The 47,793-nt window shown below is 70.1% G+C and carries 30 protein-coding genes and 4 pseudogenes; 14 read left to right on the forward strand and 20 right to left on the reverse strand.

What is annotated here, in order from left to right:
- Both H5398_RS16415 and H5398_RS16420 read left to right on the forward strand, forming a co-directional pair.
- Positions 1-701 (forward strand): type I restriction enzyme endonuclease domain-containing protein (locus H5398_RS16415; protein ID WP_182800826.1); only part of this gene is annotated, 701 nt, incomplete at its 5' end.
- 101 nt (positions 702-802) lie between these two features.
- The gene (locus H5398_RS16420) at positions 803-1,168 is read left to right on the forward strand and encodes an ArsC/Spx/MgsR family protein (protein ID WP_182800827.1); all 366 of its coding nucleotides are present in this window, start codon (positions 803-805) and stop codon (positions 1,166-1,168) included.
- Between the two features lie 279 nt (positions 1,169-1,447).
- Here H5398_RS16420 and ald read toward each other — a convergent pair whose 3' ends face one another.
- A complete protein-coding gene (ald, locus tag H5398_RS16425) occupies positions 1,448-2,575 on the reverse strand; it encodes an alanine dehydrogenase (protein ID WP_182800846.1) in 1,128 nt (375 codons plus the stop codon).
- 750 nt (positions 2,576-3,325) lie between these two features.
- On the opposite strand from ald, the pseudogene H5398_RS17980 reads away from it, so the two are divergent.
- Positions 3,326-3,649: pseudogene (locus H5398_RS17980) on the forward strand (sugar ABC transporter permease); the annotation flags it as partial.
- A gap of 150 nt (positions 3,650-3,799) precedes the next feature.
- Here H5398_RS17980 and H5398_RS17985 read toward each other — a convergent pair.
- Positions 3,800-4,768, reverse strand: a pseudogene (locus H5398_RS17985) (glycoside hydrolase family 3 N-terminal domain-containing protein); the annotation flags it as partial.
- Positions 4,769-5,018: 250 nt separating this feature from the next.
- The gene (locus H5398_RS16435) at positions 5,019-5,987 is read right to left on the reverse strand and encodes a LacI family DNA-binding transcriptional regulator (protein WP_182800828.1); all 969 of its coding nucleotides are present in this window, start codon (positions 5,985-5,987) and stop codon (positions 5,019-5,021) included.
- 245 nt (positions 5,988-6,232) lie between these two features.
- Here H5398_RS16435 and yicI point away from each other — a divergent pair, with 245 nt between their 5' ends.
- The gene (gene yicI / locus H5398_RS16440; protein WP_182800829.1) at positions 6,233-8,449 is read left to right on the forward strand and encodes an alpha-xylosidase; all 2,217 of its coding nucleotides are present in this window, start codon (positions 6,233-6,235) and stop codon (positions 8,447-8,449) included.
- Between the two features lie 722 nt (positions 8,450-9,171).
- Here the strand turns inward: yicI and H5398_RS16445 are convergent.
- On the reverse strand, positions 9,172-10,032 hold the full coding sequence (locus tag H5398_RS16445) for an A/G-specific adenine glycosylase (RefSeq protein WP_370586158.1): 861 nt from the start codon (positions 10,030-10,032) through the stop codon (positions 9,172-9,174).
- 274 nt (positions 10,033-10,306) lie between these two features.
- Here H5398_RS16445 and H5398_RS16450 point away from each other — a divergent pair, with 274 nt between their 5' ends.
- A complete protein-coding gene (locus tag H5398_RS16450) occupies positions 10,307-11,722 on the forward strand; it encodes a sodium:proton antiporter (RefSeq protein WP_182800830.1) in 1,416 nt (471 codons plus the stop codon).
- Between the two features lie 403 nt (positions 11,723-12,125).
- On the opposite strand, the gene H5398_RS16455 is transcribed toward H5398_RS16450, so the two are convergent.
- On the reverse strand, positions 12,126-14,825 hold the full coding sequence (locus H5398_RS16455; protein ID WP_182800831.1) for a phosphoenolpyruvate carboxylase: 2,700 nt from the start codon (positions 14,823-14,825) through the stop codon (positions 12,126-12,128).
- A gap of 97 nt (positions 14,826-14,922) precedes the next feature.
- On the reverse strand, positions 14,923-16,275 hold the full coding sequence (dnaB, locus tag H5398_RS16460; RefSeq protein ID WP_182800832.1) for a replicative DNA helicase: 1,353 nt from the start codon (positions 16,273-16,275) through the stop codon (positions 14,923-14,925).
- Between the two features lie 580 nt (positions 16,276-16,855).
- Here dnaB and H5398_RS16465 point away from each other — a divergent pair.
- The 4 genes from H5398_RS16465 (at position 16,856) to fumC (ending at position 21,281) form a co-directional block, all read left to right on the forward strand.
- On the forward strand, positions 16,856-17,167 hold the full coding sequence (locus H5398_RS16465; RefSeq protein WP_182783399.1) for a metal-sensitive transcriptional regulator: 312 nt from the start codon (positions 16,856-16,858) through the stop codon (positions 17,165-17,167).
- 23 nt (positions 17,168-17,190) lie between these two features.
- Entirely contained in the window at positions 17,191-17,400 is a 210-nt protein-coding gene (locus H5398_RS16470; RefSeq protein ID WP_182800833.1) for a heavy-metal-associated domain-containing protein, read from the forward strand.
- Between the two features lie 101 nt (positions 17,401-17,501).
- On the forward strand, positions 17,502-19,682 hold the full coding sequence (locus tag H5398_RS16475; RefSeq protein WP_182800834.1) for a cation-translocating P-type ATPase: 2,181 nt from the start codon (positions 17,502-17,504) through the stop codon (positions 19,680-19,682).
- A 210-nt stretch (positions 19,683-19,892) separates the two neighbouring features.
- Complete coding sequence (gene fumC, locus H5398_RS16480) at positions 19,893-21,281, forward strand: class II fumarate hydratase (protein WP_182783396.1); 1,389 nt, start codon at positions 19,893-19,895, stop codon at positions 21,279-21,281.
- A 300-nt stretch (positions 21,282-21,581) separates the two neighbouring features.
- Here the strand turns inward: fumC and H5398_RS16485 are convergent, their stop codons facing one another.
- Positions 21,582-22,850 (reverse strand): glycosyltransferase, encoded by a 1,269-nt coding sequence (locus H5398_RS16485; protein ID WP_182783395.1) that lies wholly within the window; start codon positions 22,848-22,850, stop codon positions 21,582-21,584.
- Between the two features lie 87 nt (positions 22,851-22,937).
- On the opposite strand from H5398_RS16485, the gene H5398_RS16490 reads away from it, so the two are divergent.
- Entirely contained in the window at positions 22,938-24,011 is a 1,074-nt protein-coding gene (locus H5398_RS16490) for a glycerate kinase (RefSeq protein WP_182800835.1), read from the forward strand.
- A gap of 955 nt (positions 24,012-24,966) precedes the next feature.
- Here the strand turns inward: H5398_RS16490 and H5398_RS16495 are convergent.
- The 3 genes and pseudogenes from H5398_RS16495 to cydD form a co-directional block, all read right to left on the reverse strand.
- Positions 24,967-26,469 (reverse strand): molybdopterin-dependent oxidoreductase, encoded by a 1,503-nt coding sequence (locus H5398_RS16495; protein WP_182800836.1) that lies wholly within the window; start codon positions 26,467-26,469, stop codon positions 24,967-24,969.
- Positions 26,470-26,656: 187 nt separating this feature from the next.
- Positions 26,657-28,297, reverse strand: a pseudogene (gene cydC, locus H5398_RS16965) (thiol reductant ABC exporter subunit CydC); the annotation flags it as partial.
- Positions 28,298-28,576: 279 nt separating this feature from the next.
- Positions 28,577-30,115, reverse strand: a pseudogene (gene cydD, locus H5398_RS16970) (thiol reductant ABC exporter subunit CydD); the annotation flags it as partial.
- Positions 30,116-30,351: 236 nt separating this feature from the next.
- Here cydD and H5398_RS16505 point away from each other — a divergent pair.
- Positions 30,352-30,918 carry a DUF4395 domain-containing protein gene (locus H5398_RS16505; protein ID WP_220489633.1) on the forward strand — a complete coding sequence of 189 codons (567 nt, stop codon included), beginning with the start codon at positions 30,352-30,354 and terminating at the stop codon, positions 30,916-30,918.
- Between the two features lie 62 nt (positions 30,919-30,980).
- On the opposite strand, the gene cydB is transcribed toward H5398_RS16505, so the two are convergent.
- Complete coding sequence (gene cydB / locus H5398_RS16510) at positions 30,981-32,057, reverse strand: cytochrome d ubiquinol oxidase subunit II (protein ID WP_182800838.1); 1,077 nt, start codon at positions 32,055-32,057, stop codon at positions 30,981-30,983.
- A gap of 16 nt (positions 32,058-32,073) precedes the next feature.
- Positions 32,074-33,558: a cytochrome ubiquinol oxidase subunit I gene (locus tag H5398_RS16515; protein ID WP_182800839.1), complete on the reverse strand. Its 1,485-nt coding sequence runs from the start codon at positions 33,556-33,558 to the stop codon at positions 32,074-32,076.
- Positions 33,559-33,638: 80 nt separating this feature from the next.
- Between H5398_RS16515 and H5398_RS16520 the strand changes: the two genes are divergently transcribed.
- Entirely contained in the window at positions 33,639-33,995 is a 357-nt protein-coding gene (locus tag H5398_RS16520; RefSeq protein ID WP_182783389.1) for a BlaI/MecI/CopY family transcriptional regulator, read from the forward strand.
- 16 nt (positions 33,996-34,011) lie between these two features.
- Here the strand turns inward: H5398_RS16520 and H5398_RS16525 are convergent, their stop codons facing one another.
- The 4 genes from H5398_RS16525 to H5398_RS16540 form a co-directional block, all read right to left on the reverse strand.
- Complete coding sequence (locus tag H5398_RS16525; RefSeq protein ID WP_182800840.1) at positions 34,012-35,178, reverse strand: PPK2 family polyphosphate kinase; 1,167 nt, start codon at positions 35,176-35,178, stop codon at positions 34,012-34,014.
- 62 nt (positions 35,179-35,240) lie between these two features.
- Positions 35,241-36,758, reverse strand: coding sequence for a potassium/proton antiporter (locus tag H5398_RS16530; protein ID WP_182800841.1), 1,518 nt, complete (start codon positions 36,756-36,758; stop codon positions 35,241-35,243).
- Positions 36,759-36,975: 217 nt separating this feature from the next.
- Positions 36,976-37,827 carry a VOC family protein gene (locus H5398_RS16535; RefSeq protein ID WP_220489635.1) on the reverse strand — a complete coding sequence of 284 codons (852 nt, stop codon included), beginning with the start codon at positions 37,825-37,827 and terminating at the stop codon, positions 36,976-36,978.
- 31 nt (positions 37,828-37,858) lie between these two features.
- Positions 37,859-39,085, reverse strand: a complete 1,227-nt coding sequence (locus tag H5398_RS16540; RefSeq protein ID WP_182783386.1) for an ROK family transcriptional regulator — start codon at positions 39,083-39,085, stop codon at positions 37,859-37,861.
- Between the two features lie 73 nt (positions 39,086-39,158).
- Between H5398_RS16540 and xylA the strand changes: the two genes are divergently transcribed.
- Both xylA and xylB read left to right on the forward strand, forming a co-directional pair.
- The gene (gene xylA, locus H5398_RS16545) at positions 39,159-40,328 is read left to right on the forward strand and encodes a xylose isomerase (protein WP_182800842.1); all 1,170 of its coding nucleotides are present in this window, start codon (positions 39,159-39,161) and stop codon (positions 40,326-40,328) included.
- 11 nt (positions 40,329-40,339) lie between these two features.
- Complete coding sequence (gene xylB, locus H5398_RS16550) at positions 40,340-41,731, forward strand: xylulokinase (protein ID WP_182800843.1); 1,392 nt, start codon at positions 40,340-40,342, stop codon at positions 41,729-41,731.
- A 1,017-nt stretch (positions 41,732-42,748) separates the two neighbouring features.
- Here xylB and H5398_RS16555 read toward each other — a convergent pair.
- The 4 genes from H5398_RS16555 to H5398_RS16570 all read right to left on the reverse strand — a co-directional run bounded on the left by H5398_RS16555 (position 42,749) and on the right by H5398_RS16570 (position 47,737).
- The gene (locus tag H5398_RS16555) at positions 42,749-44,731 is read right to left on the reverse strand and encodes an ABC transporter ATP-binding protein (protein ID WP_220489637.1); all 1,983 of its coding nucleotides are present in this window, start codon (positions 44,729-44,731) and stop codon (positions 42,749-42,751) included.
- The gene (locus H5398_RS16560; protein ID WP_182800844.1) at positions 44,728-46,473 is read right to left on the reverse strand and encodes an ABC transporter ATP-binding protein; all 1,746 of its coding nucleotides are present in this window, start codon (positions 46,471-46,473) and stop codon (positions 44,728-44,730) included. The genes H5398_RS16555 and H5398_RS16560 overlap by 4 nt, the downstream gene beginning before the upstream one ends.
- Positions 46,470-47,060 carry a TetR/AcrR family transcriptional regulator gene (locus H5398_RS16565; RefSeq protein WP_182800845.1) on the reverse strand — a complete coding sequence of 197 codons (591 nt, stop codon included), beginning with the start codon at positions 47,058-47,060 and terminating at the stop codon, positions 46,470-46,472. Before H5398_RS16565 ends, H5398_RS16560 begins: the two co-directional genes overlap by 4 nt.
- Positions 47,061-47,281: 221 nt before the next feature.
- The gene (locus tag H5398_RS16570; RefSeq protein ID WP_182783130.1) at positions 47,282-47,737 is read right to left on the reverse strand and encodes a cupin domain-containing protein; all 456 of its coding nucleotides are present in this window, start codon (positions 47,735-47,737) and stop codon (positions 47,282-47,284) included.
- Between the last annotated feature and the right edge of the window lie 56 nt (positions 47,738-47,793).

Below are 47,793 nucleotides of genomic sequence, written 5' to 3' on the forward strand. Positions count from 1 at the left end.
CAGAGAGGGAGGCGGACGGGCGGCCGGTGCCGGAGGAGGTGGCGCGGGCGCTGCTCGCCGTCGTCGAGGACTCCACCGACTCGCGCGACGTCATCGACATCTACGAGATGGCTCAGATCACCCCGCCGGACTTCGACCATCTGGCGCCGTCGGTGCTGGAAGAGGCGCAGGCGTCGCAGAACCCGCAGCTGGCCATCGAGGCGTTGCGTGCCGCGCTGCTGCTGGAAGCCGCGCGCGTGTCGGGCCGGAACCTGGTGCGGCAGCAGACGTTCGGGGACAGGGTGGCCGACGTGATCAACCGTTACACCAACGGGCAGTTGACCTCCGCTGAGGTGCTTCTGGAGCTGTGGCGGACAGCGGAGGAGATCGCGTCGGAAGCGCGGCGCGGGGAGCAGTTCGACCCGCCGCTCGGCACGGACGAGCTGGCCGTCTACGACGCTGTCGCAGCCAACGACTCGGCGATCGAAGTGCTCGGGCAGCCCGTGCTGGGGCAGATCGCTCGCGAGCTCGTGGAGATGCTCAGGCGCGACGCGAAGACGGACTGGACGGTGCGCGACGACGTGCGCGCGTCGATCCGGGCCAAGATCAAGCGGCTGCTGCGCAAGTACAAGTACCCACCGGACCGCTCCGAGGAGGCGGTGAAGCTGGTGGTGCAGCAGATGGAGGTGCTGTCGCGGGGGCAGGGCGGCCGGTCACACTGACCGGCGATCAATCCGTTCGGCCGCATCAGCTGGCTGATGCAGATAGGTAGCGTGGTGGGGGCGGGGTTTCGCCGCCGCTTGCACCGTCGAAGGGGGATCCCATGAAGGACCTGACCATCCTGCACAATCCGCGCTGCTCCACCTCACGCGCGGGACTGGAGGCCGCGGAGGCCTCGGGGCTGAGCCTCGAGGTGCGCAACTATCTCAAGGAGCCACTCGACGAGGCCGGCTGGCTGGCCGTGCTGGAGATCCTCGACGCGGACCCCACCGAGTTGGTGCGCCGCGACAAGGCGTTCGACGAGCTGGGCCTCAGTGACGACGACGTGGCCAGCGTGGACCAGGTGGCTCGCGTCCTGGCCGCCCATCCCGCCTTGGCACAGCGCCCTGTGCTGATCAGGCGCGACGGGGTGCGCGAGCGGGCGATCATCGGCCGGCCGAAGGCCGCCGTCGCCCCCTTCCTGGCTTAGCCCCCGCCGGCTGAGGTGCGAGGAGCGAAGCGACGAGCCTCGAAGCCTAAGAGAGATTCCTTGTCAGCCGACGTTTCATAGGCTTCGAGGCCGCTGCGCGGCACCTCAGCCAGCGGGAGTGGGCCGCTGCGCGGCACCTCGGCCAGCGGGGGAGCCGAAGACCGCCGTTGCCCCCTTCCTGGTTTAGTTGGGAGGGGACAATCTGCAACTTGCTATCCAGAGCGCGGCTTCTGCGCATATCCACAGAAGCCGCGCTCTGGATAGCAAGTTGCAGACAGTTCAGCCAGCGCGGGGGTCGAGCACCGCCGCGACATCGGTCCACTCGCGCCCGAACGCCTCGGCCACCGGCCGCGACACCAGCGTCCCCGCGTGGGTGGACAGGCCGCGCGCCAGCGACTCGTCGGCACGCATCGCGTCGCGCCACCGACGGTCCGCGATCGCCTCGACGTAGGCCAGCGTGGCGTTGGTGAGCGCCCAGGTGGAGGTGTTTGGCACCACGCCAGGGATGTTGGACACGCAGTAGAACGTCGATCCCTGCACCTGGAAGGTGGGGTTCTCGTGCGTGGTGGGGCGGGAGCTCTCGAAGCAGCCGCCCTGGTCGATCGACACGTCCACCAGCACGGAGCCCGGCTTCATCGCGGCCACCATGTCGTCGGTGACCAGCTTCGGCGCCCGCGCGCCCGGCACCAGGACGGTCCCGATGACGAGGTCAGCCCCCAGCACCTGCTCCCGCACGGCCAGCGTCGACGACGCGATCTGGTGCACCCGGTTGTCCCACCGCCAGAAGCTCATCCGCAGCTTCTGCAGGTCCGTGTCCAGGAGGGTGACGTCGGCGCCCATGCCGAGCGCGATGTTGGCGGCGTTCTGCCCCGCGACACCCGCGCCCAGCACCACCACCTTCGCGTTGGCCACCCCTCCGATTCCGCCGAGCAGAACCCCCCGTCCGCCCTGGTTCTTCAGCAGCGCGTGTGCGCCGACCTGCGGCGCGAGGCAGCCCGCAACCTCGCTCATCGGGTACAGCAGTGGGAGCAGACCCGACGAGAGCTGCACGGTCTCGTAGGCGATCGACGTGGTCCCGGCCGCCAGCAGCGCGTCGACAAGCGGTTCGTCGGCGGCGAGGTGGAGGTAGGTGAACAGCACCAGGTCCGAGCGGAGGCGGTGGTACTCCTCGGCCACGGGCTCCTTGACCTTGAGCACCAGCTCGGCGTCGCCCCAGGCGGTGTCGGCGTCCGCGACGATGGTGGCGCCAACCGCGCGGTAGTCGTCGTCGCTGAACGACGAGCCCAGCCCGGCACCATGTTCGACGAGCACCTGATGGCCGCGCTGGGTCAGCTCGTGCACGCCGACGGGGGTGATCGCCACCCGGAACTCGCTGTTCTTCACCTCTCGGGGGACGCCGATGCGCATCTGATGCTCCTTGCTGGGCTCGCGGGCCGCTTCGTCGCGGCGACGGTTCAGGCTATCGCGCACCTGTGCCCACCGGTTGTGGTCGGAGGTCTGCGGCTGATGTTCCTCCAGGCTGGGTCTCGGGCGCCCTGGGGGCTCCAGGGCCGTTCTGGAGGAACAGCTACCGCACCTCCGCCAGGAGCCGGTGGGCTGAGCTCGGTTGCCGTGCACCCGTGGCATAGGCGGGCGTTGCGGCGTTTCGAGGATTTGAGAGCGCTCTACAAGGGCTATTGCGCTGGTCCAGCTCGCGGGTTAGGATCAATCATCGAAACGCTTCGCCAATGGAGGCAGAGTCATGATGAACAAGGAACCAGCACCCACACCGGGTGACCAGCTCGGCGCCGGCGCCCACGCACCGGCGAATCCGCAGGGACGCGGCTGATGTCGGTCGCGGCGCCGGTACAGCCCCCGAAGCCTGAGGTTGTCGCCACCGCCAAGCGTCGGCTCCGTCGAAGCGACGCCCCCGTCGAGGTGAAGTCGTCGCGGCGGCGCCCCTCGAAGGCGATGTTCCTCAGCATCCTGCCGTTCCTCATCCTCGTCTTCCTCTTCTCCTACTTCCCCCTCTACGGGTGGGTCTACTCGCTCTACGACTACAAGCCCGCCCTCGGGCTTTCCGGCAGCGAGTTCGTCGGCCTGCAGTGGTTCCGGCTCCTGATCGGATCGCCGACGCAGCTGGCCCAGATCGGGCAGGTGATGGCGAACACGCTGGGCATGAGCTTCATCGGCATCGCGTCGTCGGTGCTTCCGCTCGCGTTCGCTGTGTTCCTCAACGAAATCCGCGCCCCATGGTTCAGGAACGCCATCCAGACCCTGACTACCCTGCCCAACTTCATCTCGTGGGTGCTGGTCTACATGATCGCGTTCTCCATGTTCTCCACAACGGGCCTTGTCAACACGCTGATGCTGGACTCCGGACTGATCACGGTGCCCACCAAGTTCCTGGACTCGGACCAGAACGTCTGGCTGACCATGGCGGCCTGGGGCATCTGGAAGACCGTGGGGTGGGGGGCCATCATGTACCTCGCCGCGATCGCGGGCATCGACCAGGCGCTCTACGAGTCGGCCAAGGTCGACGGTGCGGGCCGCTTCCAGAGGGGTGTCGATCTCGTCGGCTGTGATGTGCGCGTACGGGTCCGCCTCGGGCGTCAGTTCCCCGGTGAGTGCCCGGGTGAGGAGGACTCGGCGCGCGGCCCGCCGCACGTCCTCCATCCCCAGCAGCCCCGCCCCGAGCGCCGCCCGGATGGCCCCGAGGGTGTGCGAGGAGTCCGCGTCGCGGTCCGTGAAGGAATCCAGGCCGGCGAGGATCGCGGCGGCGTGCGCCTCGGCGTCGGTGGCGTAGGCCCGCTCGGCGCCGGTGAGGTTGGTGGGCGCGTAGGCGTCCGAGACCGCCAGCAGGTCCGGGTTGGCGGCCCGCACGGACTCGAACAGCTCCTGCGACGTGTGGGCCGGGCGTCCGTTGACGAGGTTGTGGGCGGCCATCACGCCACCCACCACGCCGGCCTCGATGGGCTGGACGAACGGCGGCAGGTCGTACTCGTGCAGCACCCGGGGCGGCAGGTTCGACGACGACGTGCAGCGGTCCAGCTCGTTGTTGTAGGCCAGGAGGTGCTTGAAGGTGGGGACGGTCCTCCAGAACACGTCGTGGTCGCCGCGGAGCCCGGAGGAGTAGGCGATGGCGCACTCGGCGGTGACGTGCGGGTCCTCGGAGTAGCCCTCCTCGTTGCGGCCCCACAAGGGGTGGCGCAGCGGGTTGACCACGGGCGCCCACACGTTCAGCGACATCCCGACGGGATCAGCGGCGTGCTTGGCGCGCACCTCCGTGGAGGTGGCCTCGCCGAGCTCGCGGAGCAGCTCCGCGTCCCAGGTGGCGGCCATGCCCACCGGCTGCGGGAAGACGGTCGCGGTGCCGGTCCACGCCACGCCGTGCAGCGCCTCCGCGCCGGTGTGGAACTCTGCCAGGCCGTGGTGGGGCATCGCGGGGTTGACCTGGTGGAGCAGGGCGACGCACTCGTCGTCGGAGAGCCCGGCCAGCGTCGCGTCCACCAGTGCCTCGAGGGCGGGACGGGTGACGGAGGACTCAGCCGAAGGGGCGGACGCCGGGCGCGCCGGGACGGCCGGGGCAGAACTGGCTGGGTCGGGAGGTGTAGAAGCCATGAGATCGAAGCCTTTCGATGCATGAGTGGCGGCGGTGCCCGCGGTGATCGTTGCCTCAATGATGCACTATCCACGCTGCGCACGCGCGATCGTTCGACGAGACTGTCGCGGGGTGTTGCGGCCTGAGCCGCCGTCGTGGTCTACTTGTGTCGAAATGATTCGACGACGAATCGAAAGATCGTCCAACCCGGTGGAGGAGTGCAATGCGGTTCGGCGCGCTGAGCTCAGCACTCCTGGCGGGCGCGCCCGGTCACTCGACCCGCGGCGCCACCAGCCTGCGCTCCGGAAGGGAGCGGTCGTTGACGAGACTCATCAGCATGTCCACCGCGGTGGAGCCGATGGTGGTGCCGGGAATGTCGATGACCGTCATCGGCAGCAGCGGCGCGAGCAGCAGTGACTTCGGCCCGATGGCCACCACCGCGACCGAGTTGGCCACCTCGGGGCCCCGTCGGGCCAGCGCCGTGATCACGCCCGGAAGGGCTGCCTCGTTGTGCACGATCAGCCCGGTGATGCCGGATTCCACCAGCTCGTCGATGAGCGGGGACGCCTCGAGCGGATCGTCGCCGCAGGCCAGGCGCTGCAGCGCGATGTGGTGCGCCTCCGCCTCCCGCTCGGCGCCGCGAGCCAGCCGGACCGCGTACGAGGTGCCGCGGCTGTGCACCGCGGGGGAGGACCCGATGAGCGCGATCCGCGTGTGCCCGGCGGCGGCCAGCTTGCGCACGGCCATGGAGCCGGCGTTCTCGAAGTCGAAGTCGATGCAGCTGAGCGAGCCGGGATCCTCCGGCATCCCGATCAGCACGCTCGGCTGCCGCAGCGCCGCCAGCGTGGGGAGGCGGCTGTCGCGGGACTCGACGTCCATCACGATGAAGCCGTCCACCATCGAGCGCAGCGAGACACCCTCGATGCCGGAGGCGTCCGGCTCGGTGACCAGGAGGACGTCATGCTCGTAGTGACGGGCCCGCGTCGCGATGCCGGCGACGAACTGCATGATCACGTCCACGTTGACGCCCGGGCGGAGCGGGGTGACCAGGCCGAGCACGTGGGTCTTGGACGACGCCAGGGCGCGCGCCCCGGCGTGGGGCCGGTAGTTGAGCTCGTCGATGGCCTTGAGCACCCGCTCGCGGGTGGTCTCGGAGATGGGGCGGCGGCCGCTGAGCACGTACGAGACGGTGGATTGCGAGACGCCCGCCTTGCGCGCGACCTCCTGGATTCCAGCCATCGACACCCCTTGTCCCAGGGCGGGAGCGGCGGGGTGTGGCCCCATCAGCCCGACGGGCTGGCGCCGTCGACAAACGGCCCTGTGCCCCACCAGCGTAGGCCCGCGCAAGCGTTTCGACCAAGCGGGGGCGCGGACGCGCAACCCGTGTCGGACCGGCCCGGAAGAGCGGTTTTCCGCGGCCTCGTCGCCCAGCAGTTTCCCGCGCGGCACCATGTCGTGTCGCGTCACTCAGAGAGGACCCGAGCATGAAGTTCACTGACGGCTACTGGCAGATGCGCCCCGGCGTCACTGCGCTCAGCCCGCGCAGCATCGCCGACATCGTGGTGGAGGACGGCCGGATGGTCGCCCACACGCCCACGCGCGTCATCGAGAGTCGCGGCGACACCCTCAACTGCCCGGCCCTCACCATCACCGTCGACTCGCCGGCCGACGGCGTCATCGGGGTGACCATCGAGCACTGGGACCAGCCCACCACCGGGCCCAGCTTCGCGTTGTCCGGCGGCGGGCACGAGGTCTCGGTCGTCGAGACCGACGACGCGGTGTCGCTGACCAGCGGCACCCTCACCGCGACGCTGGGCAGGGAGGTGCCGTGGGACCTCCAGTTCGTGGGCGCGGGTGGGCCGCTCACGTCGTCGACGGGGCGCTCGCCGTCGGCCCTCACCAACCCGGACGGGGGGCGGTTCGTGCGGGAACAGCTGGCCATCGCGCCCGAGCACCTGTACGGGCTCGGCGAGCGGTTCGGGCCGCTGATCAAGAACGGCCAGAGCGTGGAGATCTGGAACGCCGACGGCGGCACCTCCAGCGAGCAGGCCTACAAGAACGTGCCGTTCTACCTGAGCGACCGCGGCTACGGCGTCTTCGTCGACACCCCGGACCACGTGTCCTACGAGCTGGCCTCGGAGTTCGCGTCGAGGGCGCAGTTCTCCGTCCCCGGGCACCGCCTGCGCTATCTCATCATCGACGGCCCCACCCCGGCCGACGTGCTGCGCCGCTACACCGCGCTCACCGGCCGCCCCGCGCGGGTTCCGGCGTGGAGCTACGGCCTGTGGCTGTCCACCAGCTTCACCACCGACTACGACGAGGCCACCGTCACGTCCTTCATCGACGGCATGGCCGAGCGGGACCTCCCGATGTCGGTGTTCCACTTCGACTGCTTCTGGATGCGCGCCTTCCACTGGACGGACCTGGTGTGGGACCCGGCCACGTTCCCGGACCCGGAAGGGATGCTGTCGCGGCTGCACGAGCGCGGGTTGAAGGTGTCGGCCTGGATCAACCCCTACATCGCGCGGCGCTCGGTGCTCTTCGAGGAGGGCCGGGAGCTCGGGTTCCTGGTGAAGCGCCCCGACGGGTCCGTGTGGCAGTGGGACCTGTGGCAGGCCGGCATGGCGTTGGTGGACTTCACCAACCCGGACGCCTCCGCCTGGTTCGTCGACAAGCTGCGCGGCCTGCTGCGGCAGGGCGTCGACTGCCTGAAGACCGACTTCGGTGAGCGGATCCCCACCGACGTCGTCTGGCACGACGGCTCGGACCCTCAGCGGATGCACAACTACTACGCGCACCTCTACAACAAGGCGGTCTTCGACCTGCTGGTGGAGGAGCGTGGCGAGGGTGACGCCGTCGTGTTCGCCCGCTCCGCCACGGCCGGCGGGCAGCAGTTCCCGGTCCACTGGGGCGGCGACTGCGAGTCCACGTTCTCGGCCATGAGCGAGTCGCTGCGCGGCGGGCTCAGCCTGGCGGCGTCGGGCTTCGGTTTCTGGAGCCACGACATCGGCGGCTTCGAGGGCACCCCGGACCCGGCGGTCTTCAAGCGGTGGCTGGCGTTCGGGCTGCTCAGCTCGCACAGCCGCCTGCACGGCTCCAACTCCTACCGGGTGCCGTGGGCGTTCGACGACGAGGCCGTCGACGTGGCGCGCAGCTTCATCCGGCTGAAGATGCGGCTGATGCCGTACCTGGGCCAGTTGGGCGAGATCGCGCACCTCGAGGGGCTGCCGGTGATGCGGCCCATGTTCCTCGAATTCCCCGAAGACCCCGGCGCGGCGATGGTGGACCTGCAGTACATGCTGGGCGACCAGTTGCTGGTGGCGCCGATCTTCACCGACGACGGGACCGTGTCGTACTACGTGCCCAGCGGGCGGTGGACGCGGGTGCTCGACGGCGGCGTCGTCGAGGGACCGGGCTGGCGCACGGAGACGCACGGGTTCGACTCGCTGCCGCTCCTGGCGCGCCCGGGCTCGGTGATCCCGTGGGGCGCCGTCGACGACCGGCCCGACTACGACTGGGCCGACGGCGTGGAGCTGACCGCGTACGGGTTCGAGCCTGGAATGTCGCGGACGGTCGAGGTGTCGCGGCCGGACGGGTCGGTGTCGCGGTTCGAGGTGGTTGCGGACGCCGATGGCGAGGTGTCGGCCAAACTGCTCGACGGCTCGGCCCCGGTGGGGTCCTGGACCCTGACCGTCCGCTGACCCCTATTGCTCCCGGAGTGCGGTGCTGTGGTCGGGTTGGACGGCGTGTGGTGGGGGCCGGGCCGCCCATGATGCCGGCGGCGGCGCTTCGCGCAGCCGCGCCGTCATCAACGCCCACCCAACCTGCCCCGGCCCCCACCGCCCACCGCCCTGTGGTCCCGTCTCGGCGCCTGGCTTGCGTCTCGGCGCCTGCTCTATATCGCAGGCGGCCCGGAGCCGCCTGTCCTCGGTTCGGCCGCCGGCGCTGTAGCGCCGGCGGCCAGACTTAACGCAGGCGCCACCGGATCCGCCGCCCTGAGACGAGCCGACGCGAGATATGCACGAGGGTGGGGGACGGCAGGGCGGCTGCGCGTCGGGATGCCCAACCCGAGGATCACCAGGCCGGCCTCCCGCCTCAACTCACTTTCACCAGGGCCGCCCGGCCGGCACGCGCCCGGATCAGACGACGCCACAGGCAGACCAGTGCGGGGAGACACGAGACGAGGCCCGGGCGGCCTCGATTGCCCGACCCAGGACCAGGTCGCGACAGATTGCGAACGGCGGACAGCGGCCGCCCGGGCCTCGACTCATGGGTCACCGCACCGGACGGGGGTCAGACGGTGCAGACCTCACGGTTGCGAACGGCGGACAGCGGCCGCCCGGGCCTCGACTCATGGGTCATCGCACCGGGAGGGATCAGGTCGGCGAATACGTCGCAGCGGCGTTCCTGTTCCCAGGGGGACTCACGGGAGGGTGAGGCCGACGTCGGTCCGGACGGCCAGGCCGTCGGCCACCAACGATGCCGCGCAGGCCTCGAGCTGCCCTCCGTCGGGCCAGGCGACGTCCGCGAGCCGGACCGCCCCGTGGCCTCGCAACGCCGCCATGATCCGCCCGCGACACTGCCGGTCCGTGCCCTCCCACGCCTGGACCCTGCGCTCGGGCCCGTCCCACGCGGGCCGCCCCGCCGCCAGCCACGCGCACGCATCAGCCACCGGGCACTCTTCGCACCGCGGCGACTTCGCCGTGCACACCAACGCCCCGAGTTCCATCGCCGAGACCGACCACAGCGCCGCTTCACCGTCGTCCTCGGGCACGAATTCCCACGCTCGCCGCCGCTCGGCCGCCGTCTCGTGGGCGACGGGGAACTCCACCCCACCGTCGATCCTCGCGAGGACGCGCCGAATGTTGGTGTCGAGGACCAGCGAGCGGAGCCCGAACCCGAACGCCCGCACCGCGGCCGCGGTGTAGCGTCCGACCCCCGGCAGCGCCATCAGGTCGGCCTCGCCGCAGGGCACCTCCCCGCCGTGCACCTCGACGACGGCGCGCGCGGCCTCCTGCAGCCGCAGCGCCCTCCGCGGATAGCCCAGCCGATCCCAGGCGCGAAGCACGTCCGCCGTCGGCGCCGTCGCGACATCCGACGGCGCGGGCCAGCGTTCCATCCACTCCACCCACTGCGGGGCCACCCTGGCTGCCGGGGTCTGCTGGCACATCACCTCGCTGACCAGCACCCCCCAGGCGGTCACCCCCTCCGCGCGCCACGGCAGGTCGCGGGCGTGCGCGACGTACCACGCCGCGAGGCGGGGGTGGAGTGGGCCGATGGTCACGGGTCGATCATGCCAAAAGCTGGCATGGTGCCGGCTGGGCCGCGGAAACGATCCCTCAGCGTCGGTGTCCCCATGGAGCGCTGAGCGTGGTGCCGGTCACTGGGGGACCATTTCCGCGCCATGGTTGCCCACACCGCCCTCTTGGCCCGGCTGGGAGCCGACGGGCGGCAACTCCCTGCAACATCGGCACCGGACTCATGCTCCACGGGGATGGCGGTTTAGGCTGAGCGGTCTAGCCAGGAGCCCCGGCGGGCTCCGATGGAGGAGCCCGACGATGACGTACCCGTGGTGGAGCATGCTGCCGTTCGTCGCGATGCTGGGCGGCATCGCGGTGTTCCCCCTGCTGTCGCGCACGAGGCACCTGTGGGAGAAGCCGGCCACCCAGCTGGGCTACGCGCTCGTTCTCGGCCTGCCCGTCGCCCTCGCGGTATGGGCGCTGGACGACCCGTGGCGCGTGGGTCACGCGGTCTACGAGTACGCCCAGTTCATCGCCCTCCTGCTGGCGCTGTTCGTCGTCTCCGGTGGGCTCTTCCTCAAGGGCGACATTGAGGCCACGCCGCGCAACAACACCACCTTCCTGGCCATCGGTGGCCTGGTGGCCTCCTTCGTCGGCACCACAGGCGCCGCGATGCTGCTGATCCGCCCGCTGCTCAACACCAACGTGGAGCGCAAGCACCGGGTCCACACCGTGCTGTTCGCGATCTTCATCGTCGCCAACTGCGGCGGACTGCTCACCCCGCTGGGTGACCCGCCACTGTTCCTCGGCCTGCTCCGCGGCGTCCCGTTCACCTGGACCTTCGGGCTGTGGCCCTACTGGCTGTTCGTCAACGTCATCCTGCTGTTCAGCTACTACGCGCTCGATCGCCGGATCTACGCCACCGAGGCGCCGGAGGACGTGGCGTTCGACCGCACCCACATCGAGCCGCTGGGGGTGCGCGGCAAGATCAACTTCCTCTGGTTCGCTGTGATCATCGCGGCTGTGGCGTTCGCGCCGTCGATGGACCTCCACGCCATCGAGGCCGGCCATGCGACGGCATTGTCCTGGGTGCCGGTGCGCGAGCTGATCATGCTCGCGGTGACCGCTGCCTCGCTGCTGACCACTCCCCACAGCGTCCGCCACGTCGACAACGAGTTCAGCTGGGCCCCCATCGGAGAGGTCGCGGCGCTGTTCATCGGCATCTTCCTCACCATGATCCCGGCGCTGGAGTTCCTCGGCCAGCAGGCGCCCAAGCTGCCGCTCAACGAAATCACGTTCTTCCTGTTCACCGGCGGCCTGTCGTCGGTGCTGGACAATGCCCCCACCTACGCCACCTTCTACGAGATGGCCTCGCAGGTGCCTGCGCCGCCGGGCGTGGCCATGATCGGCACCACACCGCCGGTGCCGGAGAGCTTCCTGGTGGCTATCTCGCTGGGTGCCGTGTTCTGCGGCGCGCTGACCTACATCGGCAACGGGCCGAACTTCATGGTGAAGTCCGTGGCCGACTCCCGGGGCGTCCACATGCCGTCGTTCGGCGTCTACGTCGTGCGGTCGATGCAGTATCTGGCCCCGACCCTGCTGGCCATGATGCTGCTGATGATCGCGGACCACTGGGCCGCGTGGGTGGCGGGCGCTGCCATCGTGGTGTGGATTCTTGCGCGGGCGGTCCTGGACATCCGCCGCTCGACGGCGGTGCCCGTCCCCCCGGCCTGACCGGGAGGCGCGAAGCCACGTCTCAGGCGATGGCCGAGCCCCCGTCGTGGGCGCCCCGCGGCGGTCGGGCGGCTAATTGGCAGGTCTGGTACCGACTACGGCACGAGACCTGCCAATTAGGCCTTCGCCGACGCGGCCCATGCCATCCCGCAGCGCTGAGGTGCCGCGAAGCGGCCCATATCGTTGGCTGAGGTGCCGCGAAGCGGCCTCGAAGCCTTGGGAACGTGACCTTGTCAGCGGCGGTTTCTTAGGCTTCGAGGCTCGTCGCTTCGCTCCTCGCGCCTCAGCCAGCGGAGAAGGGCTCCTCGCGCCTCAGCCAGCAGGGTGGGCTCGTGCCTCGGCCTGCGGGGTGGAGTCGTCGCTTCGCTCCTTCGCCCCCGCCAGCGGGTGCGTCCCGGGGCCCTTAACCGGTGTTCTGCAGGCCGGCCGCGGCACCGTTGACGGTGAGCAGCAGCACCCGTGCCCACTCGGCGCGCTCCGCATCGTCGATCGGCGAGGCGGCGTCGCGGATGAGCCGCAGCGCCCGGAGTTGCAGGTGGCTGAGCGCGTCGATCGACGGCGCCCTCAGGCTCACCCGGCCCTGCAGCAGCGGCTTGGCCTCGAGCAGCTCGGACTGGCCCATCGTCTCCAGGACCAGGCGCCTGGTCAGATCCAGTTCGGTCAGCACCCGCTCGGTGACCTCAGGCCGCCCGCCCAGGGTAAGGAACGACCGGGCAAGCCGCGGGTTGGCCTTCGCCAGGCTCATCTCCGCGACGTCGATCAGGCTGGCGAACAGCGGCCACTCCTGATAGGCCGCGCGCAGGCGCTCCGGATCCCCGACCGCGGCCAGGCCGGTGCCCAGCCCGAACCAGCCGGGGATGTTGGCCCGGATCTGCGACCACGCGAACACCCACGGGATGGCCCGCAGGTCCGCAAGGTCGCGGCCCTCCGTAGCGCCGCTGCGCCGGGCCGGCCTTGACCCGAGCCGCAGTTCACCGAGCTCCTCGAGCGGGCTCGACTCGGCCACCACGTCGGCGAACCCCGGGATCCGCACCAGCTCCCACCAGGCCTCGCGGGAGACGCTCTCGACGGTGGCCGCCACATCGGCGAACCGAGCCGCCGCGTCGCGGTTGCGGCACGTCGCGTCCTCGGTGTCTGCCAGCAGCACCGCCGAGGTGAGCCGCTCCAGGTGAGCCTGGGCCAGGGTCTCATCCGCGTACCGGGCGAAGATCACCTCGCCCTGCTCCGTGACCTTGAACCGGCCGGCCACGGAGCCCGGCGGCTGCGCCAGGATGGCGCGGTGCAGCGGGCCCCCGCCGCGACCGAGCGAGCCGCCGCGGCCGTGGAAGATCGTGAGGTGCACGCCGTGCCGGTCCGCCCAATCCACGAGCTCGCCCTGCGCGGTGTAGAGGGTCAGCGTCGCGCTGGCGGGGCCCACGTCCTTCGCCGAATCCGAGTAGCCCACCATCACCTCGACGTGCCCGCCGGTCTGGCCGAGCCAAGCGCGGGTGCTGTCCAGGGGCAGCCAGCGCTCAAGGATTCCGACGGCGCCGTTGAGGTCCGCCCCGGTCTCGAACAGCGGCACCACGTCCAGCCGGAGCGGACCGTCGCCGACCGCGAGCCGTGCGAGCGCCCGGACGCCCACCAGGTGCTCGGGCGCCTGGGTGAAGCTGACCACGTAGCGGCCGCAGGACCGCTCGCCCCACCGCTCCTGCAGCCAGGACATCACGCGCAATGTATCCAGCACCTCGCGCGTCCTGTCGGTGGTGGCCTGCACCTGGCTGGGCCAGCCCTCCATAGCCAGGCGGTCGAGGAGCGCCAGCCGGCCCTCGTCGTCTGCCGGCTTCTCGTCGAGCTGACCCAGCAGCTCGTCGAGGGCCGCCTTGTGGACGGCGCTGTGCTGGCGCACCTCGAGCTCGGCCAGGTGGAAGCCGAACGTCTCGGAGAGCCAGATCAGGTGCTGGAGCTCGCCGAAGGCCGCGCGGTCGTCGCCGGCGACGCGCAGGGAGTCCTGGATGAGCCGCAGGTCCTCGAGCAGTTCCTCTGGCCGGCGGTAGGCGAGCTCGATCCGTCCGTTCCGCGTGGCGGCCAGGCGCTCAGCGACGAACAGCAGCTTCTGGCGGTGTGGCTCGCTGGGCGACGACGTGCGGATGGCGGCGAACAGCTCTGGCGCGGCGACGGCGTCGCGGGCCAGCGAGTTGGCCAGGTCCGGCGACGCGGGGGTGGCGTCGTCGCTCATGGTCAGGGTGCGCGCGATGCGCTGAGCCCCCGTGGCGAGCGCCCGCAGGGCGTGATCAGCCTGGATGGCGGCGGTCTGCCGCGTCACCTCGGCGGTGACGAACGGGTTGCCGTCGCGGTCGCCACCCACCCAGGAGCCGAACCGGAGGAACGCGGGCACGGCCGGCTCGCGGCGGCCGGCGTCCCCGTTGGAGATCACGGACTCGACGGAGCGGTACAGCCGGGGCACCGCGTGGAACAGCGTCTGGTCGAAGACCTGCATGACCGCGCGCACCTCGTCCGACGGTTGAGGCTTGGTGGTGCGCAGCGGCGAGGTGCGGCTCAGGATGTCGATCTCCTCTAGCATCCGGCGCAGCGCGGCGGCCCGCTCCTGCCTGCCGACGGCCGCGTCGTCGTAGTCGTCGAGATGGTCCCCGATCCGGTCCAGGGCCGACGACACGGCGCGCCGCCGGGCCTCCGTGGGGTGGGCGGTGAGGACGGGGTGGACGCGGAGGTCCCGCACCCGCGTGGCCAGCTCACCCAGCGCCGCGACCGCCGGCCACATGTCCGGCGTGGCGTCGCCCGAGCGGGGGTCGGCGCCGCGGAGCAGGCGGGACCGGTGCCGCTCCTCCGCCAGGTTGATGAGGTGGAAGTGCACGGTGAGGGTCTGCGCCAGGCTGGCTGCCGTGGTGGCCGGGAGGCCCTCGATGATGTGCGACGGGGCGTCGGGGTCACCACCGTCAGCGGCGCCCGCGGCGGCCTCCTCGAGGCGGTCCATGAGCGTGGCGAGCTCGCCGCGGCCGGATTCGGTGAGCACCTGGCGGTGCAGCTCGGTCAGCAGCGCGAGGTCGGCGACCAGGAGCGCGTCCGGGGAGGTGTCGACGGGGGGGAGGGCTTCACCGGGCATGAGAGGGCCTTTCGATCGCGAAGTCCGATACGCGCATTATTTCAGCACTCCGCTTGAGAGCAGCATTCGCGCAGGCCAGGGTGGACTGGACGGCCGGTCACATGGGGGCGTTGATGAAGCGGCTGTAGTGGCCCTGGAACAGGGCGTCGATCCTGCCGGTCTCGCCGTTGCGGTGCTTGGGGATGTGCAGCGTGGCCAGGCCGCGCTCCTCGTCGGTGGGGTTTTGCGAGTACATCTCCGGGCGGTGGAGCATGATCACGATGTCCGCGTCCTGCTCCAGGGAGCCGGACTCGCGCAGGTCCGAGAGCTGCGGGATGCCGTCCTTGCGCTGCTCTGTGTTTCGCGAGAGCTGCGACAGCGCGATGACCGGGATCTCCAACTCCTTGGCCAGCAGCTTGATCTGGCGGGAGAACTCGGAGACCTCGAGCTGGCGCGACTCCACCTTCTTGCCGGAGCTCATCAGCTGGATGTAGTCGATGGCGAGGATCTGCAGGTCGTGCTTCTGCTTCAGCCGCCGCGCCTTGGCGCGGATCTCCATCATGGTGAGGTTGGGGGAGTCGTCGATGAAGAGATTCTTTTCGCCGAGGATGGCGGACTTGTCCGTGACGCGCTGCCAGTCCGTCTCGTCCATCTTGCCGCCGCGGATCTTCCCCAACGGCACCGACGCCTCGGCCGAGAGGATCTTCATCACGATCTCCGTGCGGCTCATCTCCAGGGAGAAGAACGCGGCCGTGAGGTTGTGGTGGATGGCGGCCGAGCGGCACACGTCCAGCGCGAACGTGGACTTCCCGACGCCGGGGCGGGCCGCGACGATGATCATCTGCCCCGCGTGGAGGCCGTTGGTGATCCGATCCAGGTCCACGAACCCCGTCGGCACCCCGGAGAGGGCATCGCCCGAGGAGGCGATGGCCTCCATCTCGTCGAACGTGGGCTCGATGAGCTCGCGGAGGGACTTGTAGTCCTCCGAGGCCTTCTTCTCGGTGACCTCGAAGAGGGTCTGCTGGGCCTCGTCGACGATCTTGTCCACCTCGCCCTGGCCCTGGTAGCCGAGCTGGGCGATCCGGATGGAGGCGTTGACGAGGCGGCGCAGGACGGCCTTGTCGCGCACCAGTTCGGCGTAGTAGATGGCGTTGGCTGCGATGGAGACCGACGCCAGAAGATCGTGCAGGTAGACCGCGCCGCCCACCTTGGACAGCTGCCCGCTCTTGCCCAGCTCCCCGGCCACAGTGATGGGGTCCGCAGGCTCCCCGCGACCGTACAGGGTGATGATGGCGTCGAAGATGGTCTCGTGGTTGGGCCGGTAGAAGTCCACTCCGCGGAGCACCTCGACGACGTCCGAGATGGCGTCCTTGGACATCATCATGGCGCCCAGCACGCTCTGCTCCGCGGCCAGGGCCTGCGGGGGAGTGCGGTCCAGATCACGGTCGTCGTAGACGGCGGTCTGCGTCATGTCCCCTCCTCATGGCCACCGGTTTCCGGCCACAGGACAGGCTAGGGCACGCCACTGACAGGTTCTGTGACGTGCCTGTGGGCAAGCCTGTTGGCGACCTGTGGGTGGCCTGTGGACAACTCCGCCCGTCGTGCCCGTGGGGTGTGCACAATGTTGTGGGTTGAGCGTCGAATCACCGTTATCAAATTGTTATAAAGACCCGCGGGTCGACGGCTCCCGTCACTTTGTCCACAAATCGGTCAGCGGGTCAAGCGCCTCCGGCGCTGACTCGCCTCCGGCGGCACAACGCTGCCGCGCCGTCGCCGCGAAACGCTATCCGACTAGGGGTGATCGTCGATCATCGGCAAACACGAACCGTGCGTCCCGAGGCTGTGTTATAGGCCCCGAGCGTCCCATGGCGGGCGTCTGGCGGCGCTTCGGGGAGGGATGTCCACAGGCTGGGTGCGCAATGTGTGGATAAGTCAGCCCTGTGGGGCCCTAGGTCACCCCGGACGGGGGCCTGCACCCCCGTCGTGTCATGATGAGATCAGTTGAATCCAATACCCCCATGGGGTATATTGGGTACCGAGAAGGGGGACCGATGACCGACATCATTGAGGAGAGCTGCCACGCCACTCACGGGTACACGCCCGAGAAGGCTGCATACCTGCGTCGGTTGAAGCTGATCGAGGGCCAGGCGCGCGGCATCGCGCGCATGGTGGAAGAAGATCAGTACTGCATCGACATCCTCACCCAGGTGACCGCCGTCACCAGTGCACTCAAGGCGGTCTCCCTCGGACTTCTCAACGATCACCTCTCCCACTGCGTCGCCGACGCCGCCCGCAAGGGCGGACCGGAGGCCGAGGAGAAGATCGACGAAGCGATGCAGGCCATCAAGCGCCTCGTCCGCTGACCCACCACGAGAGGATTCACCCCATGATCAGCAAGTACACCGTCTCGGGCATGACCTGTGGCAACTGCGTCAACCACGTGACCGAAGAGGTCTCCGAGGTCGACGGCGTGATCAACGTCTCCGTCACCCTGGACAACGGCGCGATGCTCGTCGAGTCCGCGGATCGCGTCCCCTTCGACGCCATCATCGAGGCCGTCCACGAAGCGGGCAGCTACTCCGTCGTCGAGGCCTGACACCGGCGGGTCGCGCCCGCCGCCCCCGGGCGCCCATAGTTGGCGCCGCTGACATCCCCAGTGCCCGCGTCTACCCGCGCGCCCGAAATCGGAGGGCCTACATGGCCAGTTCCACCATCCAACTCGACATCCAGGGAATGACCTGCGCCTCCTGCGCCGCCCGGATCGAGAAGAAGCTCAACAAGGTCGACGGCGTCACCGCCACCGTCAACTACTCCACCGAGCGCGCCACCGTCGAGGCGCCCACCGGAGTCACCGCGCAGCGCATCATGGAGGTCGTCGCCCAGGCCGGCTACGGCGCCACGCTTCCGGTGCCCGAGGCAGAGAAGGCCGACGAGGCCGCCGCGCTCAAGCCGCGCGTGCTGTGGTCCTTCGCGCTGAGCATCCCCGTCGTCGTCGTGTCCATGGTGCCGGCGCTGCAGTTCCCCGCCTGGCAGTGGGTGGCGCTGGTGCTCTCCAGCGTGGTCGTGCTGTGGCTGGGCCGCAACTTCCACCACGCCGCCTGGACCAACGCCCGGCACGGCACCACCACCATGGACACGCTCGTGTCCATGGGCACGCTCACCGCCTACGCCTGGTCGCTGTACGCGATGGTCTTCGGCCACGCCGGCATGATCGGGATGAAGCACGAGTTCTCCCTGACCCTCAGCCAGCAGGACGCGCGCGGCTTCATCTATTTCGAGGCCGCCGTCACCATCATCTCCTTCCTCCTGCTCGGCCGCTATATCGAGGCCCGCGCCAAGACCGAGTCCGGCGCCGCCCTGCGCGCGCTCCTCGAGGTGGGCGCCAAGCAGGCCAGCGTCCTCGTCGACGGCGAGGAGCGCCGGGTGGACGCCAAGTCGTTGCGCGTGGGCGACCTCATCGTGGTGCGCCCCGGCGAGAAGGTCGCGGCCGACGGCGAGGTGGTGGAGGGTCGCTCCGCCGTCGACGCCTCCGTCATGACCGGCGAGTCGCTTCCGGTGGAGGTGGAGCCCGGGTCCGCCGTGGTGGGGGGATCGGTCAACACGACGGGGCGGCTCGTGGTGCGCGCCACGGCCGTCGGCTCGCAGTCCCAGCTGGCCCGGATCGCGGCCATGGTGGAGGAGGCCCAGACCGGCAAGGCCGAGGTGCAGCGCCTCGCCGACAAGGTCTCGGGCATCTTTGTCCCCATCGTGCTGGTGATCGCCGCGCTGACCCTGGCCGGGCACCTCCTGGTGGGCAACGGCGTGACGATGTCGCTGTCGGCGGCCATCGCCGTGCTCATCATCGCCTGCCCGTGCGCGCTGGGGCTGGCCACGCCGTCGGCCCTCATGGTGGGCACCGGTCGCGGCGCCCAACTCGGCACGGTCATCCGTGGCCCGCAGGTGCTCGAGCGCGCCCGGCGCGTGGAGACCGTGGTCTTCGACAAGACCGGCACCCTCACCACGGGCCAGATGTCCGTGGCCCAGGTGGAGACCGCCGACGGCGTCACCCGCGACGAGCTGCTGCGGCTGGCGGCCGCCGTCGAATCAGGGTCCGAGCATCCCATCGCCCAGGCCATCGTGGCCGAGGTGGAGCGGCCCGGCGCCGTGGTGGACTTCGTCAACGTGCCGGGTCGCGGGGTGCGGGGGGTGGTCGACGGGCGGGCCGTGTTCGCCGGATCGGCGGCCTTCATGGCGGACCTCGGGCTGGCGCCGGTGGCGTGGCCAGGTGAGCCGGTGGGCAGCGTCGTCGAGGTGGCCGACGAGCAGCGGGTGCTGGGCCGGATCATCGTCGGCGACACCGTCAAGGAGTCGGCCGCGGCCGCCATCCGGGAGCTCAAGTCCCTGGGCCTGCACCCGGTGCTGCTCTCGGGCGACAACGAGCGCACGGCGCGAGCGGTGGCCGCGCAGGTGGGCATCGACGACGTGCGCGCGGGCGTCACTCCGGAGGGCAAGGTCGCGGCCATCAAGGAGCTGCAGGCGGCCGGCCGGCAGGTGGCGATGGTGGGCGACGGCGTCAACGACGCAGCGGCCATCGCGCAGGCGGACCTCGGGATCGCGATGGGCACCGGCACCGATGCTGCGATCGCGGCCGGCGACATCACCCTGATGCGGCACGACCTGATGGCCGCCGTCGACGCCGTCCGCCTCTCGCGGGCTACGTTGCGCACCATCAAGTCCAACCTGGTGTGGGCGTTCGGCTACAACACCGCGGCCATCCCGCTGGCGGCGCTCGGGATGCTGACGCCCATCATCGCGGGCGCGGCGATGGCTTTTTCCAGCGTTTTTGTTGTGCTCAACAGCCTTCGGTTGAAGGGCTTTCGGAGCGTGAACCGCCGCTGACTAGGGGTGTTGGCGCGCAAAGTCAAGAGATCGTCAAGAAACCAAAAACCCAGTACTGCGAGTGCATGTGAATGCCACCGGATCGGGTACATTTATCTCCGACGCTGTTGGTGTCACCAAAGACCGCTCGGCCGCTGCCGCCCCCCCAAGGGCAGCGGCCGAGCTCTTTTTCTGCCCGAGCGAGGCGCCGGCGAGGGTAGGTTGGGGCTCATGGGTACCCGCATCGAAACAGACTCCATGGGCGAGGTCCCGGTAGCCGAAGACCGCTACTGGGGCGCACAGACGCAGCGCAGCCTGCACAACTTCGACATCGGCCGCGACACCTTCGTGTGGGGCCGTGCCATGATCCGCGCGCTCGGCGTGCTGAAGAAAGCCGCCGCGCAGGCGAACGCCGAGCTCGGGGAGCTGGCCGCAGACAAGGCGGATCTCATCTCCCGCGCCGCCGACGACGTGATCGCGGGGCGCCTGGACGACCACTTCCCGCTCGTGGTGTTCCAGACCGGCTCCGGCACGCAGTCCAACATGAACTCCAACGAGGTCATCTCCAACCGCGCCATCGAGCTCGCAGGCGGTGTCCGCGGGTCGAAGGCGCCGGTCCACCCCAACGACGATGTCAACCGCGGCCAGTCCTCCAACGACACGTTCCCCACCGCCATGCACATCGCGGTGGTGACGGAGCTCAACGAGCGGCTCTACCCGGCCATCGCCCGGCTGCGCGACGTGCTCGCTGCAAAGGCCGATGAGTACGACGGCGTGGTGATGGTGGGCCGGACGCACCTGCAGGACGCCACGCCGGTCCGGCTGGGCCAGGTGTTCGGCGGCTGGGTGGCGCAGCTGGACTTCGCCGTCGAGGGTGTCCGGCACGCGGATTCGCGGGCGCGGGATCTGGCCATCGGCGGCACCGCCGTCGGCACCGGGCTCAACGCCCATCCCGACTTCGGTCGCCTGGCGGCTGAGAAGATCACCGCGGAGACCGGCCTGGAGTTCCAGCAGGCGGAGAACCTGTTCGCAGCGCTGAGCGCCCACGACTCGCTCGTCGAAGTCAGCGGCGAGCTACGGGTGCTGTCGGGGGCACTGATGAAGATCGCCAACGATGTGCGGTGGTACGCCAGCGGGCCGCGGAACGGGATCGGCGAACTGAACATTCCGGAGAACGAGCCGGGCAGCTCGATCATGCCGGGCAAGGTCAACCCCACCCAGTCCGAGGCGCTGACGATGGTCGCGGCGAGGGTCTTCGGCAACGACGCCACAGTCGGGTTCGCCGGCAGCCAGGGCAACTTCCAGCTCAACGTGTTCAAGCCGGTGATGGCGCACGCGGTGCTGGAGAGCATCCGGCTGTTGGCCGATGGTGCGCTGTCGTTCACCGAGCATTGCGCAGTCGGCATCGAGCCGAACCTGCCGCGCATCGAGCACAACCTGTCGACCAACCTCATGCTGGTGACCGCCCTGAACCGGCACATCGGCTACGACAAGGCGGCGAAGATCGCCAAGCAGGCGCACAAGGAGGGGACGTCGCTGCGGGAGTCGGCGCTGGCCAACGGGGTGAGCGGTCAGGACTTCGACGCGTGGGTGATTCCGGCGGACATGACGGGGAAGTAGCCCTCACCTGCGCCGCCGAGGGAGGACGGGTCTGCAACTTGCTATCCAGAGCGCGGTATCTGCGTATATACACAGATACCGCGCTCTGGATAGCAAGTTGCAGAGGGTGGGGTCCCACCCGCTGGCTGAGGTGCCGCGGGGTGTCCATCCCACTGGCTGAGGTGCCGCGGAGTGCCCATCCCGCTGGCTGAGGTGCCGCGCAGCGGCCTCGAAGCCTAGAAAACGCAGGCTGACAAGGTCACTTTTCTGAGGCTTCGAGGCTCGTCGCTGCGGTCCTCGCTCCTCAGCCCGGGGGAGGGGTCAGCGCGTGGCCGCGACCTCCGCGTACAGCCGAAGCAATTCCGCAGCCTGAGACTCGATCGACCACTGCGACGCCAGTTCGATGGAGCGCTCAGACGCGTGCCGACGCCAGGCCTCGTCGTCGAGGCGGTCGATCACCCGCATCAGCCCGGCGGCCAGCGACGCAGCCGTCGGGCGCGTGATCTCCCCGTTGACGCCGGGCTCGATCACCAGCTGCAGCTCGTGATCCACGCTCACGATGGGCAGCCCCGCCAACGCGGCCTCGTGGAGCACGAGGGCCTGGGTGTCGGTGAGGCTCGGGAAGGCGAACACGTCCGCCATGCCGTAGTACGCGCCCAGCGCGTCGCGCTTCTGCTCGCCCGGCAGGATGATCTTGCCCGCGGCCCGGCCGTCGGCCAGCACCTTCTTGATGCGCGGATACCTCTCCCAGTCACCCACCACGCACAGCCGCGCGTCGGGCCGCTGCGCGTACACGAGGTCGAAAGCCTCCGCCAGCAGGGGGATGCCCTTCTCGGGCGCGATCCGGCCGGCGTACAGCACCAGCGGCCCCTCGGGGTGGGGGAAGGGCGGCGGGCCGGGCGGGAGGGGGTCCACGCCGTTGGGCACCACGACGATCTTGGCGTCCGGGGAGATGAGGCGGAGGCGGCTGGCCGTCTTCGGCGACGGAGTGGTGGTGAGCGTGGCCATCTCCAGCATCTTTTCGCAGATGCTGAGCAGCGATGCGGTGGACTTGCCCCGGTCCTCGTAGCGGATCTCGGCGAGCCGGATGTCCTCGGCGCTGACGAACTGCCCCTTGGTGATCCGCGCGAACGCCCGCAACACGCCCGTGAGCAACGGCAGGACGGCCGAGTAGTGGTCGCCGTAGGCCTCGAAGTCCGTGTGCCAGGTCACCATCATGGGGATCCCCAGCCGCCGCGACGCCCACGTCCCGAGCAGACCGACGGTGCCGAATCCGTGCACGTGCAGCACGTCCGGGCGCATCTCGCCGAGCTGGTCGATGGTGCGGTCGAAGTGGCGGCCATTGGCCACCCGGGTGGGCATCTTCGGCACGCGGACCGACGGCAGGCGCACCTCTGTGCGGCCGGGGCGCCCGTGGTGCGGGTTGGGGCCCTTGGTCTCCGGCGCCACCACAATCACCTCGTGGCCGGCGTCCAACAGGTTGCCTTCGAGTTGCTGGACCGCGAACATCAGCCCGTTGCTGCCGGGCCCGTAGTTGTCCGTGAACTGCGCCACCTTGAGGCGGCGGCCGGGCACTGCGGGTGAGGTCACCCGGTCACTCTATCGGCTCGCACCGGTCGCGTCCCCGGGGTTGGCAGGGCGGGCCCCGAACACCGTCGATCACTTTAGGCTCGGCCTATGCACGTTGTGGTCGCGCCCGATTCTTTCAAAGGGACCCTGACGGCCGCGGAGGCCGCGGAGCGCATCGCCGCCGGCTGGCTGGCCGTCCGCCCCCGCGACACCGTCGCCCTCCACCCCATGGCCGACGGTGGCGAGGGAACCCTGGACGCCTTCGCTGCTGTGACCGGTTCGGAGCGGGTGCCGGTGGCGGTGGTCGACGCCGTGGGCCGCCCTAGGGGGTCGTCGTGGCTGAGACTGCCCGACGGGACGGGCGTCGTCGAGCTGGCCGCCGCGTGCGGCATCGTCGGCCTCGATCCCCTGGATGCGCGGGGTGCGCACACCACCGGGTTCGGGATGGCGATCCGGGCGGCGCTGGAGGCGGGAGTGTCGCGGCTGCTGCTGGCCATCGGCGGCAGCGCGTCCACCGACTGCGGTGCCGGGCTCCTGGTGGCGTTGGGGGCGCGGCTGCTCGACGACGGGGGCCGCGAGGTGACCTCGCCCGGCAACTCGGCGCTGCCCCGCGTGGCGACGGTGGACCTCTCCGGGATGCCCCCGCCGCCTCCGGGCGGCGCGGTGGTGCTCTCGGACGTGACCAACCCGCTGCTCGGCCCCCTCGGCGCGGCCGCTGTGTTCGGCCCGCAGAAGGGTGGGGTGGGGATCGTCGACGAGCTGGAGCTCAACGTCGGGCGGTTCGCGGAACTGCTGGCTGGCGACGTCGAGGCAGCCGGAGCCGGCGCCGCAGGCGGGGCGGGTTTCGCGCTCCAACGGTGGGGGGCGACGACTGAGTCGGGGGCCAGGGCGGTCGCGGAGGCTGTGGGTCTGGAGGCGGCGCTGGACGGCGCGGACCTGGTGATCACGGGCGAGGGGCGCTTCGACAGCCAGTCGGCCGGAGGCAAGGTGGTCTCCGTCGTGCGGGAGATGGCCGGGGACCGGCGGGTCGCGGTCGTCGCGGGGCGGATCGACGCCGCCGTCGACGGGCTGGCGGGTGCGGTGTCGCTGTGGGATCTCGCGGGCGAGGGTGCGCTGACGGAGTCCGCGAGTGTCGCGGAGGAGGCGGGGAGGGTCCTGGCGTCGCGGTTCGTCCTGTCCTGATCTTCGGGCGCGTTCCGGGCTTCCAGGCTGTGGTCGGGCTTGGCGGTGTGTGATGTGGTGGTCGGGTTGGGCGGCGTGTGGTGGGGGCCGGGCCGCCCATGATGCCGGCGGCGGCGCTTCGCGCTGCCGCGACCGTCATCAACGCCCACCCAACCTGCCCCGGCCCCCACCACCCGCCGCCCTGCGGGCCCGTCCCGTCGGACCCCATCACCCGCGCCCTGCTGTCTCCGTCGCGTCGGACACACCAGCCCCAGGCCCCATCACCCGCGCCCGGCTGGCCCGTCCGGTCGCCTGTCTTAGGTCTCGTCGCCTGGCTTGTGTGTCTCGGCGCCTGCGCTCTATCGCAGGCGCCCCCCAGCCGCCTGTCCTGTGTTCGCGCGCCGGCGCTGTAGCGCGGGCGGCCAGACTTATCGCAGGCGCCAAGGGCACCGCCCCGAAACGAGCCGGCGCGAGACGCCGGATGGGTGCCAGGGTGGGGGACGGCAGGGCGGTCTGCGTCGGGGTGTTTCGGTTGACTGTCACTTCTGGCCTCGACTACGCCGCCAGAAGTGACGGTGAGCCAGATGGGTGCGAGTCGCGGGGCGGCGACGTGGGTTGGACGCGAGGGCGGGGGACGGCAGGGCGGTCTGCGTCGGGGTGCCCAGCTTGAGGGTCACCGGACTGGCGTCCCGCCTGGGAAGACTCTCGCCAGGCCGCCCTGACGGCACGCGCCCGAACTCGACGACGCCACCGGGGACGAGTGCGGGGAGACGGGAGCCGAGGCGCGGGCGGCCTCGATGCCTGACCCGAGGCCAACGCGCGCGTGCGTGCTGACGTAGGGAGAGCGGCCGCCCGTGCCTCGGCTCACGGCTCCCGGCACCGACGGCGGGTTCGGGTCAGGGCTTCCTGCGACGGTGCAGTGGGTTTCGACGCAGCAGCGGGCGCTTCGCGCCGCGGCTGGCTCAACCAGCGGGGCTCAGGCGACGGTGACCCGTACCTCGTGGTATCCCTCGGCGCCGTTGGGGAACGGCTCCGCGGGGCCGACGGGCTGCGGCCGACCGTCCGCATCGGTGACACGAACGGCCAGCCGATGCTCGCCCGGGGTCGCATCCCAGGCGTAGGTCCACTGCCTCCACATGTCGATCCCCGCGTCGGGGCCCTCACTCGCCACCCGCCAGGGCCCCTCGTCGATGCTGACCTCGATCTGCGCGATCCCGATTCCCTGCGCCCACGCCACGCCGGCGATGGCCGCCCGGCCGGCCGGCACCGTCGATCCATCGCGAGGCACGTCGATCCGGCTTGCCGGCTTGATCGGCCCCTGCTCGTCCCATCCACGGACCGTCCAATAGGCCTGATCCCGCGCGAACGTGGTCACATTCAGGTTGGTCACCCACTTCGTCGACCCCACGTACCCGTACAGGCCGGGCGTGACCAACCTCACCGGCGCCCCGTGGATGCGCGGCAGCGGCTCGCCGTTCATCCCGATGGCGAGCAGGGCCATCCGGTCGTCGGTCAGCGCCTGGATGGGGGTGGAGATCGTGAACCCGTCCACCGAGCGGCTCATCACCATGTCGGCTTCCGGGAGGGGCCCGGCCATCGCCAGGACGTCGGCTACCCGGACGCCCAGCCACCTCGCCGCCCCCACGTACGGCCCGCCGACGGGGTTGCTCACGCACAGCATGGTGATGTCGGCCTCCACCACATCGAGCGCGAGGAGGTCGTCCCAGGTCAGGGTCAGCGGGCGCTCCACCATGCCCTCGACGTTCAGCCGCCACTCACGGTGGTCGAGCCGGGGTGGGCTGAGGGAGGTGTCGATCCGGTAGAAGTCCGCGTTGGGGGTGTAGAGCTCTGACACCCCCTCCACCTCGCCCTCCAGGCCGGCGGCCCGCGCAGGGAGGGGGCTCGGGGGGACCGGCAGGACGGGCGGCCCGCCAGGAGCGCCGGTGGGTGCCAGCTCGCCGAGCCCGAACCCCGCCAGCGCCACCCCGCCACCGGCCGCCCCGACGATGACGCGCCGTCGGCTCAACACCGGGCCGGGTGTGTTGCCGTCGCCGACTCCGAGGCGGGAGAAGGCCGTCAGGATCCCGCCGCCCACCAGCACGGCCAGCACCGACGGCGCGGCCCACAGCGGCGTCGCCTCGGGATCCGTGAGCGCGGCCGCCCCGACCACCAGGCCCAGGGCGGCGGTGGCCAGCCAGGCGGCCGTCAGCGATCGGGTGGCGAGGCGTCCGACGGCCAGCCCGAGGAGCGCGACGACGGCCAGCACGCCCACCAGCAGGATGGGCTTGTTGGCCGTCCCGAAGGTGGCCACGGCCCATTCCTTGACGACGGTGGGGGTCAGGTCGATGAGGCGGTTGGCCGTCGCGAACAGGGGCGAGGATCCGGCCGAGACGAGTGCCGACAGCCCGTGCCCGACCCCAAGGCCGGCCGCCACCGCGACAAGCCCCTCAAGGGCGGGGATCCGTCCACGCTCGGGCATGCACCAATAGTGCCCCCCGGCGCAAGGGCGGCGGAAGGGCCGACGTGTGGGCCGGACACGGCCCGCGGCGACGGCTCGCGAGCCGGATCAGAGGCTCATCAGAAGTGCCCCATCGTGCCTGGCCAGCTGAGTGAGCCAGATCTGCATTTTCCACCCGGAACGGGCGCCCCGCCAGGGGCGACCCTGCTCAACCCGGAGGGCGCCCCGGTGCGAACGATCCACGCGCCACGAGAGCAGGCTCCGGCCCAACTCCTGCAGCGCGGGGCGCAGAGTCCAAGCGGTGGACGCGGGTGCAGCGGGCCACCAGGTCGGGGTCGTGGGTGAGGACCAGTAGCGGCATGTCGGCGAACTCGCGCCACACGTCGTCCATGAGGGCGGTGGCCGTTTCGCGGTCGAGGTGCTCGGTGGGCTCGTCCAGGATGACGACGTCCGGGCTGCCCACCAGCAGCCGCGACATCGCGAGCCGCCGTCGCTCACCACCGCTCAGCGTGGTGCCCGCCTCGCCGATCCGGCGCTCAGGGTCCAGGGGCAGGCCGGCGCGCGCGAGGGCGGCGCGGATGTCGTCGTCGGTGGCGTCGCGGTTGCCGATGCGCACGTTCTCCGCGACGGTGGTGGCGAAAATGTGCGCGTCCTGCGCCAGGTAGCCCACCCGGCCGCCCCGTCGCACCTCCCCGGCCAGCGGCGGGATCAGGCCCATGACGGTGGCGGCCAGCGTCGTCTTCCCCACGCCGGAGGGCCCCACCACGGCCACCTGCTCGCCGGGCGCCACGCTGAGCTCGATGCCCGCCTGCACCGGGCCGGCGCCCGGCCACCCCACCGCGACACCGGTCAGGCGCAGCCCCGCCTCGCCGTTGTCGCCCGCGACAGCGTCGCCATTGCCGACGGGTGGCTCGCTCAGCACCTCGCCGAGCCGGTCCAGCGCGGACCTGGCGCGGGTGTGGGTCTGCGCCGCCTGCGCGAAGGTGCCCAGCACCTCGTGCAGGGCGAGGGGGGTCAGGGCCAGGACTGCGAGGAAGCGGGGGTCGAGATCGCCCGAGGCGACGGCGTTCGTCCCGAACCACAGCGCCGCCAGCACGGCGATCCCGGCTGCCGCCACCTGGCCTCCCGTCGCGATGCCACGCACCCAGGCGCCCCGCCACTCCTGCCCGCGGAGCTCCTCGTCGACGGCGAGCAGCCGCGCCAGCGTGGGGGCTTCGGCCCCGTAGGCGACGAGGTCGTCGGAGGTGCGGGCCAGCTCGCGCACGCCGTTGGCCAGGCGACCCCGGGTGGGGACGGCCGCTGTGTCGGCTGCACGGCTCGCCTGCTGCGTCCACAGGGGCAGGACCGCGCCCGCGAGGAGTGCGGTGGCTAGCAGCGCGACGGCGCTCTCCCAATTCAACAGGGCCAGCATGAGGCTGGTCGCGGCCACGACTGTCGCGGCGGAGGCGACGGGGATCGCCACCCGCACCACCAGGTCCTGGATGGCCGCGACGTCCGCCACCACCCGGGTGAGCAGGTCACCCCGGCGCCGCCCGATCAGCGTGGTGGCGCTCAGCTTGGCGTAGATCCGCACGCGCAGGGCGCCCTGCAGGCGGAGTGCGACGTCGTGGCCCACCAGGCGCTCCACGTAGCGGAACACGCCGCGCGAGATGCCGAAGGCGCGGACGCCCACCGCGGCGGGCTGGAGGTAGAGCACCGGCGGCGCCATGGCGGCGAAGGAGATCAACCAGGCGGAGACCCCCATCAGCGCCACCGACGAGCCCGACGCCAGGGTGGCGAGGAGGATGGCGAGCAGGAAGCGGGTGCGGGCCTTCGGCGCGGCGGCGAGAAGGTCGCGGAGGAGGGAGGTGGGGGCGCTGGGCGAGGAGGTCGCGGGATACGACCCTTCGAGACGGCCCTCGCCGCTCCGCGGGTGGGCCTCCTCAGGGAGCGAAGTGGAGTGTGGCGGGTCTGCTTCCTCGGGGAGCGGGGTGTTGCTTCGCGGGCGGGCCTCCTCGTGGAGCGGGGTGTTGCTTCGCGGGCGGGCCTCCTCGTGGAGCGGGGTGTTGCTTCGCGGGCGGGCTTCCTCGTGGAGCGGGGTGTTGCTTCGCGGGCCGGCCCCCGCAGGGATCGGAGCGCCCGCCGTCGACACGACGCGGTCCGCCGCGACCAGCACCGCCGGGCGGTGCGACACGATCAGGGCGCCGGCACCGGTGGCCCGCACCGCCTCGATGACGCGCGCCTCCGTCGCGGCGTCGAGGCCGGCGGTGGGCTCGTCGAGCACCAGCAGCCGGGCGCCTCCCAGCCGGATCCGGACCAGGGCGCGCGCCAGCGCCACCCGGCGACGCTCCCCGGCGGACAGGCCCTCGCCGTCGTCGCCGACGGGCTTGTCCGGCCCAAAGTCCGCCCCCGCCTCGTCCAGCGCCCGCCGGATGTCATCCTCCGCCGCGCCCGGGCAGCCGAGCGCGACGTTGTCGCCCACCGTGCCGTTGAGCATTCCGGGCTCCTGGCCCACCCAGGCCAGCTGCCCCCGCCACGACGCGAGGTCCACGCCGGTCAGGTCCACGCCGTCGACGGTGACCCGGCCCGACGTCGGGGTGAGGAAGCCGAGCGCCATGGCCAGCGAGGTCGACTTGCCGCCGCCCGACGGGCCGGTGAGCGCCACCACCTCGCCAGGTGCCACCTCCACGCTCAAGTGCTCGACGGCCCGGCCCGCGGCGCCGGGATAGGAGTAGGTGAGGTCCTCCAGCCGCAGGGACCCGCCGCGCGGGGCGGGCTCGGTGCCGGCGTGCCCAGCCCCGCCGTCGATCATCTCGAAGGCGGCGTCCGCCGCGGCCACCCCGTCGGCCGAATCGTGGAAGTGGACCCCCACCTGCCGCACCGGCAGGAAGGCCTCCGGGGCGAGGATCAGCACGAAGAGGGCGGTGGGGAAGTCGACGTTGCCGTAGACCAGGCGGAAGCCCACCGTCACCGCGACCACCGCCACTGACAGCGTGGCCAGCAGCTCGAGCGCGAACGAGCTGAGGAACGAGATGGTCAGCACCTTCATGGTGGCGTCGCGGTAGTCTTCCTCGCCGAGTTCCACCCCGCGCTTCTGCGCCCGCGCCCGGGCGAAGGCCTGGAGTGTGGGGAGGCCGGCGATGAGGTCGGCGAAGTGGTTGGCGAGCCGGTCCGCCACGGCGAAGCTGCGGCGGGTGGCCTTCTCGGTGGTCCAGCCGATCAGCGCCATGAAGACCGGGATCAGCGGGAGGGTGAACGCGACGATGATCGCAGAGGGCCAGTCCGCCAGCAGGATCGCGCCGCCGACGAGGAACGGCACTGTCGCGGCGAGGCCCAGTTGGGGGAGGTACTTGGAGAAGTAACCGTCCAGGGCGTCGAGGCCCTGGGTGACGATCCGGATCAGCGAGGCCGACGACGCGGCGCCGACGGGGGTGTCGAGGCGGGCGGCGAGAATGTCTCGGCGGAGCTGGGACTTGACTGTCGCGGCGGAGCGGTGGGCCAGGGTTGAGCTCAGCCAGGCCAGCAGTCCGCGTGCCAGGAACACGGCCGCCAGCAGGAGCAGCGCCGTCTGCCACCCCGGCGGCAGGGCCTGAGTCTCGAACGCCAGGGTGATCCAGTCCGCCAGCAGCCGCGCCTGGACGATGAGCAGCCCTGCGGTGACCAGGCCGACGAGCACCGTCGCCACCATGAACCCACGGGTGGCGCGGGCGCGGGTGAACAGTCGGGGATGGATGGGGCCTGCCACCTGGCCAGTGTTCCACAAGGCCAGTGGGGCCTTCTGCGGGGCCGGTGGGCGCCTTCGTCTCTGACCACTCGCGCACGTCGTCGCACACGGGGGAATGTTCTTGCCCTTTCAACTGTTGTGGTCAGCGTGCTCGTCGTCCACCGGCCAGCCACCCCCTCGCAGAACCGGAGCAGCCAGATATGACCTCACCCGTGACCGACACCAAGCCCGCGACGCGCAGCCTTCTCGACAGCACCCCCGCCCCCCAGATCACTGTTTCGCGTGTGCCCACCTTCGTCGACGACGTGACAGTCCGGCTGATCGCGGCGGTGGTCGTGGCCGTCGGCCTGCTGGCGCTGGCCACGCAGCAGTGGTGGCTCTACGCCGTCCTCTTCACCGACTTCACCCTCCGCGCCGCTGGGGGCCCGCGCTGGAGCCCGATCGCGCGCGCCGTCGGCGCCTGGCTCCGGCCGCGCCTCGCCGCCCCGAAGCAGCCCACGCCGTTTGCGCCCAAGCGGTTCGCCGCCGGGATCGGCGCAGTCATGACCGCGACCATCACCGCGCTGTGGGTTGCCCACTCCCTCACCGCGGCCCCGGGCCTCATCGTCGCCGCGACAGCGCTCGCCGTCGTCATGATCGTGCTGCCTGGGCTGGAGGCTGCGCTCGGGTTCTGCCTCGGCTGCACCATCTTCGTCGCGCTGATGCGCGTCGGCCTCATCCCCGAGGACGTCTGCGTGGACTGCGCCCCGTCGTCGCGCCGCGCCTGACCCCCTGACAAGCGAAAGGGCCCACCCGACGGGGGTGGGCCCTTTCGCATGTCGAGGGAGGGTCAGTGGACCGCGACCACCTCGTCGGGGATGTTCTTCGTCGAGATGCGGCGGCTGAACACCCAGTACGACCACGACTGGTAGGCCAGCACGATCGGCACGAAGATCACGGCGGCCCACGTCATGATGGTGAGGGTGGTGTCCGACGACGCCGCGGTGATGATGTTGAGGCGCTCATCAACGGGGACCGTCTCGTCCTGTGCGAAGCCAAGGTTTCCGTACATGCGAATGAAGATGCCGATGAACAGCGTCACCACCGTCGCGCCGGTCAGGATGAAGCCCCAACCGTCGCGGCCCTTGGTGATCATGAGCGTGGCGCCCAGGATGGCCACGATGGCGATGATCCCCGCGCCCCACGCGAACACGGTGAAGTCACCGAACTCGGAGTTGGCCGGCCAGAACACGTTCTGGGAAATCACGAACAGCGCCACCATCGCGGAGGCGGCCCAGCCCACCTTCGAGCCGAAGGCCTCGGCCCGCTCATGGATGTGTCCCTTGGTCTTCAGCGCGATGAACGCCGAGCCGTGGACCAGGAACAGGGTCACCAGCATCACGCCGCCCAGCAGCGCGAACGGCCCGAACAGGCCCCAGAAGGAGCCGTTCCAGAGCAGGCCGTCGTTGGCGAGGCCGATGACGAAGTTGGCGAACCCGACGCCGAACACCAGCGACGGCAGGAACGATCCGACGGTGGCGAACCAGTCCAGCATGGCCCGATAGCGGGTGTCGGGGTGCTTCGAGCGGTACTCGAAGGCGACGCCGCGCAGGATCAGGCCCACCAGCACGAGCAGCAGCGGCAGGTAGAGCCCCGAGAAGAGCGAGGCGTACCAGCCGGGGAACGCCGCGAACATCGCGCCGCCCGCGGTGAGCAGCCACACCTCGTTGCCGTCCCAGACGGGGCCGATGGTGTTGACGAGGACACGCTTGTCCTTGTCGTTCTTCCCCAGGACGGGGATCAGCATGGCCACGCCGTAGTCGAAGCCCTCGAGGAAGAAGTAGCCCAGCCACAGCACGGTGACCAGCAGGAACCACACGATGGGCAGCGTCGGAACCGACACCGTCGCTTCAAGCAGAGTGATCATCTCTGGTTCTCCTCTCTCAGTACGCGAAGGTCATGGGGGCGTCGGGATCCGTCTGCACCTCGATGGGTGCGACGTCTGGCAGGCCCGCCTTGGCGTACCTGAGGAACAGCCACACCTCGATCACGGCCAGGCCGCCATAGATGAGCGTGTAGGTGATCATCGAGAACAGCACCTCGCCCACGCCGACGGTGGGGGAGATACCCGACGCCGTCGGCATCACGCCCGCGACGATCCAGGGCTGGCGGCCCATCTCGGTGAAGATCCAGCCGAACGAGATCGCGAACAGCGGCAGCAGCGGCATCGCGAACATCAGCCACGTCCACAGGGTGCTCGGCTGCGGGAGACGCTCCCTGCGGGTCACCCAGAGCGTGAGCGCCGCGATGGCCATGCCCGCGAACCCCAGGCCGATCATCAGCCGGAAGGTCCAATAGGAGACCGGCACGATGGGCATGGGGTCCAGGTCCGGGTAGTTGGCGGAGAGTTCGGCCGCGTACTGCTCCTGGATGGTGGTCTGGGTCCCGTCGAACTGGCGGAAGCCCTCGGTCTCGAACTCCTCGCGGAGGTCGTTGATGCCCTTGACCTCTTCATGGCCGGACAGGATCGACAGCAGGCCGGGGATCCGGAGCGACCACACCTCCTCCGTGCCGTCGAGGGAGCCGATGGTGACGATGGAGAAGGATGCGTTCTTCTCGGTGTAGAAGAGCCCCTCGGCGGCGGCCATCTTCATGGGCTGGACCTGCGTCATGATCTTCGACTGCAGATCCCCGGTGAAGACCACCACGACGGAGGACACCAGCAGGACCCACGCGCCCATCCGCACGGAGAAGCGGTAGGCGCTGGTGTCGCCGGGCCTGGACTCGCCGTCGCGGTTGATCTTGGCGAGGTGCCACCCCGCAATGCCCGCCATCAGGCCGCCGGCCACCATGTAGGACGACGCGATGACGTGCGGGAAGGTGACCAGGAGGACGGGGTTGGTGAGCACCTCGAGGAATCCCGCGACACCGTCGAGTTCGGCGCGGCCGTTGTTGAACACGGTGCCGACGGGGTTCTGCATCCACGAGTTGGCGGCCAGGATGAAGACCGCCGAGAGCATCGTGCCGAACGCCACCATGTAGATGGTCATCAGGTGGATCTTCTTGGGCAGCTTGTCCCAGCCGAAGATCCACAGGCCGAGGAAGGTGGATTCGAGGAAGAACGCGAGGAGGGCCTCTAGCGCCAGCGGGGCCCCGAAAACGTCTCCGACGAAGCGCGAGTACTCGGACCAGTTCATGCCGAACTGGAACTCCTGCACGATTCCCGTGACCACGCCGAGGGCGAAGTTGATGAGGAAGAGCTTCCCGAAGAACTTCGTGAGCCGCAGGTAGGCGTCGTTGCCTGTGCGCACCCAGAAGGTCTGGAGAACCGCCACCAGCATCGACATCGCGATGGTGATGGGGACGAAGAGGAAGTGGTAGACAGTGGTGATTCCGAATTGCCACCGCGCCAGGGTCACAGCATCCATAGCTGGACGGTACTACCCCGGGTCGTATTTGCCCAACGAGTCCACCCCGGGGGGTGACATCGCCCCTTATGCTTAGCCCCATGCCCTCACGTGGAGAACTCGAGCAGCGCGTCATGGAGCTGCTGTGGTCCTCCGGGGTGCCCCAATCCGTGGCGGACGTGCACGTGCAGCTCAACCGGGAACGCGAACTTGCCTACACCACCGTCATGACGGTGCTGGACAGGCTCGCGAAGAAGAGCCTGGTGTCGCGGGAGCTGGTGAACCGCGCATGGCAGTACCGGCCGATGGCGCCCCAGGCAGATGTCGTGGCCCGCGACATGGAGCGACTGCTGGAGCCGGTGGCACCGGACGTGCGCATCGATGCGCTGCGACGCCTGGCCGAGAGCCTCAGCTCGGAGGAGCGGGCGGCGCTGGCTGCGCCGTTGGCCACGGCCTGACCAGCGCCGCCACGCGTCACTTCTTCTTCCCCTTGCCGCCCTTCTTCTTGTTCTTCTTCACCTTCTCCGGCGCAGCGTCGTCGCCAGATGTGGGAAGGAGATCTGGCCCGACGCCGGCGAGCAGTTCCCGCTTGTGGGCCAGCGTCCGCTCCAGATCGGCCAGCAGGCCCTCCCTCTTGACCCGGAGCCCCTCCAGCGCGGCCGCATGGGCGTCGTCGCCCTGCCCCTTGGCGCGCAGCATGACGGCTTCCTCGCGTACCTCGGTGCTTGACTCGAGGGCCTTCATCACCACGGCCTCCGTGTCCGCCATCGATTCCGCGAGGGCCGCTGGGGACATCGTCGCGGCCAGCTGCCGTCGCTGGACCTCCGGCTTCCACCGCGGCTGCGGCCACTTGAGGTCCATGTCGACGAGGGCGCGGGTGAGGATCTCCGTGGCGGCCAGCCGCGAGTACCACTTGCGGTCCGCGGGCAGGACGTACCAGGGGGCGTGATCGGTGGAGGTGAGCCGGAACACGTCGGCGTAGGCCTCCTGGAAGTCGTTCCACCTCGCGCGGGTGGTGAGGTCGCCGGAGCTGAACTTCCACCGCTTGTCGGGGCGGTCGAGGCGTTCCATGAGTCGCTTGCCCTGCTCGTCGTGCGAGACCATGAGCGCGAGCTTGATCACGATCGTGTCGTCGTCGACGAGGGACTTCTCCCACTTGTTGATCTCGGCGTAGCGCTTGCGCCACACCTCCTCCTCGACGAGTTCCTCAACCCGCACCACGAGCACGTCCTCGTAGTGGGAGCGGTCGAACACGCCGATCAGCCCGGGGCGGGGGAGGCCGCGCTTGATCCGCCACAGGTAGTGGTGCCGCCGCTCCTCGGGGGTGGGGACCCCGAAGCTGCGCAGCGCCACCCCCTGCGGGTCCACCATTCCCATCACGTGGCGGGTGATGCCGCCCTTGCCGGCCGTGTCGAGGCCCTGCACCACGACGAGGACCTTGCGGTTGCCCCCTGCGCGGCCATGGGCGAAGAGGCGTTCCTGAAGCTCGGAGAGCAACTCCCCGCGCTCCTTCATGGTCTCCTCGGCCTGATCCTTGTCGCCCGTCCAGCCCGGGGTGCCGGCCCGGTCGAAGGTGGACAGGTCGAAGTCGGGTCCGACGCGCAGGGCGCTGCGCGGGTCCTCGCTCCAGAAGTCGGTCATGGGTGGTCCTTTCTCTGGGACCCCATTGTGTCGCGGCAAGCCGGTGAGCGTGAGCTTTCCGCTCAGGCGTCGTCGGTGAGCCGTCGACGGTTCCGGCCAGAGGTCACCCATCGGGCCAGGGCGCCCCCCTCGTGGAGCAGTTCCAGGCGGCGCTGCGTGCGCTCAACCAGGTCCGTCCGCGCCGCAAGCAGGAGCTGGTCGTTCTCGCGGAGGCGGGTGCTCCTGTCCGGGACCAGGATGGCGTCGCCGCGGATCACCATGGACACCACCGCGCCGCCGGGGAGCCGGAGGTCGTCGACGTACATGCCGGTGAGGCGGCTGCCGGGGGGCACGGTGACCTGCACGAGGGTGGCGTCGATCCCCTCGAGCGGCGAGGAGTCGAACGTGACGGCGTGCTGTGAGATCGCCTCGGTGACGCCCATCCACCGCGCGAACCGGGGCAGGGTCGGGCCCTGCAGCAGGGTGAAGGTGACCACCAGCAGGAAGGTGACGTGGAAGATGTGGCTGGCGTAGGGCAGGTTCTCGGTGAGCGGGATGGTGGCCAGCATGATGGGCACGGCGCCGCGCAGCCCGGACCAGGAGGTGAACGCCTTCTCGCGCCAGGGCACCTTGAACGGGGCCAGACACAACCACACCGAGAGGGGGCGTGCCACGAACGTCAGGACGGAACCGATCACCAGGGCGTCGACGATGGCGCCCGGCAGCTCGGCCGGTGAGGCCAGCAGCCCGAGCATGATGAACAGCGCGATCTGCGCCAGCCACCCGAGGGATTCGGTGAAGCCCTCGGTGGTGGAGTGGTGGGGGAGGGCCTGGTTGCCGAGCCAGATCCCGGCCACGTAGGCCGCCAGAAGGGCGGAGCCCCCCGCGATGCCGGCCGTCGCGAAGGCCGCCATCGCAATCGTCAGGGTGGCCAACGGATACAGCCCGGCGGACGGGAGGGAGATCCGGCCCAGCAGCACCTGCCCGATGCGGGCGATGATCAGCCCGATCAGCGCGCCGGCGACGAGCTGGAAGAGTGCCGTGCCCAGCATCGCGGCAACCGAACCCTCGCTCCAGGCGTCCGAGGCGACGACGCTGACGAGCACGATCGTCGGGGGATCGTTGAACCCTGATTCGCCCTCCAGCGTGGTGCGGACGCGGCGCTTGATCGGCAGCCGACGCAGGATCGCGAAGACGGCGGCCGCGTCGGTGGAGGACACCATGGCGGCGAGCAGGATCGCGGTGCGGAGGTCCAGGTCCAGGATCAGGACGGCGAAGGTGGCCGCGACCGCGACGCTCACCATGACGCCCGCCGTCGCCATGATCCCGGCGCGGAGCGCGACGGGGCGCAGGTCCGCCCAGCGGGTGGTGAAGCCGCCGTCGATGAGGAGGACCGCGACGGCGATGAGGGCAAGGTTGAACGCGAGCTGGCTGTCGTCGAAGCGGATGCCCAGGCCGGCCTCGCCGATGATCAGGCCGATGCCGAGGTAGAGCAGCATGCCCGGCATCCCGCTGCGCGAGGAGATGCGCACCGCGACCACGGCCGCGAGGAAGATGCCGGACACGGCCAGCACGACGAGGTTGAGCTCCTCGTGGGTCATGGTCTGGCTCGCGTGGTGCGCATGGGGACCCTTCGGCCGGTGGGCAAGAGCTTAGCGGCGTGGTGGGGCTCGCAGACTCCGTCGGTCCACCGTCGTCGCGCCTGCGGTCAATCTCGTCGCCTGCGCTCTAGCGCGGGCGGTCCGACTTAAGTCAGGCGCCTCGGGGGCGCCTGCGTTAAAGGGCAGGCGCGGAGACGTAACGCAGGCGCGCGGCGTGTCAGCCGACGGTGAGGCGGATCTCATTCCTCCACGGATCCAGCACCGACAGCGTCTGGCCGTCGAACGTCGGCGCGTGACCGGAGAAGCGAAGCCGCTCGTCGGCCTTGGCGATCTCCTCGGCTGTGGGCACCAGAATGTCGATGACCCCCATGCCGAGCGTGTTGTGTCGCGGGCCGGCGCCGGCCGAGTTCCACACGTTCATCGCCATGTGGTGGTGGTATCCGCCCGCCGCGACAAACAGGGCCGAGCCGCCGAGGGAGGCGGTCTGCTCGAACCCGAGCGCGTCGACGTAGAACGAGCGGGCGGTGGCGACGTCGCCCACCTGGAGGTGGACGTGCCCCAGCTCGGCCTCGGTGGGCGGCAGTGTCGCGGGGTCCGTGCCGGCGAGATGCTTGGCGACGAACTCGTTGGGGTCGATGTAGAGGGTGGCCATCTGGACCTGGCTGCCGTGCCACTGCCACTGGTCCCTGGGGCGGTCGTGGTAGAGCTCCACCCCGTTGCCCTCAGGGTCGGTGAAGTAGAAGGCCTGGGACACGAGGTGATCCCCCGTGCCGGCGTAGGTCTGCGGATACCGCTCATACATCCGCACCAGGGTGGCGGCCAGGGCGGGCAGCTCGGCGTAGACGACGGCGGTGTGGAAGAGGCCCGCGTCGGTGCGCCGCGCGGGGCGCAGGTCCCTGGCCTCGGTGAGGCGGACGATCGGGGTCTGGGAGTGGCCGAGTGTGACCGAGCCGGGCTCGTCGATGAGCGGTTCGAGGCCCACGCCGTCGGTGTAGTAGGCGAGCATGCTGGTCATGTCGCGGACGCGCAGCTCGAGGCGACCCATGTGGGTGTCGGCGTGAAGGCTCATGCCCCCAGTCTAAAGTTTAAACTTCAACTAATCAAGCGCGATCGCTCGACGGCGGGGCCCAGCGCGCGGGGTCGTCGAGCACCCGCTCCAGTGCCACGTAGGCCGCGCCGAACGCCGGTGCCGCGTGGTCCGGCGTGGCGGCGATGAGCGCGGGCTCGGTGAAGGGCCTGGCCAACAGCCGGGTGTCCAGCTCGCGCTGGATGAAGGGCCGGTACTCCTCGACGAGCACCGCGAGGTCGCCGCCGAACACGACGGTGGTGATGTCGAGCAGGTTGCCGGCGTTGGCCAGGGCGAGCCCGAGCGCGCGCCCAGCCGCCCGCACGGCGTCCACGGCCGCGGGGACGCCGTCGAGGTAGGCCTGCCGGACCTCCTCGATCGAGCCGACGCCCACCAGCTCGGTGAGCGCGCGGGTGCCGGCGTAGCGCTCGAGGCAGCCCTTGGCGCCGCATCCGCACTGCGGCCCGTCCGGATCGATGAAGGTATGGCCGATCTCACCGGCCCAGCCGCGCGTCCCCAATGAGACCGAACCGTTGATGACAAGGGCTGATCCGATGCCCACCTCGCCGGAGAGATAGAGGAACGCGTCGAGGGGGCCGGGGCGGCCGGGCCTCTCGTGGCCCACGTAGATGGCGGCGCAATCGGCTTCGTTGGCCACGCCAAAGTCCACCTCGTCCACCTCAGGGAGCCCGCCCTCGCGAAGAAGGGCGCGCGGGTCCACGTCGTGCCAGCCGAGGTTGGGGGCGCGCAGGACCATGTGCGTGGACGCGTCCACCAGGCCCGGGACGGCGAGCTGGATGCCCACCAGGCTGCCGCCCTCGGGGAGCGCGCCCAGGCACTCCCGGGCGAGCCCTGCCACGCGGGCCAGTGCCTCGGCCGGGGACAGGTCCACGTAGTGGGTGGCGGCGTCCGCCGCCGCGACGACGGTGCCGGTGAGGTCCACCAGTCGAGCGGCGCTGTGGCCGACGTTGATCTCCAGGCCCAGCGCCAACAGCGTGCCGGCGCGGGGGTGCAGCGGCGTGGCGGGGCGCCCGCGCTTGGTGGCCGGCAGCGGGCTGGACTCCGAGACGATGCCGGCCGCCACCAGCTCGTCGACCATGCGCGAGGCCGTCGATCGCGTCATGCCCGTGGCCTGGGCGACGTTCGCCCTTGCCGGGGCTGTGTCGCTGGCAAAGACGTACCTGGCCACCAGCGAGAGGTTGCTGGCGCGGAGGCTGCCCTGCCTGGCCACTCCGGCCGCGGGATCGAAACGTGTGCGCATGGGCTTGACTCTAGCCCAGAATCGTTATAAGTTCAGGACGAAAACAATATGCTTTCTCGACGAGGAGACCCCCATGACTGATCACGACTACAAGTTCTCGTTCGGCCTCTGGACCGTCGGGTGGCGCGGCACCGACCCGTTCGGCTCCGACACCCGTCCCGAGTTCGACCCCTGGCACTACGCAGACAAGCTCGCCGAGCTCGGCGCCTGGGGCATCACGTTCCACGACAACGACATCTACCCCTTCGACGCCGACGAGGCCACGGCCAAGGGCCGCATCAAGCAGCTCAAGGACGCCTGCGACAAGTCGGGCCTGACCATCGAGATGGTCACCACAAACACCTTCAGCCACCCCATTTTCAAGGACGGCGGACTCACCTCCAACGACCGTGGTGTGCGCCGCTTCGGCCTGAAGAAGATCCTCAACGCCGTCGACATCGCCGCCGAGGTGGGCGCCTCCACCTTCGTGATGTGGGGCGGTCGTGAGGGCGCCGAGTACGACACCTCCAAGGACTACTTCGCCGCCCACGCCCGCTACGCCGAGGGCCTCGACACCATCGCCGGGTACATCAAGGACAAGGGCTACGACCTGAAGATCGGCCTCGAGCCCAAGCCCAACGAGCCCCGCGGTGACATCCTGCTCCCGACGATCGGGCACGCTCTCGGCCTCATCGCCACGCTGGAGCACGGCGACATCGTCGGCCTCAACCCTGAGGTCGGCCACGAGCAGATGGCCAACCTCAACTACACCACCGGCCTCGCGCTCGCGCTGTACGCGGGCAAGCTGTTCCACATCGACCTCAACGGCCAGCGCGGCCTGAAGTACGACCAGGACCTGGCGTTCGGCCACGGCGACCTCATGAGCTCGTTCTTCACCGTCGACCTGCTGGTCAACGGCTTCCCGGCCAGCCCGGACGCGCCCCGCTACGAGGGCCCCATCCACTTCGACTACAAGCCCAGCCGCACCGAGGGCGTCGAGGGCATCTGGGACTCGGCCCGCGCCAACATGGAGACCTTCACCCTGCTGGCCGAGCGTGCCCGCGCTTTCCGTGCCGACCCGGCCGTCCAGGAGCTCATGCGTGAGGCCTCGATCTTCGAGCTCGCCGAGCCCACGCTCGCCGAGGGCGAGACGATCGCCGACCTGCGCGCCGCCGAGATGCCGAACGCCGACGAGAAGGGTGCCCGCGAGTACCACTTCGTCGAGCTGCAGCAGGCCGCCATCCGGCACCTGCTCAAGGCCTGAGGGGTTAAGCCGTGACGCTGGTCGCTGGTGTCGACACGTCGACGCAGTCGTGCAAGGTGCTGGTGGTTGACGCCGACACCGGTGAGATCGTCCGCCAGGGCGCCGCCTCCCATCCCGACGGGACGGAGGTGCACCCGGACTACTGGTGGACCGCCTTCCAGTCGGCCTCCGCCGCCGCGGGTGGGCTCGACGACGTCGCCGCGATCAGCGTCGGCGGCCAGCAACACGGGATGGTCGCGCTGGATGCCTCCGGTGAGGTCATCCGGCCGGCCCTCCTCTGGAACGACACCCGCTCGGCCGAGGCCGCCCGCGAGCTCCGGGAGGAGTTCGACGGGTGGGTCCCCGCAGTGGGGTACCTTCCCTTGGCGTCGTTCACCAACACCAAGCTCCGCTGGATGGCGGACGCGGAGCCGGACAACGCCGCCCGTGTGGCCGCGGTGGCGCTGCCGCACGACTGGCTGACCTGGAAGATCCAGGGGTCCGGTCGGCTCGAGGACCTGATCACCGACCGGTCCGACGCCTCGGGCACGGGCTACTTCGACTCCGTGGCCAACGAGTACCGGCGGGACCTGCTGTCGCTGGCGCTGCGACGCGACGCGTCGTCGGTGATCCTGCCGCGCGTGCTCGCGCCTGACGAGGGCGTCGACGGCGGCCGCTGGGTTCTCGGACCGGGCTGCGGCGACAACGCCGGAGCAGCCCTCGGGCTGGATCTTCGGCCCGGGCAGACGAGCGTGTCGCTGGGCACGTCGGGGGTCGTCGCGGCGGTGTCGTCGACGCCGGCCTACGACGAGTCCGGCCTGGTCAACGGTTTCGCCGACGCGTCGGGCTCCTGGCTGCCGCTGACCGCGACCCTCAACGCCGCCCGCATCCTCGACGCGGCGCGTCGGGTGCTGGGGGTGGACTTCGACGAGCTGTCGCGGCTGGCGCTCTCGGCCCCCGCCGGGGCCGAGGGCCTGGTCATGGTGCCGTGGTTCGAGGGCGAGCGCACGCCGAACCTGCCCGATGCGACGGCGTCGCTGGTGGGCATGACGCTCAAGAACTTCACGCCCGAGAACGTGGCGCGGGCCGCCGTCGAGGGGTTGTTGTGCCTCATGGGTGAGGGTCTGGAGGCGATTCGTCGGCTCGGCGTCTCGATCGAGCGGGTCAGCCTGATCGGCGGAGGAGCGAAGTCCGAGGCCGTCCGACGGCTGGCCCCCGAGGTGCTCGGGGTGCCCGTCGACGTGCCCGCTCCGGCGGAGTACGTGGCGCTGGGCGCTGCGCGCCAGGCGGCGTGGGCCCTGTCGGGGTCGCGGCCTGCGTGGGAGTCGTCGTCGACGGAGACCTACGAGGCGGTGTCGCGGCCGGAGATCGCTGCGCGCTACCGGGAGGTCGCGGGTCGGTTAGTGTCGTCGAACGGTTGGTGAGTCACCCGCCGCCTCCCCCGCGGGCTGAGGTGCCGCGGAGCGGCCTCGAAGCCTAAGGAAAGTGAGCTGACAAGGGATTTGGCCCAGCTTGCCTGCAGGACCTGTGGTCGGGTTGGCGACGTGTGGTGGGGGCCGGGCCGCCCATGATGCCGGCGGCGGCGCGTCGCGCTGCCGCGCCGACATCAACGCCCACCCAACCTGCCCCGGCCCCCACCACCCACCGCCCTGATGTCCCCGTCGATCGGCCGCCTGGCTGATGCCTCGTTGGCTGAGGTGCCGCGTAGCTGCCTCGAAGCCTATTTGAGTTCCCTTGTCAGGTTGCGTTTCTCAGGCTTCGAGGCTCGTCGCTGGCGCTCCTCGCTCCTCAGCCAGCGGTGCTGGTCGCGTCGCCAGGCTTGTGGTGTCAACGCAGGCGCCACAGGGCCCGCCACCCTGCCGACCCACTCCCTCGCGGGGATCTTTGGACCCCATCCCGTTGGGTGAGCCGGTCGGGCGCGTAGCGCCGCCGACCGCGTCGAAGCCTCCGTCGGCTGCAAAGGGACCTGTGGCAGGGGGCGTCAGTCCCGCTCCACTGACTCGACCGACAGGGAATGGGCCCACGCCTAATTGTCACGACTGGAGTCGAGTACGACCTCAGACCTGACAATTAGGCTCCGGCAGGCTCGGGTCTGGAGGAAGGTGGAGCCGTGTCCGGCTCAGCTCCGTCCTGCGCATCGGGTGACCCCGGCTTTCACGGCCGACGGTGGGTCATGAGGGGGCGCGAGGGTGGGTGACGGTGGGGCGGCTCGGCGCAGTGCTGCCCAACTCGAGGATCACCCAGCTGGCGTCCCGCCCGGGCAGGCCCGACCCAGGCCCGCCCTGCCGTCGCGGACCCGCACCCGACCACGAGATCCGCGTGAAGGTGGTAGTCACGACCCTTCGAGACGGCCCACGCCGCTCCGCGGGCGGTCCTCCTCAGGGGGCGAAAGGACGGGCTACGCCGCTCCGCGGGTGGACCTCCTCAGGAGCGAGAGCGGGTCAGGCAGCGGTCTCCTCCTCGATCGCCGCGTTGAACTGGCTCTGGTACAGGTCGTAGTACGCACCCCTCGCGTCGAGGAGCTCGTGGTGGGTTCCCTGCTCGACGATGCGACCCTCCTCCATGACGAGGATCAGGTCCGCGTCGCGGATGGTGGACAACCGGTGCGCGATGACGAACGACGTCCGCCCGGTGCGCAGTGCCGCCATCGCGTGCTGGACCAGCACCTCGGTCCGCGTGTCCACCGACGAGGTGGCCTCGTCGAGGATCAGCAGCGCCGGGTCCGCAAGGAAGGCGCGCGCGATGGTGATCAGCTGCTTCTCGCCGGAGGAGACGTTGGAGCCCTCCTCGTCGATCACCGTGTCGTATCCCTCGGGCAGCGAGTGCACGAACCTGTCCACGAACGTGGCCTTGGCCGCGGCGCGGATCTCCTCTTCGGTGGCGTCCGGCCTGCCGTAGGCGATGTTGTCGCGGATGGTCCCGCCGAACAACCACGTGTCCTGCAGCACCATGCCGATGTTGCCGCGCACCTCACCCCGGGGCGCGGACGCGATGTCCACGCCGTCGATGAGGATCCGACCGGACTGCAGGTCGTAGAACCGCATGATGAGGTTGACCAGCGTGGTCTTTCCTGCTCCCGTCGGCCCGACGATCGCGACCGTCTGCCCCGGCTTCGCCGTCAGCGACAGGTCCTGGATCAGCGGCTGCTCGGGCTTGTAGGAGAACCCGACGTGATCGAACACCACGTCTCCCCGCGACACCTTCAGCTCACCGGCGGGCTCCTTCGACATCTCCTCGGAGTCCAGCAGCTCGAAGACGCGTTCGGCCGACGCGACGCCGGACTGCAGCAGGTTGGCCATCGAGGCCACCTGCGTCAGCGGCTGCGTGAACTGGCGCGAGTACTGGATGAACGCCTGCACGTCGCCGATGTTCATCCGGCCCGACGCCACCCACAGGCCGCCCACGACGGCGATCACCACGTAGTTGAGGTTCCCGACCAGGAACATGACCGGCATGATGATGCCGGAGATGAACTGGGCGCCGAAGCCCGCCTTGTAGAGTTCCTGGTTGCGGACCTGGAACTCGGCCTCGACCTCCTTCTGGCGGCCGAACACCTTGACCAGCGAGTGGCCGGTGAAGGCCTCCTCGATGTGGGCGTTGAGCTCTCCGGTGGACTTCCAGTTCTGCGCGAACAGCTTCTGGGAGCGCTTCCCGATGACGGAGACCACCACCATGGCGATCGGCACCGACACCAGCGCGACGAGCGCCAGGATGGGGGAGATCCAGAACATCATGATCAGCACGCCGATCACCATGAGCAGCGAGTTGAGCAGCTGCGACAGGGTCTGCTGCAGCGTCTGCGACACGTTGTCGATGTCGTTGGTGACGCGGCTGAGCACCTCGCCGCGGGGCTGCTTGTCGTAGTAGGACAGCGGCAGCCGGTCCAGCTTGGCGGCCACCTCGCGGCGCATCTGGTAGATCGACTTCTGCACTGCGCCGTTGAGGACCCAGCCCTGCACGTAGGAGAAGATGAACGACACCACGTAGAGGCCGAGCACCCACAGCAGGATGCCGCCGATGGCGCCGAAGTCGATGCCCTCGCCGGGGATGAAGTCCAGGTTGCGCAGCAGGTCCGCGAAGTCGGTGTTGCCTTCCGCGACGGCGGCGTCGATGACCTGCTGCCTGGTCACGCCGGCGGGCATCTGGCCGCCGATGATGCCCGACAGCATCAGGTCCGTGGCGCGGCCGAGGATCTTGGGCCCCACCACGCTGAGCGCCACCGACAGCACGCCCATCGCGATGGCCAGGATGATGCCGGCACGCTGCGGGCGCAGGTGGCTGAGCAGCCGCCGGACCGACACCTTGAAGTTCGCCGCCTTCTCGCCGCTGCCGGCCATCGGGCCGTGCCCGGGGCCACCGCGGTGGGTGGGGGCGTGCTTGGGGCGCTCGTTGGCCTTGACTGGGATTGCCTTGTTCTCGCTCATGCGGCGGCCTCCTCGGCGCTCAGCTGGGACTCGACGATCTCGCGGTACGTCTCGTTGGACGCCAGCAGTTCGTCGTGGTTGCCTCGGCCGACGATCCGGCCGTCTTCAACGACGAGGATCAGGTCTGCGGCGGTGATGGTGGAGACGCGCTGTGCTACCACGAGGACCGCGGCGTTGGCGGTCTCCGGCCTGAGCGCAGCCCGGAGGCGCGCGTCGGTGGCCACGTCGAGGGCCGAGAAGGAGTCGTCGAAGATGTACACGCTCGGCTTCTTCACCAACGCCCGGGCGATGGCGAGGCGCTGTCGCTGCCCGCCGGAGACGTTGGTGCCGCCCTGCGAGATGTGCGCGCCGAGCTGGTCCTCCTTCTCAAGCACGAACGCCTCCGCCTGAGCGACGCGGAGCGCCGACCACAGTTCGTCGTCGGTGGCGTCCGGTTTGCCGTAACGCAGGTTGCTGGCGATGGTGCCGGAGAACAGGTAGGGCTTCTGCGGCACGAGGCCGATCCGGGCCCAGAGGGTGTCCGGGTCCAGGTCGCGCACGTCGACGCCGTCGACGAGCACCCGTCCCTCCGTCGCGTCGAACAGGCGGGGGATGAGGCTGATCAGGGTGGTCTTGCCGGCGCCGGTGGACCCGATGATCGCGGTGGTGGTGCCGGGGGTGAGCTCGAAGGAGAGGTCCTGAATCACCGGGGACTCGGCGCCAGGGTAGGAGAAGCTGACCCGGTCGAACAGCACGTGGCCGCGCTCGCCCGACGGCGCCACCGGGTTGGCCGGCGGTGCCACCGAGCTCTCGGTGTCGAGGACCTCCATGATGCGGTCCGCGCAGACGGCGGCGCGGGGCGCCATGACCAGCAACATCGTCGTCATCATGACCGAGATGAGAATCTGCATCAGGTAGGAGATGAAGGCGGTGAGCTGGCCGATCTGGATGTCGCCGGACTCGATGCGCTGGGCGCCGAACCACATCACGCCCACGGTCGAGACGTTCATGATGAGCCCGACGAAGGGGAACAGGAAGGCCATCAGCCGGCCGACGGTGGTGGTGGTGTCCACCAGCTCGGCGTTGGCCTTGTCGAAGCGGCGGGCCTCGTGGGGCTCGCGGACGAAGGCGCGGACCACCCGGATGCCGGTGATCTGCTCGCGGAGCACCCGGTTGAGGGTGTCGATGCGCTTCTGCATGGTCTCGAACAGCGGGCCCATGTTGACGATGAGGACGGTGATGCCCGCACCCAGGACCACGACGGCGGCCAGGATGATCCACGACAGGCCGGCGTCCTCGCGCAGCGCCATGAAGACGCCGCCCACCATGGTGATGGGGGCCGAGACCAGCATGACGGCGCTCATCAGCACCAGCATCTGAACCTGCTGCACGTCGTTGGTGTTGCGGGTGATCAGCGACGGCGCCCCGAACTTGTTCAGCTCGCGGGCGGAGAAGGAGAGGGCGCGCTCGAAGATCGCGGCGCGGACGTCGCGGCCGAACTGCATGGCGGCGTTCGCGCCGGCCCAGACGGCGGCGATCTGCGCCGCGCCCTGCACCGCTGACAGCAGCAGCATGACGCCGCCGGTGCCCCAGATGAAGTCCGTGTCGCCCGTGACGACGCCCTCGTCGATGATGCGGGCGTTGAGGGTGGGCAGGTAGAGCGACATGATGGTCGCGATGGTCTGCAGCACGATGACGATCGCGAGCAGCCCCCAGTAGGGGCGGATGTAGCGGTTGATGAGCCGCCCTAAGCGGGAGATCATGCGATGTCCTTTCGGAGCGCCCCGTGGAGCGCGAGGCGGGCGAGGTCGTCGAGTGAGAGCGACGACGAGACGAACCGGGAGGCGTGCCCGACGGCGAACGTGCGCAGCAGCGTGGCGAAGGCGTCGAGGGGGATGGTGATCTGGCTGCGGTAGGGCTCGAAGTGGTCCGTCATCCACGCGTCGAGTTCCGTGGTGCGGGCCTCGAGTTCGGTCCGGGCGCACTGGGCGGCATGGGGGGCGCTGTGCTTCGTGGCACCGTGCGCGGCGACGAACATGGTGTGGACCGAGTGCAGGTACTGCTCGATGAGCTCGATGGCGGTCCTGGTCTGGGTCTCGATGTCACCGTCGAGGTCCGACGCGGCCAGGCGGTCGGCCAGCCGCTCGGCCGAGAGTGCCTCGCTGATGGTGGCTGCGACGAGGTCGTCCAGGGAGTCGAAGACGCGGAAGATCGTGCCCTCGGCCACCCCGGCCGCCTCGGCCACCATGCGGGTGGTGAGGGCCTGGCCGTGCTCGCCAAGGAGGGGGATGCTGGCCTCGATGATGGCGGCGCGGCGCTGTTCGGGGGGCATGGGGGCAGCGCGGGTCACAGGTGGAAGTGTAGTGAGTGAACACTCACTCATCAAATGCGCTGTGCCCTCGCGTGGTCTCCAGGCGCGTGCGTGAGTTCGGGCCGCCTGCGTTGGCTCCCGTCGCCTGCCTTGGGTTGGGCCGCCTGTGGAGGCGCCTGCGTTGGTGCGCGCCGCCCGCGCTGAAGCGCAGGCCGCGCGACATTACGCAGGCGGCAAGACTGACCGGAGCGCGATGGACGTCACTCGTCCGGTTGGACAGTCCACGTCGGGGGCTCGTCCTTGCCCGCCTTCTCGTCGGCCTCCGAGTCCTCCTCGGTCTTGTGCACCTTTCCCTTCGCGTGATGCGAGGGGGCGTAGATCACGTACAACTGCATGGGCTCGTCGCCGGTGTTGACGATGTCGTGCCAGGTGCCGGCCGGGACCTGGACGGACCAGCCGTCCTCCACGTCCACCTTCACGTTGAGCTCATCCTTGGAGGGACCCATCAGGCAGCGACCCTTGCCCGCGTCGAGGCGGATGAACTGGTCCGTGTCCGGGTGCACCTCGAGCCCGATCGAGTGGGCCACGGGGATGGACATCAACGTGATCTGCAGGTACTTCCCGGTCCATGCGACAGTGCGGTAGTTGGGGTTCTCCCTGGTAGCGGTCTCCAGGTCGAAGACGTTGGGCTCCGGCCCATTGTCGGTGATCTTCATCGGTTCTCCCTCCGGTCGTCTTCCCACATTAGCCCAGCGTCGGGGCCAGCGGTGGG

It is taken from the genome of Tessaracoccus sp. MC1679 (assembly GCF_014164775.1).
In the GTDB taxonomy this organism is placed as follows: Bacteria; Actinomycetota; Actinomycetes; order Propionibacteriales; family Propionibacteriaceae; genus Arachnia.

Coding starts and splice junctions, on each gene's coding strand:
- H5398_RS16420 (WP_182800827.1), top strand. CDS start 803: ATGAAGGACCTGACCATCCTGCACAATCCGCGCTGCTCCACCTCACGC.
- ald (WP_182800846.1), bottom strand. CDS start 2,575: ATGCGCATCGGCGTCCCCCGAGAGGTGAAGAACAGCGAGTTCCGGGTG.
- H5398_RS16435 (WP_182800828.1), bottom strand. CDS start 5,987: ATGGCTGGAATCCAGGAGGTCGCGCGCAAGGCGGGCGTCTCGCAATCC.
- yicI (WP_182800829.1), top strand. CDS start 6,233: ATGAAGTTCACTGACGGCTACTGGCAGATGCGCCCCGGCGTCACTGCG.
- H5398_RS16450 (WP_182800830.1), top strand. CDS start 10,307: ATGACGTACCCGTGGTGGAGCATGCTGCCGTTCGTCGCGATGCTGGGC.
- H5398_RS16455 (WP_182800831.1), bottom strand. CDS start 14,825: ATGCCCGGTGAAGCCCTCCCCCCCGTCGACACCTCCCCGGACGCGCTC.
- dnaB (WP_182800832.1), bottom strand. CDS start 16,275: ATGACGCAGACCGCCGTCTACGACGACCGTGATCTGGACCGCACTCCC.
- H5398_RS16465 (WP_182783399.1), top strand. CDS start 16,856: ATGACCGACATCATTGAGGAGAGCTGCCACGCCACTCACGGGTACACG.
- H5398_RS16470 (WP_182800833.1), top strand. CDS start 17,191: ATGATCAGCAAGTACACCGTCTCGGGCATGACCTGTGGCAACTGCGTC.
- H5398_RS16475 (WP_182800834.1), top strand. CDS start 17,502: ATGGCCAGTTCCACCATCCAACTCGACATCCAGGGAATGACCTGCGCC.
- fumC (WP_182783396.1), top strand. CDS start 19,893: ATGGGTACCCGCATCGAAACAGACTCCATGGGCGAGGTCCCGGTAGCC.
- H5398_RS16490 (WP_182800835.1), top strand. CDS start 22,938: ATGCACGTTGTGGTCGCGCCCGATTCTTTCAAAGGGACCCTGACGGCC.
- H5398_RS16495 (WP_182800836.1), bottom strand. CDS start 26,469: ATGCCCGAGCGTGGACGGATCCCCGCCCTTGAGGGGCTTGTCGCGGTG.
- H5398_RS16505 (WP_220489633.1), top strand. CDS start 30,352: ATGACCTCACCCGTGACCGACACCAAGCCCGCGACGCGCAGCCTTCTC.
- cydB (WP_182800838.1), bottom strand. CDS start 32,057: ATGATCACTCTGCTTGAAGCGACGGTGTCGGTTCCGACGCTGCCCATC.
- H5398_RS16515 (WP_182800839.1), bottom strand. CDS start 33,558: ATGGATGCTGTGACCCTGGCGCGGTGGCAATTCGGAATCACCACTGTC.
- H5398_RS16520 (WP_182783389.1), top strand. CDS start 33,639: ATGCCCTCACGTGGAGAACTCGAGCAGCGCGTCATGGAGCTGCTGTGG.
- H5398_RS16525 (WP_182800840.1), bottom strand. CDS start 35,178: ATGACCGACTTCTGGAGCGAGGACCCGCGCAGCGCCCTGCGCGTCGGA.
- H5398_RS16530 (WP_182800841.1), bottom strand. CDS start 36,758: ATGACCCACGAGGAGCTCAACCTCGTCGTGCTGGCCGTGTCCGGCATC.
- H5398_RS16535 (WP_220489635.1), bottom strand. CDS start 37,827: ATGAGCCTTCACGCCGACACCCACATGGGTCGCCTCGAGCTGCGCGTC.
- H5398_RS16540 (WP_182783386.1), bottom strand. CDS start 39,085: ATGCGCACACGTTTCGATCCCGCGGCCGGAGTGGCCAGGCAGGGCAGC.
- xylA (WP_182800842.1), top strand. CDS start 39,159: ATGACTGATCACGACTACAAGTTCTCGTTCGGCCTCTGGACCGTCGGG.
- H5398_RS16555 (WP_220489637.1), bottom strand. CDS start 44,731: ATGAGCGAGAACAAGGCAATCCCAGTCAAGGCCAACGAGCGCCCCAAG.
- H5398_RS16560 (WP_182800844.1), bottom strand. CDS start 46,473: ATGATCTCCCGCTTAGGGCGGCTCATCAACCGCTACATCCGCCCCTAC.
- H5398_RS16570 (WP_182783130.1), bottom strand. CDS start 47,737: ATGAAGATCACCGACAATGGGCCGGAGCCCAACGTCTTCGACCTGGAG.